Annotated in this window: 41 protein-coding genes and 4 pseudogenes (2 of these 45 only partly in view); 28 read left to right on the top strand and 17 right to left on the bottom strand. The window is 38.5% G+C overall.

Annotated elements, in window-relative coordinates; genetic code table 11:
- From BDE27_RS07235 to BDE27_RS07205, 7 genes are all read left to right on the top strand, one after another.
- Positions 1-517, top strand: the 3' end of a protein-coding gene (locus tag BDE27_RS07235; RefSeq protein WP_099132226.1) for an inverse autotransporter beta domain-containing protein. 4,004 nt of this gene lie to the left of the window's left edge; 517 of the gene's 4,521 nt are visible here — the last part of the coding sequence; its start codon lies beyond the left edge, outside the window; its stop codon occupies positions 515-517.
- 294 nt (positions 518-811) lie between these two features.
- Entirely contained in the window at positions 812-2,569 is a 1,758-nt protein-coding gene (locus BDE27_RS07230) for a hypothetical protein (RefSeq protein WP_099132225.1), read from the top strand.
- 380 nt (positions 2,570-2,949) lie between these two features.
- Positions 2,950-4,704 carry a hypothetical protein gene (locus tag BDE27_RS07225; protein WP_099132224.1) on the top strand — a complete coding sequence of 585 codons (1,755 nt, stop codon included), beginning with the start codon at positions 2,950-2,952 and terminating at the stop codon, positions 4,702-4,704.
- 97 nt (positions 4,705-4,801) lie between these two features.
- Complete coding sequence (locus BDE27_RS07220) at positions 4,802-6,445, top strand: hypothetical protein (RefSeq protein ID WP_099132223.1); 1,644 nt, start codon at positions 4,802-4,804, stop codon at positions 6,443-6,445.
- 64 nt (positions 6,446-6,509) lie between these two features.
- A complete protein-coding gene (locus tag BDE27_RS07215) occupies positions 6,510-8,369 on the top strand; it encodes a hypothetical protein (RefSeq protein ID WP_099132222.1) in 1,860 nt (619 codons plus the stop codon).
- A 13-nt stretch (positions 8,370-8,382) separates the two neighbouring features.
- Complete coding sequence (locus tag BDE27_RS07210) at positions 8,383-8,817, top strand: hypothetical protein (protein ID WP_099132221.1); 435 nt, start codon at positions 8,383-8,385, stop codon at positions 8,815-8,817.
- Positions 8,818-9,023: 206 nt separating this feature from the next.
- A complete protein-coding gene (locus BDE27_RS07205) occupies positions 9,024-9,440 on the top strand; it encodes a hypothetical protein (protein ID WP_099132220.1) in 417 nt (138 codons plus the stop codon).
- A gap of 120 nt (positions 9,441-9,560) precedes the next feature.
- Here the strand turns inward: BDE27_RS07205 and BDE27_RS07200 are convergent, their stop codons facing one another.
- A complete protein-coding gene (locus BDE27_RS07200) occupies positions 9,561-10,199 on the bottom strand; it encodes an FMN-dependent NADH-azoreductase (RefSeq protein WP_099132219.1) in 639 nt (212 codons plus the stop codon).
- A gap of 297 nt (positions 10,200-10,496) precedes the next feature.
- Here BDE27_RS07200 and hrpA point away from each other — a divergent pair.
- Positions 10,497-14,418 (top strand): annotated as a pseudogene (hrpA, locus tag BDE27_RS07195) (ATP-dependent RNA helicase HrpA).
- Positions 14,419-14,563: 145 nt separating this feature from the next.
- Here hrpA and BDE27_RS07190 read toward each other — a convergent pair.
- The 6 genes from BDE27_RS07190 to ydgH all read right to left on the bottom strand — a co-directional run bounded on the left by BDE27_RS07190 (position 14,564) and on the right by ydgH (position 23,260).
- The gene (locus BDE27_RS07190; RefSeq protein ID WP_099132217.1) at positions 14,564-15,562 is read right to left on the bottom strand and encodes a fimbrial protein; all 999 of its coding nucleotides are present in this window, start codon (positions 15,560-15,562) and stop codon (positions 14,564-14,566) included.
- 65 nt (positions 15,563-15,627) lie between these two features.
- The gene (locus BDE27_RS07185) at positions 15,628-18,078 is read right to left on the bottom strand and encodes a fimbria/pilus outer membrane usher protein (protein ID WP_244208717.1); all 2,451 of its coding nucleotides are present in this window, start codon (positions 18,076-18,078) and stop codon (positions 15,628-15,630) included.
- Positions 18,079-18,215: 137 nt separating this feature from the next.
- Positions 18,216-18,920, bottom strand: a complete 705-nt coding sequence (locus BDE27_RS07180; protein ID WP_255430609.1) for a fimbrial biogenesis chaperone — start codon at positions 18,918-18,920, stop codon at positions 18,216-18,218.
- A gap of 62 nt (positions 18,921-18,982) precedes the next feature.
- A complete protein-coding gene (locus tag BDE27_RS07175) occupies positions 18,983-19,513 on the bottom strand; it encodes a fimbrial protein (protein WP_099132215.1) in 531 nt (176 codons plus the stop codon).
- An 853-nt stretch (positions 19,514-20,366) separates the two neighbouring features.
- A complete protein-coding gene (locus BDE27_RS07170; RefSeq protein WP_099132214.1) occupies positions 20,367-21,758 on the bottom strand; it encodes a basic amino acid/polyamine antiporter in 1,392 nt (463 codons plus the stop codon).
- Positions 21,759-22,306: 548 nt separating this feature from the next.
- The gene (gene ydgH / locus BDE27_RS07165; RefSeq protein WP_099132213.1) at positions 22,307-23,260 is read right to left on the bottom strand and encodes a DUF1471 family protein YdgH; all 954 of its coding nucleotides are present in this window, start codon (positions 23,258-23,260) and stop codon (positions 22,307-22,309) included.
- Positions 23,261-23,646: 386 nt separating this feature from the next.
- Here ydgH and pntA point away from each other — a divergent pair, with 386 nt between their 5' ends.
- Positions 23,647-25,182 (top strand): Re/Si-specific NAD(P)(+) transhydrogenase subunit alpha, encoded by a 1,536-nt coding sequence (gene pntA / locus BDE27_RS07160; protein WP_099132212.1) that lies wholly within the window; start codon positions 23,647-23,649, stop codon positions 25,180-25,182.
- 27 nt (positions 25,183-25,209) lie between these two features.
- Complete coding sequence (gene pntB / locus BDE27_RS07155) at positions 25,210-26,598, top strand: Re/Si-specific NAD(P)(+) transhydrogenase subunit beta (protein WP_099132315.1); 1,389 nt, start codon at positions 25,210-25,212, stop codon at positions 26,596-26,598.
- 70 nt (positions 26,599-26,668) lie between these two features.
- Here the strand turns inward: pntB and BDE27_RS07150 are convergent, their stop codons facing one another.
- Positions 26,669-26,947, bottom strand: coding sequence for an LCI fold-containing protein (locus BDE27_RS07150; protein ID WP_099132211.1), 279 nt, complete (start codon positions 26,945-26,947; stop codon positions 26,669-26,671).
- A 357-nt stretch (positions 26,948-27,304) separates the two neighbouring features.
- Between BDE27_RS07150 and BDE27_RS07145 the strand changes: the two genes are divergently transcribed.
- The 10 genes and pseudogenes from BDE27_RS07145 (at position 27,305) to BDE27_RS07100 (ending at position 37,680) form a co-directional block, all read left to right on the top strand.
- The gene (locus BDE27_RS07145) at positions 27,305-28,042 is read left to right on the top strand and encodes an ABC transporter ATP-binding protein (protein ID WP_099132210.1); all 738 of its coding nucleotides are present in this window, start codon (positions 27,305-27,307) and stop codon (positions 28,040-28,042) included.
- Complete coding sequence (locus BDE27_RS07140; protein ID WP_099132209.1) at positions 28,035-29,231, top strand: ABC transporter permease; 1,197 nt, start codon at positions 28,035-28,037, stop codon at positions 29,229-29,231. The genes BDE27_RS07145 and BDE27_RS07140 overlap by 8 nt, the downstream gene beginning before the upstream one ends.
- Positions 29,224-30,675, top strand: coding sequence for a TolC family protein (locus BDE27_RS07135; RefSeq protein ID WP_099132208.1), 1,452 nt, complete (start codon positions 29,224-29,226; stop codon positions 30,673-30,675). The genes BDE27_RS07140 and BDE27_RS07135 overlap by 8 nt, the downstream gene beginning before the upstream one ends.
- Positions 30,668-31,903 (top strand): HlyD family secretion protein, encoded by a 1,236-nt coding sequence (locus BDE27_RS07130; RefSeq protein WP_099132207.1) that lies wholly within the window; start codon positions 30,668-30,670, stop codon positions 31,901-31,903. The genes BDE27_RS07135 and BDE27_RS07130 overlap by 8 nt, the downstream gene beginning before the upstream one ends.
- Positions 31,893-32,006: pseudogene (locus tag BDE27_RS07125) on the top strand (IS1-like element transposase); the annotation flags it as partial. The gene BDE27_RS07130 and the pseudogene BDE27_RS07125, both read left to right, overlap by 11 nt.
- 493 nt (positions 32,007-32,499) lie before the next feature.
- Positions 32,500-33,423 (top strand): tyrosine-type recombinase/integrase, encoded by a 924-nt coding sequence (locus BDE27_RS07120; protein WP_420882894.1) that lies wholly within the window; start codon positions 32,500-32,502, stop codon positions 33,421-33,423.
- A gap of 119 nt (positions 33,424-33,542) precedes the next feature.
- Positions 33,543-34,433, top strand: a complete 891-nt coding sequence (locus BDE27_RS07115) for a DMT family transporter (protein ID WP_099132205.1) — start codon at positions 33,543-33,545, stop codon at positions 34,431-34,433.
- A 151-nt stretch (positions 34,434-34,584) separates the two neighbouring features.
- Positions 34,585-35,676 (top strand): amidinotransferase, encoded by a 1,092-nt coding sequence (locus tag BDE27_RS07110; RefSeq protein ID WP_099132204.1) that lies wholly within the window; start codon positions 34,585-34,587, stop codon positions 35,674-35,676.
- Positions 35,677-35,804: 128 nt separating this feature from the next.
- A complete protein-coding gene (locus BDE27_RS07105; protein ID WP_099132203.1) occupies positions 35,805-36,764 on the top strand; it encodes a fatty acid desaturase family protein in 960 nt (319 codons plus the stop codon).
- Positions 36,765-36,813: 49 nt separating this feature from the next.
- Positions 36,814-37,680 carry a 2OG-Fe(II)-dependent halogenase WelO5 family protein gene (locus BDE27_RS07100; protein WP_099132202.1) on the top strand — a complete coding sequence of 289 codons (867 nt, stop codon included), beginning with the start codon at positions 36,814-36,816 and terminating at the stop codon, positions 37,678-37,680.
- A gap of 79 nt (positions 37,681-37,759) precedes the next feature.
- Here the strand turns inward: BDE27_RS07100 and uspE are convergent, their stop codons facing one another.
- Together uspE and BDE27_RS07090 are read right to left on the bottom strand one after the other, a co-directional pair.
- Complete coding sequence (gene uspE / locus BDE27_RS07095; protein WP_099132201.1) at positions 37,760-38,704, bottom strand: universal stress protein UspE; 945 nt, start codon at positions 38,702-38,704, stop codon at positions 37,760-37,762.
- 127 nt (positions 38,705-38,831) lie between these two features.
- Positions 38,832-39,587 carry an FNR family transcription factor gene (locus BDE27_RS07090; protein WP_099132200.1) on the bottom strand — a complete coding sequence of 252 codons (756 nt, stop codon included), beginning with the start codon at positions 39,585-39,587 and terminating at the stop codon, positions 38,832-38,834.
- Between the two features lie 264 nt (positions 39,588-39,851).
- Between BDE27_RS07090 and BDE27_RS07085 the strand changes: the two genes are divergently transcribed.
- The 5 genes and pseudogenes from BDE27_RS07085 to BDE27_RS07065 form a co-directional block, all read left to right on the top strand.
- Positions 39,852-40,739: a dimethyl sulfoxide reductase anchor subunit family protein gene (locus tag BDE27_RS07085; protein WP_099132199.1), complete on the top strand. Its 888-nt coding sequence runs from the start codon at positions 39,852-39,854 to the stop codon at positions 40,737-40,739.
- A 472-nt stretch (positions 40,740-41,211) separates the two neighbouring features.
- Positions 41,212-43,156: pseudogene (locus tag BDE27_RS07080) on the top strand (pyridoxal phosphate-dependent decarboxylase family protein).
- Positions 43,157-43,761: 605 nt separating this feature from the next.
- Complete coding sequence (locus tag BDE27_RS07075) at positions 43,762-44,607, top strand: TauD/TfdA dioxygenase family protein (protein WP_099132197.1); 846 nt, start codon at positions 43,762-43,764, stop codon at positions 44,605-44,607.
- 1 nt (position 44,608) lies between these two features.
- Entirely contained in the window at positions 44,609-45,604 is a 996-nt protein-coding gene (locus tag BDE27_RS07070) for a hypothetical protein (RefSeq protein WP_099132196.1), read from the top strand.
- Positions 45,605-45,614: 10 nt separating this feature from the next.
- A pseudogene (locus BDE27_RS07065) lies at positions 45,615-45,731 on the top strand (IS200/IS605 family transposase); the annotation flags it as partial.
- A 195-nt stretch (positions 45,732-45,926) separates the two neighbouring features.
- Here BDE27_RS07065 and BDE27_RS07060 read toward each other — a convergent pair.
- A complete protein-coding gene (locus tag BDE27_RS07060) occupies positions 45,927-46,706 on the bottom strand; it encodes a class I SAM-dependent methyltransferase (RefSeq protein ID WP_099132195.1) in 780 nt (259 codons plus the stop codon).
- Positions 46,707-46,965: 259 nt separating this feature from the next.
- Between BDE27_RS07060 and BDE27_RS07055 the strand changes: the two genes are divergently transcribed.
- Positions 46,966-47,787 (top strand): intradiol ring-cleavage dioxygenase, encoded by an 822-nt coding sequence (locus BDE27_RS07055; protein WP_099132194.1) that lies wholly within the window; start codon positions 46,966-46,968, stop codon positions 47,785-47,787.
- Positions 47,788-47,904: 117 nt separating this feature from the next.
- On the opposite strand, the gene BDE27_RS07050 is transcribed toward BDE27_RS07055, so the two are convergent.
- The 3 genes from BDE27_RS07050 to BDE27_RS07040 all read right to left on the bottom strand — a co-directional run bounded on the left by BDE27_RS07050 (position 47,905) and on the right by BDE27_RS07040 (position 54,219).
- Positions 47,905-49,104 carry an MFS transporter gene (locus BDE27_RS07050; RefSeq protein WP_099132193.1) on the bottom strand — a complete coding sequence of 400 codons (1,200 nt, stop codon included), beginning with the start codon at positions 49,102-49,104 and terminating at the stop codon, positions 47,905-47,907.
- A gap of 371 nt (positions 49,105-49,475) precedes the next feature.
- Complete coding sequence (locus BDE27_RS07045; RefSeq protein ID WP_099132192.1) at positions 49,476-50,960, bottom strand: trypsin-like serine peptidase; 1,485 nt, start codon at positions 50,958-50,960, stop codon at positions 49,476-49,478.
- A gap of 199 nt (positions 50,961-51,159) precedes the next feature.
- Entirely contained in the window at positions 51,160-54,219 is a 3,060-nt protein-coding gene (locus tag BDE27_RS07040; protein ID WP_120211333.1) for an autotransporter domain-containing protein, read from the bottom strand.
- Between the two features lie 639 nt (positions 54,220-54,858).
- Here BDE27_RS07040 and BDE27_RS07035 point away from each other — a divergent pair.
- Positions 54,859-56,253 carry an MFS transporter gene (locus BDE27_RS07035; protein ID WP_099132190.1) on the top strand — a complete coding sequence of 465 codons (1,395 nt, stop codon included), beginning with the start codon at positions 54,859-54,861 and terminating at the stop codon, positions 56,251-56,253.
- A gap of 23 nt (positions 56,254-56,276) precedes the next feature.
- Positions 56,277-56,705, top strand: a complete 429-nt coding sequence (locus tag BDE27_RS07030; RefSeq protein WP_099132189.1) for an N-acetyltransferase — start codon at positions 56,277-56,279, stop codon at positions 56,703-56,705.
- Between the two features lie 84 nt (positions 56,706-56,789).
- Here BDE27_RS07030 and BDE27_RS07025 read toward each other — a convergent pair whose 3' ends face one another.
- The 3 genes from BDE27_RS07025 to BDE27_RS07015 all read right to left on the bottom strand — a co-directional run.
- A complete protein-coding gene (locus BDE27_RS07025) occupies positions 56,790-56,933 on the bottom strand; it encodes a hypothetical protein (RefSeq protein WP_099132188.1) in 144 nt (47 codons plus the stop codon).
- 202 nt (positions 56,934-57,135) lie between these two features.
- Positions 57,136-57,504, bottom strand: coding sequence for a Mor transcription activator family protein (locus BDE27_RS07020; protein ID WP_099132187.1), 369 nt, complete (start codon positions 57,502-57,504; stop codon positions 57,136-57,138).
- Positions 57,501-57,671: the final stretch of a gp16 family protein gene (locus BDE27_RS07015; protein WP_074019669.1), read on the bottom strand. 255 nt of this gene lie beyond the right edge of the window; only the last 171 of its 426 coding nucleotides appear in the window; the start codon falls outside the window, past its right edge; its stop codon occupies positions 57,501-57,503. The genes BDE27_RS07020 and BDE27_RS07015 overlap by 4 nt, the downstream gene beginning before the upstream one ends.

Below are 57,671 nucleotides of genomic sequence, written 5' to 3'. Positions count from 1 at the left end.
CTATAGTCTACAGCAGGATGGGGGGGGGTGGCCTGCAATAAGTGTAGACGAGCAAACCGGATTAGTTACATTTGACAGTCTAGGTCGCGGGAAAGTTATTCTTGATATTACGAAAAGAAATGGAACAAAGCGTCAATACACTTATGCATTTTTTCCAAAAATGATGCTTGTATCTATATCGAATAGTAACCCCATTTCTTACCCATTAGATGATGATAACAATTGTGAACAGGAAATAAATAATAATGGTCAACATAACCAATCACCTCTTTATTCAGAACTGATTTCAACAGGAACAGGAACAACACTATCTGATGAATTTCCGGACGCCTATAAATTTGGTATTTTGGAAGGTTTTATTAATATAGATAAAACGCCTTATATTAAAATGCTAAAATCTCGTCAAGGTAGCGGGATTTATTTGGCATATGACACAGTTACTGGTAAGGAAATACCAAATGATGACCCGAATCAATCAATAGATGCATATGTTTTATGTGCGCTGTATTACAATTAACCAAGAGTATAATTTAACAAAGAGCAATATTTCACATCAAGCCATGTGACTTTATCTATACTGCACTTATATTAATTAATGGATTATCTATTCTTCGGCATGATTTCATTAATATTATTAAATAAGTTATATCAGAAGCCATTCTCCAAAATACTATATGGTGAAAATAAACTCAGGTGATAACTTTTAATTATCACCTGATAACTATTTTTCATTATACATTTAACTTGAAATTTAGCTTAATATAGTAGAGTTCATAGATAATATTTATATATTCACACAGTGAGGTGTATTATGTCAGAAGCAAAAAAAAGTAACTTAAAGGGTAGTGGTACTCCCACAATAGACGCGAAATTATCAGTAACACCTGATACCACTTTAATTTATGGCCAGCAAATTTACCTTGATGTGACATTAACAGCCAGTACTGGTAATTTGCCAGCAGGGTATTGTATTAATGTCACCGCAAAAGTCGATAGTGGTATAACAATAGCTCCACCGACGTCTAGGGTTGTAACATCTGGTCATGAAAATAGTATAAATTCCGGACTATATAGTATAGTAATTGATGGTTATGATGATAACACCATAAAAAATGGTAAAGTATCTTTTACTATAACTCTAGGTAATGGTAATAATATTATTTACAACAAAGATTATAGCTATAACGTAAAAAAAATACTTCCCTATACTTTGCAGTTACTGCCTGACAAACCAGTCTGCGTTATTCCTAAAAAATATTCTGCACCAACACAGCAAGATCCAAAGGATAGGTATGTTATTTACAAAACTCAATTATTAGAAGATACAGGAAGCCCAGGAATAAAAACACCAATAACAAATGCGCTGGTTCATATTACATCTACACATGGGGATGATTTTAGTAATAATATTATTATTACATCTGACCCAAAATCAGGAGTGCAACCAACAATTTACTCTCCTACCATTGAGAATGGTAAAACATTTATTAGATTGACGAGTGATAATCATGATGGAACAATAAAATTCCGTGTTTATCCAAATAATAAACCCAAAGATGTTAATAGTAAGGTTAATTATAAGCCGACCTTGCTTTCCTTGGGATGTGTGATTTCGGGGCAGGAAAGGTATACGCATATGGCAGAGAGTGTGTGTTTTATTAATCCAAGACCGATTTTTAACTTCGATGATTTAGATCTATTAATGATCCCCAGCGCCAATGGTGGTGTAATAAATCGTAGATCATCAGATGATATTACTTTTGAAGTTATGATTCAACCTTATGATAACCCTAGCCTGGATGATAAAATTTTATTTTTCACCAGAGAAAAAGAACATATCCCTGATATTAATAGCTTAATATTACCCATTTACAGTATGCAGGAAGGTGACAAAGCTAATTATTCTTTTCCTATTCCTTTTGCCAGCTTTAAACCTGATGAGTGGACGGAGATTTTTTATGTCATTACGAATACAGGAAATACGCGTTATTCAAGTGGACAGCAGATTAAATATTCAGGTGAAGAGGCAGATTTTGTACCGTCTGATGGAGTAGAAAGAATCTATAATAAAGTTCAGGTTTATTCCAGTCTTGCCGATTATAAAGGTGACCCACAATTAGATCAAGCAGGAGAAGAGAACACATTATTCTGGGAGAATAGTTATACCACCAGAATAGAATTGTCAAATTATATTAACAATGGCGGGTATGATGCCTATGTGAAAATAACTGCAACTAACGATCCAACGGATAAAAAACGGCCAAAAGTTGGGGATACTGTATATGTAAATATGTACGTCAAGTCGGGTAATAAGAATTCTTTTCACAAGTTACCTGACACAACACTTTTATCGATTCCAGATACTGTTCCGGCAGGTAATAAAACATTATGTTCTACAGTGATTCCAATTAATCACCCGTTATATTATGGAATAAGATCTTATAATGACGGTTCACCCGCATTCGTTTATTTTGAGTATTATACGATGGATAAAAATAACAAGGCAACATTCAGTCATTATTGGCGTGGAATGACGGACACCTCACTGCCTGGCTTAGATGATGATTAGTTTTTTTATGTTTTTAAAGTAAATGGTTTTATATTTTTATAACATTAAAACCAACATTCTGCACTTAATTCATAATATATTTTTATTAAAAATAACATAAGTAAAAGAAACATTGTCTTATATCTAGTGGGTATCAAGAGGCTATGTGCTAGCAAGGGAATGAATTCCTTTTTCACATGGACAATAAGGCTAAGATTTGAAAGGTTATGAATATATACATATGTCGATGGAATGTTGGTTAAAAAATTAAAATGAAGTAGATGTGGTTGTTGGTAAATCTATTTTATATGGTTGTTTTTTATCATATATTTAATTTGCAATTTTTCTTGATATATAGAGTTCATAGATGATATTTATACATTAATACTATGAGGTGAACTATGTCAGAAGCAAAAAAAAGTCATTTATATGGCAGTGGTACTCCATCAATAGACGCGAAATTATCAGTAACACCTGATACCACTTTAATTTATGGCCAGCAATTTTACCTTAACGTGATATTAACGGTTAATACTGGTAATTTGCCAGCAGGGTATTATATTAGTATCACTGCAAAAGTCGATAGTGGTATAACAATAGCTCCACCGACGTCTAGGATTGTAACATCTGGTCATGAAAATAGTATTAATTCCGGATTATATAGTATAGTAATTGACGATTATGATGCTAACACCATAAAAAATGGTAAAGTATCTTTTACTATAGTTCTATATAATGGTAGTCATAATTTTTACAACAAAGACTTCAGTTACAATGTAAAAAAAATACTTCCCTATACTTTGCAGTTACTGCCTGACAAACCAGTCTGTGTTATTCCTAAAAAATATTCTGCACCAACACAACAGGATTCAAAGGATAGATATGTTATTTACAAAACTCAATTATTAGAAGATACAGGAATCCCTGGAATAAAAACACCAATAACAAGTGCGTTGGTTCATATTACATCTACACATGGGGACGATTTCAGTAATAATGTTATTATTACTTCTAACCCAAAATCAGGAGTGCAACCAACAATTTACTCCCCTACCATTGAGAATGGTAAAACATTTATTAGACTGACGAGTGATAGTCATGATGGAACAATAAAATTCCGTGTCTATCCAAATAATAAACCAAAGGATGCCAATAGTAAGGCTAATTATAAGCCGACCTTGCTTTCCTTGGGGTGTGTGATTTTTGGTCAGGAAAGGTATACGCATATGGCAGAAAATGTATGCTTTATTAATCCTAGGCCGTTGTTTGACACAGATCTCCTAGAACCATTGCTGATGCCTGATGCTGATGACAGTGTAATAAATGGTGGGCCAGAAGATCCTACTTTTGAAGTTACTATTCAACCTTATGATAACCCTAGCCAAGATGATCATATTTTATTTTTCACAAAAGAAAAAGATAAGATTCCTGATATTAATAGTTTAATATTACCCATTTATAATATGCAGGATGCTAACGAGGCTAAATATTCTTTTCCCATTCCTTTTGCCAGCTTTAAACCTGATGAATGGGAAGGGCTTTTTTATGTTATCGCTAAAAAAGGAAATACTCGTTACTCAATGGGAGAGATGTTTAAAGTTTCAGGTGGTAGAGCAGACCTTATACCGTCAGATGGAATAGAAAGGACCTATAATAAAGTTCAGGTTTATTCTAGTGTTGCAAATTACCAAGGAGATAAAACACTGAGTCAGCCCGATGAGGTAAATGCGCTGTTTTGGGAGAATAGTTATACTACCAGAGTGGAATTGTCAAATTATATCAACAATGGCGGGTATGATGCCTATGTAAAAATAACCGCAACAAACGATCCAACAGATGATACACGGCCAAAAATAGGAGATACTGTACATGTAAATATGTACGTCAGATCGGGTAATAAGAATTTTTTTCACAAGTTACCTGACACAACACTTTTATCGACTCCAGATACTGTTCCGGCAGGTAATAAAACATTATGCTCGACAGTAATTCCAATTAAGCACCCGTTATATAATGGAATAAGCTCTTATAGTGACGGCTCACCCGCATTCGTTTATTTTGAGTATTATACGATGGATAAAAATAACAAGGCAACGTTTAGTCATTATTGGAGAGGAATGACGGATACCTCACTTCCAGGATTGGATGATGATTAACTTTTTATATTATTACAGCAAACTATTATAAATAATTTCATGTTTTTTAAACAACATGAAATTAAATTTTTTACAAAAAATTAAAAAGGGATTTATTATGATTGATAAAAAAAACATATTACAAAATACTGTCCCATCGTCAGTCGTTCTGTCCGTGCCTCATCATGCAGATGTAATTATTGGACAAAGTTTTTATCTTTATATTACTCTGATGTTCAATGGGACATTACCTTCGGAATTAGATGTTAATTTAGAGAGTATTAACGGAGTAACTGTAGACAGTTTGAGTAAAGCCACTCCTGTTGCTGGCATAAAAAATGTCATGCGATCAATTGCTTATTTAACTATTGATGATGACAGTATTTTAAAATCCGGAGACACTATTGCGTATAAATTAGATATACCTAATATGTATACGAACGAAGTACATTATACTGCAAATTTGATTGATGCCGATTCATTTAGATTATCGATTGACAAATATATTTGTGAAATACCAAACATAGAAACTTACATTGATAATCAAAATAAGAACTTTATTCTTTATACTGCGAAATTGCAAAATAGCAGTGGTAAGGAGCTGAGAAATACACCGATTCAGATTTCCTCAGTTATTAAAGATAACCTAAATGATAAGGTGATAATTACTACGGATCCGGATGATGGGCAATCCAATCCTGTGACTCTTTATCCCATTGAGGAATATGAACAAGTTGTTATTCCTATCAATAGTAATCTCCACGGTAAAGTCATTTTCCGCGTTTATCCAAAAAAGAATCAACCCGTTACACTGCGATTAGAAATTGAATTGCCTGGACTTGAACTCTATTATTCAACACCTGCTGTCTATATGCTGACCCCCAAGCCTGTCGATCCACGTGAATTGCTTCCCGTTCCGATAATAAACAATCTCAATCATGATAAATTGCAAGCATCTGGCTCAGATTATACGTTTGATGTAACCGTTAATCCTTATACTAATTCGCATAATGACGATAGTGTTATCTTTTTTATCGATGACAAACCTGTCTTACCCATTAAAATGATAGTGCACTCAGATGCCCCTGATCACAGTTTTAAACTGTATTATGATTTGTTTCCCAGAAATAAGATGGTACATCTTCATTATGTAATCGCACCAATAGACGGGAATAATCAATATTCAAAAAAATTACCGATTACTTACATAGGTGGTAGAGAGAATAAACCATCAAACAACATTGAGCGGGTTTTTGATATACCTGTTGTTTATGCTAGTTGGGCAGATCCTAATAGCCAGCCACCCTTAAATAAAAATGATGATCGTTTTATACTGGAGTGTGGCTCCATTATTAATAGTTCCTCAATATCTGGCTATCAGGAAGATGGGAATGAAGGTTATGGATTATTTATAAAAATAATAGGAACAAATGACTTTACGGATAAAAGCAAGCCGAAATTTGGCGATACTATTCATTTCACAATGTATATTAATGGTGATTTAAGTGATGATTTGAGCAATGATGATCAATATAAACAGATCAGTAAGTCCTTCTCCATTGCTACTAATGATGTTCCTGACCATAATAGCGGTAAAACATTTACAAATGTCATTGGGATTAAATACGATTTATTGGCTAACTTTGCGAGTAGTTCAAATTATGGTATGCCAATGATTTATTTTGAATATTACATTGAGAATGAAGGTGTGAGGCAATATAGTCATTATTTTTATAGTAAAATAGAAACTGTTGGTGACTAATAGAAGTGGATTTATTTAATCTTTTATATATTAATTATTATGAAATTTTATGGAGTGAAAAATAATGGCATCTAATAAAATTACGACTTCTGTAGAATCGGGTTCAGATTTAGTTATAGGGGAATCATTTATTCTTGATATCATTTTAACGTCTGACTCACCTATTTCGAGTGATGCAAGTGTTGAACTGATACCTTATGGCGGTATAGGGTTACATAGGAATATTCCTCCAATCGTACTGTCTGAGAATGATAAAAAAGGAACGATTTCTGTTGAATTACGCGTTGATAATTATGTCGTTGAAAACAGTAAAATTCAATTAGATATTCAACCAAATTCAGCCGCAACCGGGTTTGAAAAAACCAGTGTCTTTTATTATGCTAAAACGGTTGATATCACGTCAGTACAATTGGCTGTCGGTGCTGATTATTTAGATATGCCAACTGAAATTAATGACCCACCAGGTGGACGATATTTTGTGAAAGTGGGTACAGTAAAAACCGCAATCACAAACAAGGATAACACAACCAAATTATCCGGTACACCTGTGAATATACTTGATACGCCTGACAGAAGTTTTGATAAAGTGGATTTTTATCAGGATGATAAACACACTAAAATCCCTATCAGGAAGATTGGCAGTAAAAGAGGTTTCATTATTAACACAGATCCTCATGGTAAATTAAATTTTTATATTTATGCTAAACAGGAAAGTTCTGTTGTTCTGACGCTTTATTCACAGATATTTGGTGCGACAGGCGAAATTTCAGCCGATAAAACGCTATACATTCTGAATAGTGATCAAAAGAATGTCAATTCAATGGATTCATTATCAGCTCCGATTATTGTTGAAGTCAATAATAACGTTTTACATAACGATGGTAGCTCTTTTGGCTTCTCTGTTAACATACCACCTTATGATAATGCCGAGGGGGGTGATACAATATTTTTCTTTATTAATGGGAAAATGATTGATAATCCTCACCGTTTGTTAAATCCAGATCATCTTGGAATGCCTTTTATAACGTTACCTTATAGTGTTTTTAGCGAAAATAAAGAAAATGTTAATTTTTACTATAGTGTTATTAAAGAAAGTGCGGATAGATTGGTTTCAGACTCTCTCGAATTTACATATACAAAATATATTCCTCCAGCGGATAATGTTTATGAAAAGTGTCAAATTTATTCTAGTTTAGGTGTGGGGGAAGATAATTTAATCACGGAAAATGATATTATAAATTATAAGACTATTTCTCATTATAAAGACAATGCCAATCATGAGGGTTTGTTTGTTAAGGTTATAGGAACGAGTGATCTTAACGATAAAACTAGAATACCTTTAGGTAGCAAAGTGATTTTGAATTTGCACATTCATTCAAAACTCAAAAAATTAGATAAATCTTTCGAGCCGGAAATAATGCCAGCGACAGTTGGTGATGATGGCGTTACTAATCATGTCATCATTGGTATACCACAATTATATCTTGCATATCATGATGAATTTGATATTAATGATCAAGGGGAAATTTATTTTTCTTATGCCGTGGATATAGATAATGTTAAAGTAATCAGCCAAATATGGAAAGGGAAAATCAATACCGTCCCACTCGATGAAGTAGAGTTAATAATAACTGGATATCAGCCAATTGGTGATGGATACGAAATACTTACAATTCAGATTAACGATAGACAGACGTCTAAACTAATTAAAAATATACCTATCTCTTATAAAATAGAACAAGCTATAAATATGAGTAATGTGCCTGAAATTGCTTCAAATTCCGATACGATACAATCAATGACTACAAATGAATATGGACAATTTAAAATAAACCTGCAAGGACAGAAGGGAGGGTATGGCATTATAACGGTTACAGCCAATAATTTTGGCGGCAACATAAAACATACTATGGGACAATATTAAGGAGATATTGGCAATGGCAACGAAAATACTTTCTTTTCCAGATATAAAAAATGGTTGGTATGTTTCGTATTTCTTACAAACATTAGCAGGGTATGATTATACCGTGACAATACAAGATAGTGTCACTAGAAATATTTATGGCACTTGGAAAAAACAAAACGATGGAGATGATTCTCCCTATAGCAATACCCATTCATTTTGGTACACAGGAGCAGACGGAAAACTTATATGTAATGTTGATTGCCCTGAAAGCAGTCGTCTTGATAATACCTGGGCTGAAAGTATTATAACGCCAAGTTCGGGGAACCCAACTCTGGGAAGAACCTATTGTGCTGCCTTTGAGGATAACGGCATTAAGCATAATGGCATCGACTACAGAATCGAATACAATAACTTATTTATCTGTCTGGTCGGGTGGTCTCACTACCACGACGACCCCAACGAATAAATATCCATTTTGCAATCAGAGACTACCTAGAAAGGTTTGAACCGAATGGAGAAACTCGCATATACGGTTCTTAGGAGAGTAGGGGCCGTTACCGGTCACTACTTATCCGATTAAAATGTTCCCGTTGGGCACTATAAAGGTTACAGCCAATAATCTTGTCAGACGCATAAGATATACCATGAAACAATATTAAGGAGATATTAGTAATGGCAACGAAAACACTTTATTTTCCGGATATAAAAAATGGTTGGTATGTTTCGTATTTCTTTCAGACGATAGCTGGATATACTTATATCGTGACACTACAAGAGAGTGGCACTGGACATAGTTACGACACCTGGAAAAAACCGAATGATGGAGATGATCCTGCCATCCGATATTCTAATTCATTTCTATACACTGGGTCAGATGGGAAGCTCATATGTACTATTGATAGTCCGGAAAGTCATCAACTTGATAACACCTGGGCTGAAAGCATAATAACGCCAAGTTCGGGAGAAAAAATTTTGGGAAGGAGTTATTTTGCAGCCTTTGAGGATAATGGTGGCATACTCGAATATTGTAATCTTTATATCTTTCTGGTAGGCGCGCATATTGCTGGTTCAGTGGAAACGAAGCAGTAAAATGCGGCATCATACCTATGACATGGTTGCTACCACTGTCAATCATTGAAGACCATATATTTGTGCGCGCCATTTGGCGCGCTATCTGATCTTAATTACGTGACATTTTATCGAACAATATTAAGCAACGGTTTGTTCAGATTGCTTCTGTCCCATTCTCGCTATAATATCATCTATCGCGTCACGAGCATCTTGATGTGTCTGGTTAGCGGACTCTGCGCCCATAGCTAAACCTTCAGCAAATACAAATTCTACATCTGTGATACCGATAAATCCGAGGAAGGTACGTAAGTACGGAGTCACCAAATCTGTTGGGTTATTTTTATGAATACCACCACGACTAGTCAAGATAACAGTTTGTTTGCCTTTCAGTAACCCTTGTGGGCCTTTTTCAGTGTACTGGAAAGTCACGCCGGCACGGGCAATTAGATCAAAATAGGCTTTTAATTGAGTAGGTATAGTAAAGTTATACATTGGCGCAGTGATGACAATAACATCGTGTGCTTTTAACTCTGTAATCAACTCATCTGATAGGGTCAATACTGTTTTTTGACGTTCTGTCAATTCTGCATTGCTCGCTCGCAAGGCGTTAACTAATTCTCCATCTAGTACTGGAACCGGATTTTCAGCCAGATCACGTGTGGTAATGTTGCTCTCTGAATGGTCAGTCAACCACTTTTCAGCAAAGTAGTCGGCCAGTTTATTGCTTTGGGAATATTGTGCCAGAATGCTGGATTTCAGAACCAGTACTTTACTCATTCTTTACTTCCTCTGTTATCTACAACCCAAGTTATCTAAGATACTAATAACTTCATTGATAATGTCGTTTGTGCATCATATTTTATATAGGGAATTGTTCAATCAATAGCTCAATATTTTGAGATATTCATTCAAATTCATTGAATCAAACGATGAATTGGTGAGGGGGGATATATGAAGTACGTGAGATCGCACAAGATATGTTACACTTCTAATATTGTTATGTCATAAAAAATAATCCTCTGAGCCTGCAAAGACAGCGCTACTCAGTTAAAAAACGTCACAAGGATTTATCACGTGGAATCACCTTTGACAGCACCATTTGCTGAATTATTCGCTGAACTTGATCACACACCGCTGCGCGATCAATTCCGTTTAAAAAAACGTCTGCATGGAGCAGCAAAAATTAAGAATCAAGTCTCCTTGCAGGCTGTAGTACAATCCATCGCTGCGGATATAGCGACCGCAAAACAGAAAGTCATGAATCGCCAGGCTGCATGTCCTTCGATTCAATATCCTGAAAACCTGCCGGTTAGCCAGAAGAAAGCCGATATCTATAAAGCTATTCGGGATAATCAGGTTGTTATCATTGCCGGGGAAACCGGTTCAGGTAAAACAACTCAGATCCCTAAAATCTGCCTTGAATTGGGAAGGGGAGTCAAAGGGCTGATCGGCCATACCCAACCCCGTCGTTTGGCAGCACGTTCGGTTGCTAATCGCATTGCGGATGAACTGGAAACACCGCTTGGCTCGACGGTCGGCTATAAAGTTCGTTTTAGTGATCAGGTCAGTGAAAATACGCTGGTCAAATTGATGACTGACGGTATTCTATTGGCAGAATTGCAGCAAGATCGTTTGTTATTGCAATATGATACGTTAATTATCGATGAAGCCCATGAACGCAGCTTGAATATCGATTTTATCCTCGGTTATCTGCGCCAATTACTGCCAAAACGCCCAGATTTGAAAGTTATCATTACCTCTGCAACCATCGATCCTGAACGCTTTTCCCGTCATTTTAACAATGCCCCGATTATTGAGGTATCTGGACGTACTTATCCGGTAGAAGTACGTTATCGTCCCGTGGCTGGTGGTGATAATGACAGTGATCGCGATCAGCTTGAAGCAATTATTGATGCAGTTGATGAATTAGGGCGTGAAAGCTCAGGTGACATATTGGTATTCATGAGCGGTGAACGAGAAATTCGTGATACAGCGGATGCTCTCAATAAACAAAATTTCCCACATACCGAGATTTTGCCACTTTTTGCACGGTTGTCTAACAGCGAGCAGAACAGAATCTTTCAGTCTCATGTTGGCCGCCGCATTATTTTGGCAACCAACGTGGCGGAAACTTCACTGACCGTACCTGGCATCAAATACGTGATCGACACAGGTTTTGCACGTATTAGCCGATACAGTTATCGCACTAAGGTGCAGCGCCTGCCGATAGAACCGATATCGCAGGCATCTGCTAATCAGCGAAAAGGGCGTTGTGGCCGTGTTTCGGACGGAATTTGTATTCGTCTTTATTCGGAAGAGGACTTTTTGTCGCGTCCGGAATTCACTGATCCGGAAATTTTGCGCACCAATCTGGCCTCCGTTATTTTGCAAATGACCGCCATTGGTTTGGGAGATGTCAGTGCGTTCCCATTTGTTGAAGCACCGGATAAACGTAATATCCAGGATGGGGTTCGCCTGTTGGAAGAGTTAGGGGCTATCGATCCGGAGTCATTGTCAGAAGGAGCTTATCGGCTAACCCCAATGGGACGGCAATTGGCTCAGTTGCCTATTGATCCTCGTTTGGCGCGTATGGTGCTGGAAGCCAAGGCACATGGTTGCGTTCGTGAAGTGATGGTAATTGTTTCCGCATTGTCAATTCAAGATCCACGGGAAAGACCGTTGGAAAAGCAGCAGGCTTCTGATGAAAAACATCGTCGTTTTGCGGACAAGGATTCAGATTTCATCGCCTTCCTGAAGCTATGGGATTTTCTGGTGGAACAGCAGAAAGCGCTTTCCAGCTCCCAATTCCGCAAACTTTGTCGGCAGGATTATCTGAATTATCTTCGTGTTAGGGAATGGCAGGATATTTATACTCAGCTACGGCAAGTTGTGAAAGAAATTGGCTTGCCGATTAACAGTCAGGAAGCCGATTATCGCAGTATCCATATTGCCTTGTTGGTAGGGTTGTTATCTCACATTGGGCAGAAGGACACGGATAAACAGGAATATACTGGTGCGCGCAATGCCCGTTTTTCTGTTTTTCCTGGCTCTGGACTATTTAAAAAAACCACCAAAATGGGCGATGGTGGCTGAATTGGTGGAAACCAGCCGCTTGTGGGGACGTATTGCCGCCCGCATCGAGCCGGAATGGGTAGAGCCATTGGCGACCCATTTAATCAAAAAGCACTATAGTGAACCGCACTGGCAGAAGTCCCAGGGGGCGGTAATGGCTATGGAAAAAGTCACCTTGTATGGTTTGCCGATTGTGGCAGGTCGTCTGGTCAATTACAGCCGAATCGATCCCATGTTGTGCCGCGAATTATTTATTCGCCATGCATTGGTAGAAGGTGATTGGCAAACCCGTCATTCATTTTTCCGCGCTAATTTGAAATTGCGTGAAGAAGTCGAAGAACTGGAACATAAATCTCGCCGACGGGATATTCTGGTGGATGATGAAACCTTGTTCAGTTTCTACGATCAGCGCATTGGTAAAGACGTTGTTTCTTCGCGCCATTTTGATCGCTGGTGGAAAGTTGCCAGCAAAGATCAGCCTGAATTGCTCAACTTTGAAAAGAGTATGTTAATCAAGGGAGATGCAAATAAAGTCAGTGCGTTGGATTATCCAAATTATTGGCATCAAGGTAACTTGAAATTCCGTTTGAGTTATCAATTTGAACCGGGAACCGATGCTGATGGCGTAACAGTGCATATCCCTTTACCGATATTGAACCAAGTTAAAGATGAAGGATTTGATTGGCAAATTCCGGGAATTCGTCATGAATTGGTTGTTGCCTTGATTAAATCATTGCCAAAACCAATACGTCGTAATTTTGTTCCGGCACCTAACTATGCGCAAGCATTTCTGGAGCGTGTGACACAACCTCAGGCTCCTTTACTGGATAGCCTTGAAAAAGAATTACGTCGCATGACAGGAGTGACGGTGTCACGTGATGACTGGCAGTTGGAACAAGTGCCAGATCATTTGAAGATCACATTCCGCATTATTGGAGAGAAAAAAACAGGGGAAAAAAATAAACCGCTAGCGGAAAGCAAAGATCTGTCAGCATTGAAACTGAAGTTGAAAGAAAAAGTCCAGGAAACGCTTTCGGCAGTTGCGGATGATGGCATAGAACAAAATGGGTTACATATCTGGAGCTTTGGGACATTGCCTGAATGTTATGAGCAGAAGCGCGGAGGCTATTCTGTTAAGGCATTTCCGGCATTGGTGGACGAAAAAGACAGCATCGGTATTAAACTGTTCGAGACCGAATCCGAACAGCAGAATGCAATGTGGGAAGGAACACGTCGTCTGTTATTGTTGAATATTCCATCGCCGATTAAATACTTACATGAAAAATTACCGAACAAATCTAAACTGGGACTGTATTTCAATCCATATGGAAAAGTATTGGATTTGATTGATGATTGTATTTCTTGTGGCGTTGATAAATTGATCGCAGAAAATGGTGGGCTAGCCTGGAATGAACAAGCGTTTTCCAGTTTGCATGATAAAGTTCGTGCTAATTTGAATGACGCAGTGGTTGATATTGCCAAACAAGTGGAGCAGATCCTGACAGCAGTCTTTAATATCAACAAGCGCCTGAAAGGGCGGGTGGATATCTCTCTTGCACTGGCGTTGTCCGATATTAAAGAACAAATTTCCGGGCTGGCCTTTAATGGGTTTGTGACTTCCCACGGTTGGAAACGCCTGGCAGATGTTTTGCGCTATTTGAATGGTATCGAACGTCGATTGGAAAAATTGGCGGTAGATCCTAACAAGGATAGGGTGCATATGAGTAGGGTTGAGCATATCCAGCGTCAATGGCAACAATGGTTGGCAAAACTGTCTGTTCAGCAGAAGCAGTCAACGGAAGTAAAAGAAATTCGTTGGATGATTGAAGAACTGCGGATTAGCCTATTTGCCCAACAACTAGGCACGGCATATCCAATATCAGATAAACGTATTTTACAGGCGATGGAAAATATTGCGTCGTGATAAGTAGGGAGCAGTTGTAGTTTATAGCTGCCCCAAAAACTCTTACAAAAATTCCATTATTATTTTTTAGTTACAACATACGTTTTTAACCCAACAAATCCCCCTACTTAACAACATTATTACTAAGTAGGGGGATAACCTTCATTTATTGATATACAAAAGTAATTGTTGCTGTTGCATCTGCTTTGCCCGGCTTAATTTCTGCTTCCGTTTGGATATAACGGGCAACTAATGGGATGGTTATATTTCCACCAGACTGAGTGGAGCCAAATACAACTGGGGTACGCATCGTTACGGGGCGGTTTTGATATAATATCTGTAAACCAACCCCTTTTGCCGTGACGTTGTCACTATAGTCTAATGCCCAGATATCTTGGGTATTCCAGTTTGCAGGCCGTCCATCCAGCGTCAGTCCAATATTTACATTAGCATCGCAATTTATATTGATATCAAAACGTTGTGTTCCCACTGTACTGTAAATGCCGCGGAAATCGCTTTTTTTAATATCACCCATATTGACTGCAATCATCTTTTGATTGAGAGAACAACCTTTGGTCATGATATGGGTATTCGACAAATAGAAAGTATGAACAGGGATACTGTGACCTAATGTAGCACGAGTCAGTTTCGCCGACTTGACGGCCCCTGAACCGGTTGTTGGTGCAATCTTGATCAACTGTATGGTTAAATAACCCCATGATTTACCACAATATTGTTTTTTCCATTGAAATTGCAGCGGTGAAGGGCAAGTGAATGGATAGGTCGCCGTTCTGGGCAGCCAATCAATACCATAACGCGGCTCCCAGGTGTTAATACGGATACCAACTCCCGGAACACCGGATTCATAAACGGCATCCTGATTATAGCTTGCAGGTGTAAGATCAGGTTGTTCCCATATTGTAGGCAAGGAAGTATCGCAGAGGGCGATATTACCTTTTTCATCCACCTGATCCAGACGTATTTCTTTGATAGTTGTTCCGATAGGATGGTTCCTGGGAATTGTAATCGTACCAAAAGAAACTGGAGTCATACCAGGTACAAAACCCGCAGAATATTGGCAATAGTAGTTCGCTAAGCTAGAAAAACTACTCATCGTGCCGATGAGAAATGTACTTGCCAATAATAATTTTAATTTGTTGGCCATAGAATAATTTCCACTATTTTTGTTATATATCAAATAAATATACCGACATTGCCATTTGCAAAAGATTATTCGCACGAAACTTCAACCATATACAAACCTGAAGCAGGCTCTTCACCAGAGAGTCGATAGTTGGCATAACACTCTTGTATTTCTTTATATCCCCATTTAACCCATATCCGACCAAATTTAGGAATACCACTGAGATAAACTTGCCCATCATTACTGACAATCGCGCTGTTAGGAGCATCAATATCATGCTGTTTTTCCAGTGTCGCAGTTGCACCAAATGGGATCTCTCTGCCTTGATGAGAAAGTGTCAGTAAAGCGCGATAACCAATACGAGTCTGGAAATTGGCCAGTGTCAGTGAACCTTGGGTTGGAATAATAGTTTGCGTATTGATATCAATATCAACGTTGTTACCCATTGAATGAGTATCCAGCGCAATACGGTTTTTCCGATAACTACTGGCATAAGGCACGATGGCATAGCCTTTCCAGTCAGTTTTGATACCGGTATGGTTTTGTACTTTGACTTCTGAAGCACCATTGGCGCGTACTAATACCGATGTATCCCCTAAAGGTTGGGAAAGGGTGATACCATAAGGATGGGCAACAATCCCGCCATTTAAACCATAAGTAAGTTGCCTGATGTATTTGTCGTAATTGTAACCAGCGTTGACCTGACCATAGGCTCCTTTATATTCAGCGCTGATATTTCCGCCAACGCTTTGATTACGGCCAGTATAATTTTGCTGAATGCTATAAATCAGATTATTATCTTCAAAAGCTGTACCATTTAAGCTGACTTGATGAGACGTATCACTGCTTTTGTTGCTGGTCATGTTATAGCTTACCCAACTGTTTTTCAGCCAACGATCAAGGGGAACCTGCACGCTGAATGAAACGATTTGCTCACTGCGATTTGAACCGGGGAAAGCGCTGTGAGAATAATTCAAGCTATAATTAAATGAATTGTAACTTGTGTTATAACCAGCACTGATATTCCTTTCACAGCCTTTTTGATGCCAATAATCTTGTTGAAAAGCAGATAAATAAATGGTCCCCAAATCACCAAGGGATTGATTAATATGTAATTGCAATTTACTGCGTTTATTGCTGCTCCTTCCATCGATTGCAGTATTCAACTCATTTGCTTCTTTAAAATTGTAAAAACTTTGTGTTGAGTAACGATAACCTGCGAGAGTGAGGTTAGTGCCTGTCTGAGATAGATCTTTGGCATATTGGAAACGGTAAGATTGACCATAATTGTTGGGTTTCGACATTAAATGAGTTTTGGCGTAGGTCACATCAAAGGAAAGGGAACCCCAGTCAGAGAGGCTATAGCCTGTACCCAAAGCAACGGATTGATAATCTTTTGCAATCGTGGTTCCACCATAGGCAGTGACATGATTAGAAATACCATAAATCACCGTACCCTGCATGAAATAGGGTGCTTTCCCATGGTGAGAATTAGATTGGTATTTTCCCAAAGTCAGCGAATGTCGCAGGCTATTTTCCCGTAACATAATCGGCACAGTGGAAAAAGTTTGCACAGAACGATGTTCTTTTCCATCAGCTTCTTTGACAATGACCTCTATATCTCCGGTTGAAGTTGTTGGATAGAGGTCATTGATAACAAAAGGACCTGGAGAAACGTAGGATTCATAGATAATGTAACCATTTTGTTTGATGGTGACTTGGGCATTGCTTTGGGCAATTCCTCTAATTATCGGCGCAAATCCTTTTAAGCTATCGGGCAACATCTTGTCATCGGAAGACAATTGCATACCGCGAAACTGAAAACTATCAAATATAAGTGAAGGTGTGTAACTGTCTCCAAATACTAATTGGCTTTTCAGTGCATGAATATCTCTCTGAAGGTATATATTGATATTCTGCCATTTTCTATCTTGACTACTGTAAGTGGAATAATTGCGCAAACGCCATGCTTCCCAATTAACGCCCGTTCTAAGGTTGAGAAAATGGTTTTTTGTTGAACCTACTTGATCATCCTGCCAAGTCATGGAGCCACTATAGCTATAGTTGACTAACAGGGACGTTAATCCCTGATCCCACAAATGAGGTGGCACGTAGTCTCTCGCCTGACTCTTCAAGGCTGCCTGGGGAATACTGATATCCAGCCGCTGATGTTTGAAATCGAAAGACGTCGATGCAGATGGAATATATTGACCAAGATCAGCAAGTTCCGTTTCTGGCGACAAAGTAAGCAGCGTGGGGGATGACTCAATATTCACCCCCATTTCTCTGAGTTGTTGTATCTTAATTTTGGGAAATAGCTTGTTATTGACGATAATAAAATCGACATTCCCCGTATCTACTTTTTCTCGATTAAGATAAATATCTACCCAATAACGTCCGGGAGGCTGCTGATCATCTTGAGTAAAGATAGATAGATCAATATCTTCAAAACCTGAATGGATTTCCAGTGCATTGATGTTGAAATACTCTTCAGCGTGAGCCTTATTGTTATACATCCAAAGAGATGTGGTTAACAATGCACAAAGAGGCACCTTACAATATAGACAATGCAAGCTTAGCTTGATAAGTAACGTCCAATTATGAGGACTATTTTGTTGAAGATAATGACGATAGTTATTCATAATAAATTTTTAATTTTGATATACCAACTATCCTACAACTCACGTCTTTCTTCTGGTGTTACGCCACCAAAATCATTAATCGTTTTCCAGGTCACTCGATTGATATTTTTAATAGGAATATCCCAATTCTCTTGTTGAAACGGTGGGATCATCCCCGCAGATTTAATCTCATAATTTTCTACATTATTGCCGGTGGTCAACGCAGAAAAAGAGATATAGTAGGGCGTTGGATTTTCTGCAATGAGTTTGTGTCCATTGGTTTTGAACTTCAGAGCCTTATAAGCAATACCGGCATTGCCGGCTAAGTTGGCAGGGCGATAGAATAACTTAAACCGGGATTTTACCGTGATTTGCAATTGATTCTGTTCTGATTTGGTTGTGGCAGGAATAGACTTAATATTGAGCCAGAACAAAGATTCTTTGTCATCAGGTAATTCATTGCCAATTTTAACAATTCGTAAAACATTCTCATTCTCAGCTGTTAATTTAAAAAGTGGGGGAGTGATAATAAAAGGGGCTTTAGTTTCATCATCTTCACCTTGAACCCACGATTGAATGAGGTAAGAGATGTCAGTTTCTGGATTGCTAATAGAAATAGAGGTTTCTTTCTGGTCACTAATATAAACAACACGTGTGCCGCCAATGACGACTCCAGCAAAAGAGATATTCGTATTAAAAATGCAGATAAGAATAAAAATTAAAATGCGAAAGTATTTCAAAGTGGTCGCTCCAAACAATATTTAGACCAGAGTGATATTGTTTTGGCTTCCCTGCCATAACTTCCTTTGGTTATAGTTAGTTAGTTATAGATAATAGTGAAGTTAGCGACTGCGTCACCCGCACCTGGAGTCACGGTTTCAGCCGTTGCCATGTATTTGGCAACGAATTTCAATTCCTCTGTCTTTCTCTGCGAGAAATACTGAGGACGTGAATTTTCTGCCAGATTGATCATGGTATTACTGTCATCTTCATAAAGTGCAATGGCGATACCTTGGGCAGGATTCTCTCCTCCATTACTGTTTAACGCTAAAAGTCTGCTACTGGCTCTATCTGGCTGGCCGTCAAATTTGACCTGAGCTTGTTGATAATCTTTCGGGCAGTCGGTCAATTTGATACTAAAACGGGTAGCGGCAGAAGTACTATAAGCCCCAGCAAATGAACTCGAGCTGATAGTTCCCATATTTACGGTCTGATTAGCTGAATTTGAATCGACTTTACAGGCAGTGGCGGTAATTTTTCCCGTAAATTTAATTTGCCCATCAGCAGCATGAGCCGTGGACATAAATACCGATGAAACAAATAAAGATGAAATAATTAACTTGGTTTTCATTTTTTAATGCATCCCACCTCTGAAGAACTTATTCGACAGAGAAACAGATTATTGAGTTAATGTTTGTTCCGTATATAAATACAGCAACGGATTGCCTAGGTTTACTTCTAAAAAATAACAAAGAAACAACAGTTAATATTTTCTCATCAGCAGATGAGGTAAAAAATATAGTAGCGAGTAATTAAAAAAGATCAAAATAATAACTTGACTAATCTCATAATTTGAAGTTTTAAGCTATTAGGCGAAAATTAATAGAATTGTTATGCATAACATAGATTTTTTTCTGAACATCAATGAGTTTTTATTCTGTTTTATAAGATTAATTATTATTTACTGACATTTTGTAAAAATAAAAATGATGCAAGACATATAATATATTTGAATTTTACTTTTTTGTTAAAATTTTAAATAAATATTATATATTTATTATTTATTTGTAACTAGTCTTTTGTTCTTTAATTTTTGTATCTGATTATTTTAATAATGTAAGACGTTAAATCTATTTTTAGGCTAAATGAAAATGAATTGCATTTGCTTAAAGTTAACTTTTTATTGATAAAGCCTTTATGATAAATACTCTGCCATAGTTCAAGTTCTATATATTTGAAGAATATATAGATATAAAAGCAGAATTAATTTTTATGGTTTGGTTACAAAATGATCTGAGTCTTACTTCTTTAGTTACAACATACTTATCAATTCTTTTTTTCATCCATAATCAACCATTATCTTTTCAAAATAGAAAAAGGGACATTAAAAAACCGGCACAAAGGCCGGATTCTTTGGAATAGTTAATTTTTTAAGTTTTGCGGCGATTTTCGCGATTGGGAAACCTGTTGCCTTGGAAGCCAAATTAGTGCATTAATTGCCATGTAGACGGGAGCGCTATCAAGAACAAAACCACAATAGTCGATTTTTCTGTAACCGTTAATGGTACTCTTTCCTGATTTTGTCTGCGAGCGTACAGAAAAACCAGCAATCCGGGAACGTATAGTACTACCGAAAGTAAGAGGTTCATGAGCCCCGAAGCATAAAGTAACCATAACCCATAAGTACAAGAACCAAGAGCAATAAAGAGTAAAGCACGGCTACCACGTTGAAAGGCAACTTTCACTAAAAATGCCCCGACAAGAAAGTAGGGGACAAGTATCATCTCAGAAGCAATAGAGAGTAATGTATTGTAATTACTGCCGCTTAACCAAATTAAAACCAAAGAGAGTTGAACCGCACCATTTGTGATCCAAAGTGATGACTCAGGTGCTTTCCTGCTGTTTTGTTTTTTGAATACTTTAGGGAATGAACCGTGTAAGGAAGCGATAAATGGTACTTCTGCTGCCATGATTGTCCAGCTTAGGTAAGCACCACAAACAGAGATGATCAAACCAGCAACAATCACAATTTCACCCGCTGAACCTATTAACCCGACCATCAAACTTGCCATAGAAGGGTTACGCATAACCGCTAATTCAGGTCTGGTGACTAACCCTAGTGAAAGCAGCGTAACCAGCACATATACCCCTAATGCTGAAATCACAGCTAGTACAGTTGCGATACCAATATCCTGGCGTCTTTTGGCTCTGGCTGAAACGACAACTGCACCTTCAACACCGATAAAAACCCACAGTGTAATTAGCATCGTGTCTTTAACTTGCTGCCAAACAGGAACGCCCATCTCAATGCCGCTGAAATCAAAAGAAAATACATCCATTTTGAAAGCGATGACAGCTAAGATAATAAATAGGGTCAATGGTAATAATTTTGCCATTGTCGCTAGCAAATTAACTCCCGCAGCCGTTTGTACACCACGCAATACCAGCCAATGAACAAACCAAAGTAAAATAGACTCACCGATTAACGATTGCCAAGTATTGCCATCACCAAAAATTACTGAGTGTTCGGTATCAGTGAAAAAACTTAACGCAGCAAAGACAATAACTAAATAAGAAACATTGGCAATAATGGCACAGAACCAATATCCCCATGCAGAACAGAATCCAACTAACTCCCCAAAACCTTCTCTTGCGTAAGTAAAAATACCGCTATCCAAATCAGGGCGCAGTCGTGAAAGTAAAAGTAAGGAAGTGGCTAAAAAGAGAATACCTATGCCTGTTATTCCCCAACCAATCATTAATGCAGCAGGACTGCCTACTTGCGCCATGTTTTGCGGCAAACTGAATACGCCGGCACCGACCATAGAACTGAGTACCAGTGCGGTCAGAGACGTAAGGCCTAATTTCTTTTCCAAAGATACGTTCCTAAAAAAATATAATCGACACGATTAGCCAGAACACTTGTTCTGAATATCGAACACATATTGGACATTTATTGCATCCATGCGATGGATTGCAGAACGGATTTAGTCGATAAATCTAAAAACAGGGCGATTCTACGGAGTGAAAGGATTGTATGCAATGGTTTACTATGCAAAAAAATATAAATTTTATGCATAAAATTATGCAGAGGAGTAAGAAAACAAATTACGGATAATTTTTCTAATGTGTGTTATTACCTTAATAAACATGGAGATGATTACAGGATAAGCACTTTGGGAAATATTATTTGTATATTTTACGCCATTGAAACAAATAACAAACAATTATGTAAATGGTATTAATGGAAAGGAAGAATAAACAGGATAATCTGCAAATCATGCCGCCATTATAACGTTATTGAATTGTTAATTTATAGGAGGTTATTGAGGCCAATGAATCATGAAATACCAAAGAAATCCGATAAAAAAGGCACAAGTGTTCTTTGTGCCTTTTTCAAAAATGGCTGAACTATAATGTATGATTATTTGAATAAATCTGCACTGATGGTAACGTTACCACCATTAGATTGCCATTCTCGTGTGATATGGTAGTATTTTGCGCCTTTCTCTGCTGCACGCTTAGCAACCTGATAAGAAACTTCAGGTGCAGTAGTGTAATAACCAGAAAAGGTGACGGAATCAAATGGAGCCATCAGAGCGGCGGATGCTTTATTCAACTCTTGAATTTTTGTGCCATCAGGTAAAGTTACAGTGTAACGGCCACCTTTTGATGTCTGGGTTTCAAAAAAGCGACCAACCACATTGCTTGTTGAAGTTGAAGAAGCAACACCTGGAATTTCGACTTTCTTGGCTTCCTCTCCACCTTGAGCCAGAGCCTGGCGTCCTGCTTCAGAATCGGCTGGGATCACAGCTTCACTAGACTGAACCTTACGCTTGGGCGCATCTTCTTTATAAACATACGCTGTGACTATTTGGTTTCCACCATTATTTGGTGCAATGTCACGGACAATAAAGAAAGATGCTGCATCTTTCTTTTTAGCCGCCTTAGCGATAGCTTCTTTCAGGTCAGGATCAGTCGGGAAATAACCATTCACTGTGACAGTATCGAAAGGCTCTAAAGTAATGGCTTCAGTTTTAGGTAACTCTTTGATGCCACGATAGATGCGATAGTTAGGTGTTTTATCTGCTTTTTCCGCATCTTTATAGTACAAATCGGCGACAACACGCAAATTACCTCGTCCATTAAGATCATCAAGACTTTGAATATAAAAACTGTCAGCGCCTTTTTTATCGGCCTGACGGGAAACCGCATCCGCAGCTTCATAAATTGCATTAAAACGACCAGTAACTGAGATCCGCTCAAAAGGTTTAAGCTCTGCCGCTTGTTCTGGAGTTAATTCTTTAGCCGCATGTGCAGCGGTCATCGTGGTTAGTGAGAACACCGCAGTCGCGATGATCGTTGTCTTCAGCTTCATAAAAAATCCTTTCGCCTTGCGCATTAAAATATTTATAACGTGCTGAACATTGTTATGCATCACATAGAACGCAATTATTACATGTAATAATGCCAATTGTCGCAAGAAATTATGCCCTATAAAGAAACGATTGCTAGCTTTTAGTAGATGACACTAAGAATTTTAATAAATATAGTAAGTTATACGATCTAAATAATTGTTTACATTAAAAGGTCATTTTGTTTTTCTGATTTTATGATAATTCTTTGACATTATTTTCATTAAGTTACTATTTGGTATTCTATTGATAGGTTTTGCTGATAGCAGCAATAAAGTCAATCTAATCGTTAAATAGGCATCAACAAGGTAATAATCAGCAATATTTCATTCTTAAAGAAGGAAACATTATGCGTATTGGTGTACCAAAAGAGCGACTTTCCAATGAGGCACGCGTTGCTGCCACACCATCAACCGTGGAGCAATTGCAGAAATTGGGGTTTAACGTCACAGTTGAGACAGGAGCAGGGCAACTTGCTAGTTTTGATGATGTTGCTTATAAAAAAGCAGGAGCTGATATAGCGGAAATCCATCAAGTTTGGCAATCAGATATCATTTTAAAAGTAAACGCCCCTGAAGATGATGAAATTGCTTTAATGAAAGAAGGTGCCACACTAATTAGTTTTATTTGGCCAGCACAAAATCCGCTATTAATAGAAAAATTAGCAGAACGCAAGGTAACTGTTCTTGCTATGGACGCAGTTCCACGCATTTCCCGCGCACAATCTTTAGATGCTCTCAGTTCAATGGCAAATATTGCTGGTTATCGCGCTATTGTCGAATCCGCCCATGAATTTGGTCGTTTTTTCACAGGGCAAATTACAGCGGCAGGCAAAATACCACCAGCTAAGGTCATGATTATTGGCGCGGGGGTTGCCGGATTAGCGGCAATTGGCGCTGCCGGTAGCTTGGGTGCGATTGTCCGTGCTTTTGATACACGACCGGAAGTCAAAGAACAAGTTCAAAGCATGGGAGCTGAATTCTTAGAATTGAATTTTAAAGAAGAAGCAGGCAGTGGTGACGGTTATGCAAAAGTAATGTCAGAAGCTTTTATCAAAGCAGAAATGGAACTGTTTACTGCACAAGCAAAAGAAGTAGACATTATCGTTACAACAGCATTGATTCCGGGGAAGCCGGCACCACGACTTATCACAAAAGAGATGGTTGATTCCATGAAACCTGGTAGCGTGATTGTTGATCTGGCTGCCCAAAATGGCGGTAACTGTGAATATACGCAAGCCAATAAGCTTGTCGTTACAGCAAATGGGGTGAAAATTATTGGCTATACCGACCTGCCCAGCCGATTGCCCACCCAATCATCACAACTCTATGGATCAAACTTAGTCAATTTGCTGAAACTACTGTGCAAAGAAAAAAATGGAGAAATCATCATTGATTTTGATGATGTTGTTGTACGTGGCGTCACTGTCATTAAACAAGGTGAAATCACATGGCCAGCTCCACCTATCCAGGTTTCAGAGCAATCAATAACTACCAAGCCGACATCAGTAAAAAAAGAGGAGAAACCAGCAGAAAAGCCCAAATCTCCATGGCTGAAGTATGGAGCGCTCGCGCTAGTAATAATTTTGTATGGCTGGTTAGCACATGTTGCACCGAAAGAATTCTTATCTCATTTTACTGTTTTTGCCTTGTCCTGTGTGGTGGGATATTACGTTGTCTGGAATGTCAGCCATTCGTTGCATACGCCATTAATGTCCGTCACCAACGCTATTTCAGGGATAATTGTAGTTGGTGCTGTACTGCAAATTGGTGAAGGGGGATGGGTGAGTTTCTTCTCATTCATTGCTGTGTTAATTGCCAGCATCAATATTTTTGGTGGCTTTACTGTCACTCAACGTATGCTGAAAATGTTTCGTAAAGGATAAGGGGTAAAACTTATGTCGAACGGAGTAATATCGCACGGAATAGTGACAGCAGCCTATATTGTTGCCGCCATTTTGTTCATTTTCAGCCTTGCCGGACTTTCCCGCCACGAAAGCGCCAGACGCGGTAACATTTTTGGTATCGTTGGTATGGCAATTGCGCTGGTTGCCACAATCTTAGGGCCTGATACTGGCAAAATTGGCTGGATTATTTTAGCGATGGTCATCGGGGCAGTTATTGGTATTCGTCTTGCCAAAAAAGTGGAGATGACTGAAATGCCAGAATTGGTGGCTATCCTGCACAGTTTTGTCGGATTGGCGGCGGTTCTGGTTGGGTTCAATAGTTTTATCACCCATGAGAATTTTGCCAGCTCCATTATGGAAAATATTCATCTGACAGAAGTTTTCCTTGGGGTATTTATTGGTGCTGTAACCTTCACTGGCTCGGTTGTCGCATTTGGTAAATTACGTGGGAAAATCTCATCCAAGCCATTGGTGCTGCCACATCGGCACAAACTTAATCTGGCAGCATTGGTTGTATCCTTGATCTTAATGTTCACCTTTATCAAAACAGAAAGTGTTGGCTTGCAAGTCTTCACTTTACTGGTGATGACAGTTATCGCTCTCGCTTTTGGCTGGCATTTAGTTGCCTCGATTGGCGGTGCAGATATGCCGGTCGTTATTTCCATGCTGAACTCATATTCAGGCTGGGCGGCTGCGGCAGCCGGTTTCATGTTAAGTAATGACTTGTTGATCGTCACAGGCGCTTTAGTGGGTTCTTCGGGGGCAATCCTTTCTTATATTATGTGTAAGGCGATGAACCGTTCCTTTATCAGTGTCATTGCTGGTGGTTTCGGTACAGATGGCAGTTCTTCAGGGGATGATCAAGAGCTAGGAGAGTACCGCGAAACAACTGCGGAAGATGTCGCTGAACTGTTGAAAAATTCCACTTCCGTTATCATTACTCCAGGCTACGGTATGGCAGTTGCTCAAGCGCAGTATCCTGTGCATGACATTACAGCGAAATTACGTGAGAAGGGCATAAATGTTCGCTTTGGCATTCACCCCGTTGCGGGACGGTTGCCAGGTCATATGAACGTATTACTTGCTGAAGCTAAAGTTCCTTACGATATTGTCTTGGAAATGGATGAAATTAATGACGATTTTTCTGAAACGGATACGGTTTTAGTGATAGGAGCCAATGACACCGTAAACCCAGCCGCTCAGGAAGATCCTTCAAGCCTTATTGCTGGCATGCCAGTTTTGGAGGTTTGGAAAGCACAAAATGTCATCGTATTTAAACGTTCGATGAATACGGGATATTCCGGAGTACAAAATCCATTATTCTTTAAAGATAATACACAAATGTTGTTTGGTGATGCTAAAGAAAGTGTAGAAGCCATTCTTCGGGCTTTATAACTCAAATAACCTCGAATAAGTATCCGCCTGTTATTCAGGGGATACTTATTTGAGATTTTAGGGGGTGCTGTTAATATTTTCTACCTTCATAGAAGGCATAATAATATCCATTACCACAACTTTTACCACCTATTTTTAAATACCATGTGATTTTGGTCTTCTTATCAGTAAATGCATTAGCAAAACTATTGCCTTTATGAATAACATATTGAGTATAAATATCGCCATTCTTTTGTGGAACTTGATCTACAACAGAACATCCGAAGCTTTTTCCTGAGGCCGATGCAGTCCCAATTCCTCCGAGCAATACTGCTGATAACGCCCCAACTGCCAATAATTTCTTTAACATAAACATTCTCCTGTAATAGTTTTAGAATTTAGAACTTAAATATATTACTGATAACGTCTTACTTGATAACGCACGCTAAATCTAAATCACCACCTGGCGATATTGCAATTTCAAAATTTAGAAACTGATTGTATTTTTATATTCTGGATTAGAAATATAATCTCTATTATCATAATTTATGATCAATAATTATTTGGCTATTATTTTCATGAGGAGAATAAATTATTGGTAATTGCAATGTCATGTACAATAACAATATTTATTTAATGCAATCTAATTATCCGCTTATTAATTAAGTTGAAAATTGGATCTATTTTATAAAGATAGATATTAAAGCAAGGGGATATTATAAAAATAATGGATACTATAAATTCGATTTATCCCACAATACCAATATCGCCGGTTATCAATATGCAGCGATTAACCCGTGTTTATCAACAGGGTGGAGAGGGGGAAGTCCCGATTCTAAAAAATATAACGGCACAAATTTATGCTGGTCAAAGCTGTGCTATTGTCGGAACATCAGGTTCAGGTAAAAGCACCTTATTGAATATCCTTGGCTTACTGGATAAGCCCACCTCAGGTGAGTATTTTCTTTGTGGTGTTGATATGTCAACAGCAGATACTGACCTCAGAGCCAGAATGCGCAATAAAGAAATTGGTTTTGTTTTTCAAAGTTTTCATTTGTTAGCTGGAATGACAGCGACAGAAAACGTTGCTCTGCCACTTCTTTACCGCGGTATTTCTGCCTCACAAGCCTATAAAATTGCCAGAGAAAAACTACATTTGGTTGGTCTATCACATCGTGTAGCTCATTATCCGGCAGATCTATCCGGCGGGCAGCGACAACGAGTGGCGCTCGCCAGAGCGTTGGCCGGAGAACCTTCGTTACTGCTGGCTGATGAACCTACCGGTAATCTGGATCGCCAAACCGCAGAAGAAATTTTATTGCTACTTTCTTCCCTTCATACAGACAAAGCGATGACGCTGGTCGTAATAACCCATGATGCTATGGTTGCGAACCATATGCAGCGCGAATTACGCATTATTGACGGTCAGTTGCATGAAACCAGAGGGATGACAATACATGCATGATAGCAACTATGGCATGTCGATATTAATGATCTGGAGAGAAGCCTGGCGTAATTTAATGGCAACGGGGAGAAGTACTCTACTTGCTTTATCGGGTATTGCTATTGGTTGCGCTTCTGTTGTGGCATTTGTTAATACCGGACATAACGCTACACTTGCTGCGTTGAAGATGTTCAGCGGGCTTGATATCAATGTCATTACAGCAGACTTGAACTCCTATAATCATGGCGTTGATAATCAGTCAATTAAAATGGCCGACCTGACAACAGCGATTCCTGGTTTATCTTCCGCCGCCCCCTGGATCTATTATCCTTCTCCTGGGCGCTATAACGGAAAAACAGAAACGTTTACCATGATAGGCTCCTCTGCGGAACTTGAAGAAGTCATGCAATTGCGACTTCGTTATGGCCGATTTATCACTGATTATGATCAGCACTCTCCTTATGTGGTTATTGGTAATGAAGTCGCCGTTACCCTTGGTGAAGGGGAGCCATCCCGTATACTTGGCAAGCAGATTCAGCTTGGCAATTATTTATACACCGTGATTGGCATTTTCGATATAAAAGGGCAAAACCCTATCTTTCCTTTTTCGTTGGATTCGGTGATGATTGCACCTATCAATGCCATGCGGAAAATCTCACCTAATACCGATCTGAATGGCATCATCGCTCGCACTATAACGACCGCAACCACAGAGAGCGATGCGAAGGATTTATTGGCGTTGCTCAAACACAAGTTTCCGGCGGTTGATATTGATGTTCGGGTAGCCCAGCAATTACTGAAAGGGCAGACAGAACAAAGTAAAACCTTTTCTTTTATGTTGATCGGGTTGGCGGGAATTTCGCTGCTTACCGGCGGCATTGCAATTTCAAATGTGATGTTGATGAACGTTTCAGCCCGACGAAAAGAGATCGGGTTACGTATGGCTTTAGGCGCAAGAACTCAGGATATCCGGCGCCTTTTTTTGTATGAAGCCGCTGCATTGACTTTAGCCGGTGCAATCCTTGGTACACTGACAGGTATTATCGTCTCCTTTCTTTTTGTCCTTTATTCTGGCTGGTCATTTTCTTTAGCCCCTTTATCTATTCCTCTAGGGATAGGTAGTTCAATCATGGCGGGACTTATCTCCGGTTTTTATCCCGCACATAAAGCCTCTCAAATGGAACCCGTACAGGCATTACGTGATGATTAAAAAATATTTTCTTTATGGCTCTCTGACCTTGTTTCTCCTTTTTCCTCAAACAGGACTGCCTGTATCTGAACAGGAACGAAAACCTGATTACAGTTTGCGGTGGGAAGCCTCAGGAGAGACTATAGGCTTGTCGTTAAGTGATGCAATATCGCTTGGTTTAAGAAATAACTATGCGATACGTAGTGTTTATCTGGATCGTATCGCCCAGAAATTTGATTTACGGGTGGCAGAAGATCGATTTACACCAAAGCTACAGCTAAGCGGGCGTTACACTGCGGGCAAAAATCAGGATGCAACTTTCAGGAAAACTGACCTTTCCCCGAATGCCACACTGCTTACTCCTTTGGGAACGAGTTTTACTCTTTCTTGGGCTCGTGAAAACACGAGATCTAGGGTAAATAACTTTCACAATGATGGTGCAAGTATTACTGTGATACAGCCTCTCTTACGAGGAGCAGGAACCGATGTTAATAATGCTCCGATCTTATTGGCTAAACTCCAGGAACAAATCAATCGACTGAATTTAAAAGCGACTATTTCCGATTCAATCACGCAAATTATCTTCGCATACCATGCGTTACTCCGTGCTCAGGAGCAACAATCATTATCAGTCGCTTCCCTTAAGCGTATGCAAAAATTAGTCGAGATTAATAAAGAGTTGATTGATGCAGGCAGGATGGCCCAGACAGATATAATACAAACGCAGGCTGATCTGGCCATGCAGGAGCTTTCGGCAAAAGAGGCAGAAAATAATGTACATTCCACGAAGCTGGCATTACTTAAGTTACTCGCTCTAAACCATAAAACTCCCATCTATGCTACAGATACGCTAAAAGGAACGCATATAAGTCTGAATATCGAACAATCAATTGCAAAGGCGCAAGCACAACAGCCTGATTACCTTATTCAATTACTTTCTGCAAAAACAGCAGACATTCAATTATTGCAAGCCCGAAATAATCGGCTGTGGGATTTATCATTGGTTGGCGGTGTATCTCAGCAACGTTCATCATCTTCTGAAACCCGAAACTGGGAAAATTTTGTAGGTATAAAACTGGATATTCCAATCGGAGATATGACCCAGAAACAAGCAGAAGTTCAAGCTAAAGTAAATGTCCAGAAACAAGCCTTACACCTGGAAGAGGCAAAAACAAATTTGGAACAAAAAATAATCAATGCAATTCGTGATACAGAATCACGCTGGCAGGAATATCAATTAGCGATAAAAGCCAGTTCACTTTCTCAGAAAAAACTCGAAATTGAACAGGAAAAATTACAGGCTGGCCTATCCAGCAACTTTCAAGTTCTGAGTTTTGAAACCGACCTAAGAAATGCCGAAAATGCACGCCTGAATACACTTATTCAGTATCTCAATGCTCAGGCTGAACTGGATCACCTTCTTGGCACAACACTGGAAAGTTGGGAGATAACACTCAATGATTAAACGTTATCGATGGGCCATTGCTGGCATACTTGTTGTTGTGGCTTGTTTTTTTACCTTTTTATCCTTAAAGCAATCGCCAGCTCAGGAGTCAGTACAATGGATTGAGGTAAAACAAGCTGTTATAGAAAAACGACTTGGCTTGGTTGGTCACCTACAATCCGCACGTCTTGAAACCATACCCGCTCCATTTGATGCAATTATTAAACAAGTTTTGGTCAAAGAAGGGCAGTGGGTGAAAGCTGGTCAGGCATTAGTTACGCTTGATACCCGAAAGATTGATATTGAGCTTCGGCAAGCGCAAGTTGAGATGATCAAAGCCTCATCAGTCGTTGACCAATTACATGACTGGGAGAACAGCCAGGAAGTGATCCGGGCCAGAAGAAATGTTGAAAATGCAAACCATATGGTTATAGAACTGAAAAATAATCTCACCAAAACACAAGCTCTGTTTTCACGGGGCATTGTGCCAAAAATGGAAGTGGAAACCCTCCAGCAGCAACTTCGCCGACAACTAACGGAACTTGCTTCAGTACAGGACGATCTTGCATCCATTCGACAAAAAGGAAACATTAATAACGTGCGCGTTGCAGAAATGGAGCTTCAGAATGCAACAAGCCGTTATCAGGCGTTACAAGAACAATACTTGCATAAAGAAATCAAAGCGCCATTTTCGGGTGTCATACTTAGGGCTGCACAGGGAGAAAGTAAGAAACTCTTGACGATTCAGACAGGAGTTAGAGTGACCGAAGGGATGCCATTGCTGGAAATTATGGACACAACCCAATATCAGGTACTGGCGCAGGTAGAAGAAACCGATCTCGCCAAAATTAAAGAAGGGCAGGCAGTAAAAATCAGTGGTGAAGGGTTTTCTGAGAACCCTCTGGATGGAGAAATTGAAACCATTGCGATGCAAAGCGTGAGTACGGATAAACCAGGATCAGCAATTTATTATGATGTTGTGATTAAAGTGACTTCATCCATGAATCAAAGTCATCCCATCAGACCTGGAATGAGTGCCAAAGTCAATATTGTTATTTATCGCAATGAACAAGGAATTGTTGTACCAGAAGCAGCGCTAACTCGCGCTAGCAATGGACAATTAACAATAAATTGGCGCCCGGATTTAAAACGTCAGGCTATATCCCGTCAGATAACCGTTGGGGAAGCTATGCCAGAAGGTATAGAGGTCCATGGGCTAGAAGAGGGATTTATTGCACTGCCGCGTTGATTTTTCAGCCGTATACGCCTATCGAGCGTGTCAGGCGGGTATAAAAGAACAAGTCGTTGATCTTGCTATGAACAACTCAAGTATTTGTGATACTGACCGTGCTTACCTGTAAATCCCCGCCAAATGCAGGCGGCAATCAATGGATGGCTGGGGAAGGTTGTAGTCTGGACTGTTATACCTGTGCAATTACATATAGCATCAAGTCAGATAATTGCCCTGCGAGTAAAATAATTTTTACCCCAAAATAGGCTGATCTCCTAATCAAAACAAACAATCAAAACAAACTACGCTGACCCAGCAGTTTTTGTGATCTGAAAATAATACAACAATATCAAATGGTTATGCGTGATTAGTTAAGTGATTTTTATCACAACCCTTCTACTTATTAAAATATACATTTGAAAAAGTAAGATTCATTGAATAAGATGGCGTGGGTAATTAGCCGTAATTTTTACAGAGCGCAACTATCAAAGCCCCTCCAAATTGAACAAAAATAAACCATAAGGAAAATGAAAATGTCTGTTCCGTTCGACCATGAAAATAACAGAGATAAACAATCATTGATTGTGCCGAACGATTCTCAACAAGAACAGGGTATGCTGATGTCGCTGCCAGCAGCGGGAAGACAGATATATGACAATCCCGCAATTGCCTATCTTGTCAGCCTTGGTTCAAAACGCAGTCGCCAAACTATGAAATCATTTCTGGATATAGTGGCAAAAATGTTGGGATACCAAAATGTACAAGACTGTACTTGGCAAGCACTTCGTCGCCACCATGTTCAAGCAATTATGGAAATGCTTTCAGATTCGGGTAAAGCTCCCGCAACAATTAATATTTATCTTTCTGCCTTGAAAGGAGTTGCGTTGGAAGCATGGTCAATGCAAAAACTCGACACCGACAATTTTCAACATATAAAACAGGTGCGATCTGTCAGAGGAAATCGATTGCCAAAGGGCAGGGCACTTGAGCGTTATGAAATAAAAACTTTATTCTTTACCTGCGAAAATGATATCAGCACAAAAGGGTTACGTGATGCAGCTATCATTGGTGTGCTTGTGGGGTGCGGGCTTCGTCGTTCAGAAATTGTTTCACTCGATATGAAGCACATTATTCGTCGCGAGCAAGCATTAAGAGTGATGGGAAAAGGTAATAAAGAGCGGTTGTCCTATATGCCGGAAGGAACATGGGAACGTTTAAATCGTTGGGTAGATGAAGTGCGTGGAGATCATTCTGGCCCACTTTTTACCCGAATTCGTCGTCATGATGATGTCACTGATAACCGTTTATCAGATCAAGCCATCTATCACATTCTTGAAACACGCAGAATAGAAAGCGGATTGGAAAAATTTGCCCCGCATGATCTGCGCAGGACTTTTGCGTCAGCCATGCTGGACAATGGTGAAGATATCGTAACCGTCAAAGATGCGATGGGACATTCAAGCATTACGACAACCCAAAAGTATGATCGACGTGGAGATGAACGTCTAAGAAATGCCGCCAGAAATCTGAATTTTTGACAGGGAAGATCGCCGTTATACTGCTCTATTTTTGCGAGCAAATAAATATTGTTCGACAGATTGCTTCATTCAATGTTAATTATTTACCTTTCTTAAATAACTATGACAGGTGTATTTGTATGGCCTCAAAAACAACACTTTGGAGTGCTTACGGTTCAACTTCCCTTTTCGTTTTATTATGGAGTAGTGGCGCAATCTTTTCTCGTTGGGGATTGGATCATAGTTCTTCTTTTGCTATTTTGGCGGTGCGTTTTGCGATTGCATTTCTATTTTTGTTAGCATTCTGCATGTTCAAAAAACGTTTCCTTCCAGCTTATGGGAGTAGGAATAAAGTTGCTGCGGTGGGATTATTGATCATTGGAGGATATTCGATTTTTTATTTTCTGGCGTTAGAAAATGGAATAACCCCCGGCATCTTGGCTACGGTAATGGGGATTCAGCCAATTATTACACTTTGGGTGATGGAAAGAAATTTCACAGCTCGCCGTTTAATAGGATTGTTCCTGTCGTTCATCGGATTAGTGCTTGTTGTATTTCAAGGATTGGTTTTGACGAAGTTTTCTTTTTCAGGGACTTTTTTTGCTTTAGCTGCACTGACTTGTATGAGCATCGGAGCCATCTTTCAGAAACAAATCCAGCAAGCGCCCTCCGAAGTATTACCATTACAATATGGTGTAAGTTTATTGCTTTGCCTGTTATTTATACCTTTCAAACCCTTCCATATTGAACCTGTCATTGGTTTTATTGTACCTGCATTATGGCTTGGTTTAGTGATTTCTGTAGTAGCTCAATTATTACTTTATAGACTTATCAGAACAGGTAATTTAGTTAATGTCACTAGTTTGTTTTACCTTGTTCCAGGGGTAACAGCAATAATGGATTACTTATTTTTAGGTAATGCGTTATCTATTTTAAGTATCATTGGGATGTTCGCGATAATAACCGGTTTGGCTCTGGTTTTTCGTAAAAAAAAGCAAATGAAATTAATAATTTCAAATAAATTCAAATGACTAAAATCATTACTATTTATATGGATTATTATGTTGCAGGCTAACAATAATAAAATAACTAAAGATCACCAGAGTTGCTAATTTTTAAAATTTGATTAATCTCAACAGGCGGAAATAATGAATAACATTAAATAACAAAATGGGGGGCAACATGAAAAAATTATCTCATTTAGAATCACCTAAGTCACCCGTCAATGCATTTACCGAGTGGGATCCACTTGAAGAAGTGATTGTTGGTATTGTTGATGGTGCCAGGTTTCCTACATGGCATATGGCACTAGAACCTGTATTACCAGATAATCAGGTTGTTAATTTCCAAAGGAATGCGGGACGTTCTTTTCCTAAAGAACGTATTGAAGCAGCTTCTAGAGAGTTAGAAGAATTTGTTCATATTCTTGCAAGTGAAGGAGTCAAAGTTCGTCGTCCTGATGCTCAAGATCAATCACAAGTATTCGGTGCACCAGGATGGGCAAGTACAGGATTATATTGTGCCATGCCTAGGGATATACTTTTTGTTATTGGTGATAATATTATCGAATGCCCATTGGCATGGCGTTCTCGTTATTTTGAAGCATCGGCCTATAAATCTTTGCTGAAAGAATATTTTAAGGCTGGTGCTAAATGGAGTGCTGCCCCTAAACCGCAATTGACTGATGAACAATATAATTTTAATTGGGAAAAAGAGAGTATAGAACAACAAAAATTCGTTCTTGCAATAACAGAGTTTGAACCCACTTTTGACGCGGCTGATTTTTATCGTTGTGGCAGAGATATAATTGCTCAGAAAAGCCATGTAACAAATGATTTTGGAATTGAATGGCTAAGAAGACATATTGGAGATGAATATCGTATACATGTTTTTGAATTTGATGATCCAAACCCAATGCATATTGACGCAACTTTTGTTCCTATTGCACCAGGGAAGTTACTGATTAACCCTGAAAAAGTATCGAAAATTCCAGAGTTATTTAAAGGCTGGGACGTATTACATGCACCAAAACCGATTATTCCAGATTCTCATCCTTTATATATGACCAGTAAATGGATTAATATGAATATCCTAATGTTGGATGAAAATCGAGTGATCGTAGAAAAGCAAGATGAACCCATGATAGCCGCAATGAAACGTTGGGGGTTCACGCCTATCCCTTGTAATTTCAGAAACTTCAATAGCTTTGGTGGTTCTTTTCATTGTGCAACATTAGATGTCAGGCGCCGAGGCAGTTTGCAATCTTATTTTTAATAATCAACAAACCCCTAATAAAAAATCATTGACAGTGAATATATTGAAAAATAAATCATCATATTTTGTACAATTAAGTATTAATGTCAAAGTATATTCACTGTTGAAATTTTCACAATGAGGTAAATATGAAAATCTGGAAATATTCCACTAAAGATTCCATCATGTTTATTTTTAGCTTGTTAAATATCATTGTAAGTATAATGTTGGCATTATATTGGAGTGGTTTTTCAATTTCAAATTGGCTATTTAATATGGCTATTCTTTCATTTATAGCCACATACAATATTATAGTGATTTCACATTTCTTTAGTCATACGCCATGGTTTATATCGCCAACTATGAATGGTTTTGTTTCTATGCTCAACTCTATCAATATAGGGCAATCAATCCAAGCTTATAAATTTACACATGTTAGAAATCACCATAAATATCATAATGATAATAGTGATCCTATTCAGGATAGTTCGTCAACATTTTTGGGTGGTAAAGATGGGAAACATAATACATTATTGAATTATGCTATCTTAGGTGGATTCAATACCCTTTATAAAATAATTCCTCATATGTTATGGGCAATATTTTCATGGAGAAAACCTTTCAGTCAATATGATCGTGGTTTTGAAAAATTAATTTCAAAAATTGAAATTAATAAGAAGAAAGAACTTATCCAATTGCGTTTGGATCGGCTTGCTATGTTTGTTGGACTAGTTTTTTTCTTTATCTTATCTTGGCAATGGACATTGCTTTGTTATTTACCATCGTTATTAGTCGCTTTTATTTTTGTTAATATTCAAAACTATTATGAACATTATGGAGCAAATCCAGAAAATCAATTTTCCAATTCAGTCAGTTATTATGGGAGATTGTACAACTTATTAACATTTAATGATGGTCACCATCAAGAACACCATATTTCAGGTAGCACACACTGGAGTCTTCTGCCTAAATTGCGGGAAAGATATGCTTCTAAGTTTAAAGAACAGGAGAGAATAGTAAGTCCTGTTCCTGCAATTGTAGGCTTTTTGCATAGGAAACGGAAAATGTTACATAAAACTCAAGAGATAAAAGCGAGAATTCCAAAATAACCAAAAATAAATTAAACGAAATATAATTTAATATATTGAAGGAATAGTCATGACGCACAAAAATTTATCACTCTCAGGAGTGAAGCTGGAAGAGTCAGAATTTGTTATACATGAAACTGAAGGCCGCATAGAAAAAAGTGCTGTTGATGCTCTTCTAGATGGTCATCTTGCAGCATGTCGAATCCGTCATTTCTTACCGTGGGAACAACGACAAAAAATCATTGATAATTTTTGGTTATCTACAGCAAGAAAACCCCGATATGGTGACGGAATAGATGGAGTAGAGGGGTATTTCCTTGGTGCTTCTCACATAGAAAAAACAACGCTTGAGTATTTCAAAGAGGTTGAATATTTTCGTCCAGCAATTACTCAACTTTTTCAGGGGACGCTTAATCCTCAGGCGTATTTTATAGCGCAATTAAATGACTCGCAGTCAGAAAACTTATTACAGGTTCGGCCAGCCATGTATCAAGGAACGCCTGCTGGTGATGTCAAAGCAGTCTACTGGAATAATTCAGGAGAGTTTTTGTTATTACCTCACGATGATTTAGCTCAACTTAGCGATCCTCGACAAAATGATTTTGAGATTCAGAGTGTCAAGCGTGTCATGGCCGTCAATTTTTATGCGGAAGTCCCACAAGGGGGCGGGCAATTGAAAGTGTGGAATATTGACCCTGATATGGAATCTCGTTCTGCTCTTGGACTCATCCACAGTGGTTTTCCTTATCCTACAGATCTACTCGAAGAACATGAGAGTATGGTCATTGATATAGCCCCAGGGGATTTAATTTTACTAAATGGCAATTTGATACATGCTGTTTTAACTGGAAATGCCAATCAATTGCAGAAAAAACGGCTACTCATTACATGCTTTATGGGACGTCACGAAGATGGCGATCTTATTTGGTGGACATAAGTTCTGAAAAATATTGTCGATGATATGACGTGAGACTGCCCGAAATGAAATTCGGGCAATCTATCAACGACTAAGTACGTTACTCTACATCTATCTTGATTGGGCAAACAAAACCATCAGGCTTTATAGCCAACAAATCACATCTTAGTTGATCGATGACATGTTCGGCAGTATTGCCAAGAAATGCGGCTGATAACCCAGTTCGACCAAGAATACCTAAAACAACCACACCAGCATTGAGTTCATCACATATTTCAGGGATGACTTTTTCTGGTATACCTTCATGAACGTGAGTTTGCTGCTCATCAATATAGAATTTCTGTCTCAACTCTTTCATGGCGATCAAATGTTGGCCGCGCAACGCCTGGTTATACACATTAGGGTCAAAGTCAGGTAATTCAGTTGCAATATTTAAAGGCGCGACTGGATAAGCGCTAACGAGATGGATCAGCGGGTCTTTTACAATTCGATTGGCAAGTTCTTGTGTCTCACGCACCAATTTCAGATTCAATTCATTATGGTAAGGTTCTTCATTAGATAAATTGACAGCAACAACAGCAGAACCATTTTCTGGCCATACTTGATCTTTTACCATCCAGACTGGGCAAGGGCACTTACGTAACAGATGCCAGTCAAGTGGAGTAAAAATAATCGATTCCAATCGGGAATGTTGATGTGTCATTTTCAATAATAAGTCGTGATTTCCAGTAATAACTTCTTGAATGATGGCTTCATAAGGACGATTATGCCAAACCACTTTGATCTCAATATCAATGCCTGATTCAAGGTAGTAATGGGCTTGCTGTTTTATCCAAGCGACCCGTTGGCCTATGACACCTTTTCGCATAGCATTTCTTTCTTCTGGAGAAAGTAAGGTGGTCATTTCATATGAAAAGTCATAAATAGGTAAAAACGCTTTAATCTGCCCACCACTGCGTTGCACGATATAGACTGCGCGCCTTAATGCGGGCTGATCATCCTGATTAGGGTCAATTGCAACCAAGAGGTTTTGGTAGTTTGCCATATTGAGTTCCTCGCAGAGTCTGAATGCCTCTTTCGTACAGAAGATAAACCAATATAAACAACTATAACAGGATAAGAGTAAGCCAGATCAGCAAAATATAGTGATCTGGCCTAAAATTTAACTAACGTTAGGACGCATTAGCAGGGGATTTGCCAGCCAACTCTGTCAATTTATTCATATCTTCGATTGCAATATATTTACCTTTGACAGCTAAAATTCCATTTTTCTGGAAGCGGCCAAGCAGGCGACTAATTGTCTCAACAGTCAAGCCTAAGTAATTACCAATATCACCGCGTGTCATAGTAAGGCGGAATTCACGAGGTGAGAAGCCGCGTTGTGAAAAGCGGCGTGACAGGTTGTAAATAAAAGCAGCCAATCTCTCTTCTGCGTTCTTTTTGGAAAGCAGTAGGATCATTTCCTGGTCACCTTTGATTTCTCCACTCATCAAACGCATCATTTGCTGGCGGAGATTAGGCATTTTTCCAGAAAGGTCATCCAGCGTTTCAAATGGGATTTCACATACCATTGAAGTTTCCAAAGCCTGGGCAAAGCTTGGATGTTCAGTATTAATGATGGCGTCAAATCCAACTAAATCACCAGCAAGGTGGAAACCTGTAATTTGTTCATCACCTTCTTCGGTAATAGTATAGCTTTTGATGGTCCCAGAGCGGATGGCGTAGAGTGATTTTAGTGCATCACCGGCCTTAAATAACGTTTGCCCTTTCTGGATAGGTTTCTTACGTTCAATGATGTTATCAAGCTGATCCAGTTCATGTTCATTTAAGGTGAAAGGAATGCAAAGCTGGCTAATGCTACAATCCTGACAGTGGATTGCACAACCACCAGATTGAATCCGACGAATAATATGTTTTTCCGGGATCATAGGGAATGCTCATTAGAAGTGATTGATATGTGTAAATTTAACATATTTAGGTTGCTCTGATAAGAGCAAGATACTGCCATTAATCGCGGTATTTATCATCACTGGTGGAAAGATAAAATTTTTTTGTATTAACGTTGAACTTGCGTAAAATTTTAGCTATTCAATATAATATCTCAATCAAACTGAAATTAAATTAATAATATATGGATATAATACGCATAAATGATGTTATTTGGTTACAGATAGATGGAATAGGGTTGTGACATGAGTGAATGGTTATTAATTGCATTTACAATGATAGTACAGAGCTCGGTGGGGCTTGTCTTGATGAGCGGGCTTTATACTTACTGGATTAAGCATGAATTAAACACATGGCAACATTCAGTGACCATTTTTGTGCAAAAAATATTACTAAGAACATTACTAGTCAGTAGCGCATTGGCAGGGATAGGGTTAGCTGCTTCTTTGAACATTATAGAATACCCATTCAGCGTTTATCACACTTTGCAGAACATAATACATGAATGGGTAAACATAGAAACAATTTTTGCTGTCATCTATTTTGGTTTGCTGGTCTTATACACACTTTTTTTTGTGATCACAAAACGCGCATATTTTTATATTATGCTGGCAATTGGGGTTATTGGTTTAATTGATCTTTATTATATGGCAATTATTTATGTTAATAGCGCTATGATTACTTGGGCAAACATTAACACCTATTTTTTATTCTATAGCGCAGTATTTACGTTAGGGCCTGCATTGGCGCTGTCATTTATTTCCTATCCACTAGGAAAATATCTTCGAGGAATATTACCTATCAAATTAGTAATGGCTGCTTTGCTGGTTGTTTTCATTAGCGTTACCATGCGACTGATTGAGCAACCAGCCTATATGGAGTGGCTATCGGAAATCACAATCGTTAATGATAATGTTATTTTTCCACATCGAGCTGAATTCAATATCAAAAGCGCCTTTGGATTAAGAATGCTTTCATGGTGTTTGTATATTATTGCAATGATAATCTGGACTTATTCCCTATGGAAAACAAGAGATAATCCATTGATTAACAATAACTATTCTATTCCCATCGGAGCAGCCATCATGTTTGTTGCAGAAGTGATCAATCAATATACATTTTTTATTATGTGAAACATATGATAGATAATTCATACTATCTCAATTGATTATCCTAGTTCTTTTCACTCTTCTCTCAACATAACGCAAACTGTGACAACGTCACGGTTTACGTTATGCATGAAAGTAACATACCTTATAATTTCAATGGTAATATTTGCAATTGGATACTATGAGGTATTATTTTCATTTCTTTGTGGTAGCGCACAAAATTAAAGTTAATTATTAACTTATTATTAATATTCCAAGAATTATGTTTTATATCTATATAAAATAGATTTATTCGGCATAATATTGCAGAATGCTTTTTATGCAATTGCAGTGATCGAAAATCAAACAATTATTTTCAGTTAGTTACTGTGGGGGGGTTATCACCTCCGCAAGACATTTGTTGTTAAAACAGAAAATAAAAACAAATCTATTAATAATTTTATAAATATTTAATTTAAGACAAGACAAAAAGAATCAATTAAAAGGTTACATGATCATGACTAAACCATTTCATCCTAATTTAAATGTAGATGCATTGTTTTTGGGACCAAAATCAGAAAACGCTGTTTTTTTTAGAGAGATGATGGATTATGCAGTGAGCGAACATTTACATTGGCGTTCTGGTTTTCATCCCGAAGATTCAACTTTAGTCACATCCGTTGCTCGCTATGAGCATAACTATAGAGAAACGCTTTATCGTACAGAAGGGATCTTAAATCAGCTGTCAGCAAAACTGAAAAACACATCTATTCCTTTCTTTTCTCCTCGTTACCTTGGTCATATCAGTAGTGATACCTTAATGGTTTCTAATCTTGCCTACGTTATGGCCATGATGTACAACCCGAATAACTGTAGTTATGAAGCATCCCCGACAACAACAGAATTAGAGCTTGAATCAGGATTAGATCTCTGCCGCATGTTTGGTTATGACCCACAGAAATCCTGGGGGCATATTACTTCTGGTGGCACAGTAGCTAATTATGAAGGTTTATGGGTAGCCAGGAATTTAAAAAACATTGCCTTTTGCTATATCTCAACATCCTAAAGCAAAAGATCTAATCGAACATAAAACGTCCCGGCAATTGAAAAATATGCCAACCGCTGAACTTTTGGATCTTATTACCGAACTGCAAGAACGCGGACTATTTGAAGAAATTCGCGATATGACATGCCGTGGTACGGGAGTTAAAGCAGAAATTCTAGGTAAATTACTGGTTCCACAATCCAAGCACTATTCTTGGATGAAAGCTGCAGATATTTTTGGTATTGGTCAAGAAAACATTATTCCATTACCTGTAAATGAGAACTATCAAACTGACATTGCCCAAATGCGAAAAATCACCTTTGAATTAATTGAACAAGGTGAACCAATCTTGGCAATGATTGCCGTGGTGGGAACGACTGAAGTTGGAGCCATTGATCGGATTGATGAAGTCATTGCGTTGAGGAAAGAGTGTGAGGAACGTTATGGCGAATCATTCTATATTCACGTTGATGCTGCCTATGCAGGATATGCGTGTTCCATGCTCCTGAATGAGCAGGGGGAATTTGTAGAATATGATGAGCTGGCTAGTTACCACCGTTCGGTGGGGATCATGCCGGAAAATATCAGTTGGCCAAAACCGGAAGTTTACCAAAGCTTCAAGGCATTGAAAGAAGTAGACTCGATTACTGTGGATCCGCATAAAGTTGGCTTCATTCAATATGCAGCGGGCGCTGTCTGCATGAAAGACAAGCGCATTCTCGAATTGATCTCTTCACATGCGGCATATGTGTTTGAAGATCATGATGATAAAACAAATACCATCAATCGGGGAATTCTTGGTTCATCCATCATGGAAGGTTCAAAATCGGGAGCAACAGCAGCGGCACTTTGGGCTGCTCATCGTTTGTTACCTTTGAATATTAATGGATATGGAAAAATAATTGCGGCTGGTATCGTCACAGCACACAGGTTGTTGAATAAATTGGCAAACTTACCGTCAATAGAAATCGGTAAACATCAATTTGAAGTACATATCTTTCCATCCCCTGATTTCCATATGATCAACTTTACGTTCAAAGAAATCGGCAGCGAAAGCCTAAGCAATCATAATGCACTTAACAAGCGTCTATACGAGCTTTGCTCATACTCCACAGGGCGTGCTTATGCCAATGATTTTCTCACATCATCCACCATATTAGATTATAAAGAATATGGTGATACACCGTGGCACTATGCAGAGAAATGTGGTTTTAGCCGTAGTGAATGGGAGAAAGTACGCAATATCTATGTACTACGGGCTGCGGTAATGACTTATTGCTTACGTGATGAAGAGCACTTTGAAGAGTTTTGGCAGCAACTTCAAGCTATCTTTGTTAAAAAATTGAACCAAGTTGTTGATGAAGAAGAGAAAAAATTTCGTTCTAAATTAGAACTAGAAGTACCATTTATTGGTTAATAAATACAAGCTTAAATGTTCAGCGATATTGTTTAACTAATTGAAAAATGATTTCTTAACTCAAAAAAGAGCTTACATTTACCTAAGCTCTTTTTTATTTCAGATGTTTTTCTTTTATTCCTCATAAGATATCCGATTGGTTATTTATTTTTCTAATGTAATCAATCAATAAGAAAACATCATTTTGTAATTATATGAAAAATAAAAAATAACAATTTTGAAGCATAATAATGTGATTTTTATCACAAAATATAAGTATTTTAAATGCGAACTGAAGTTATTGATGTTTAAATGAAAAAATTAGCACTATTAAATTAGCATTCAATAAGACTATAAATTTAATCTTTAAATTATTAAGTCGGATTATTTTATTAACATTTTCATAAACGCTCATATAAATTAATTAAGTGTAACTAATAGATAAGGTTCATAAAAAATATTATTGGATATTGCTGAAGATTAAAGACATTAAAAAATGAACATATAATTATATTTAATATAATTAAAAATAAAAACGATAAATCGAGAAGTTTAACAATGCATATCATTTTGTTTTCGGTTATTTTTAATGTTTAACTAAATAAGTATTTTTATGGGGACAATATATGTCACTTATAATTGAGCCTATTAAAGGAAGTTTTGGTGCTTATATAACTTGCCAAAATGTTTCAGCGTTATCATCAGAAGAGTATAAAGAAATAAAATTGTACTTATCAAAGTATGCGCTGTTGATTTTCAAAAATCAAAAGATGGATGATGAAGTACTGGTGAATTTTGCAAAACAGATAGGAAGCGGAAAACTTGAAGAACCTGCCAGAAAAATTTCGTTGTCAGACAACCGAAAATATGTCGCTTATTTGACTAATCTTCGTGATAGTCAAGGTGAACTACTGGGTTTTGCCGGAAATGATACCGATTATTGGCATTCTGATCAGGAATTTAGGGTTAACCCGGCTTCAGTTAGCATCTTATATGGTGAAGTCGTGCAATTTAGCGGTGGTAATACATCTTTCGCTTCAACATCAGTAAATCATCTCGCGTTTACCCATGATGAAGTGTCAGTATTGAGTAACTTGTATTCTACTCGCCAGCCTGCTTCCTCACATGACAATGTGCCTCATATTACAGTTGCCCATCCTGTCATTCTTGAAAATGTGCAAACGAAAAAACGTTATGTTTATGTCAGTGAAAATACTATCGCATTTTTCCGCGATGAAGAAATTTTACCAAACTCCGATATTCTCAAAAAATCCATTTTAGATAAGATCTTATCACCAGAAAATATTTATTCACACCAATGGGAAGAAGGGGATTTGCTGCTATATGATAATAGCCAGCTTTTACACCGCCGTGAATGTTTCATCGGAAATAGATTTATCAAAGGATTGAAAATATATCCTGATACATCTTACCAACCTGAAATACCTGGTTGGATTGTTGGGGGAATTTGATATGAACCTTACTAAAGAACAAGAGAAATCCATTACTCAATTGGTTAGAAACAGTAATCGAAAATATACTCAAGGGCGCGAACTAAGTCCGGCTGAACCTATGTTAATCAGGGCAGGAATCGCTGGTGATTTGCCATTTAATAGCTTAACCACAGATGTGGTAACGGGTTGTTTGCCAGAAAGTATGGCTTGTTATGGAATGTGTTTTTCCGCCATCTCCAGTTGGGAAAATGGTATCGACTTTGGTAAACGAATCAATAATCATTTGGATGAAGATATTTTCTCTTGTGATCTAAAAGCATTACCTGATTCGCAAAAATACATCAGATGTGGATGGAATAGTGACCCTTCATGGAATTGGCTATTATCGACACGAATGGCTGAATTAGCACGAGAAGAAGGGTTGTTAATGATCTTTATCACCAAATCCTTTAAAAAAATGACTGATGAGGTTGCGCAACGTTTAGTTGCGGTTAAGGCTGAGATGAGAGTTTCTGTCAGTGCGCTAGATACCAATGAGCAATTACAGAAACGGCTCGACTTTATTGAATATTATCGCAATACAGGCGGAATAGTTATTCCAATTGTTTTAACAGCATTTTTTAAAGATATTACACTAATGGAACGGCAGCAAAATATTGTCGATTGGATGGTCATTCATGACTACCCAGCCGCCGAAAACAGTCTGCGATTTCCTGACAGCGCTAAAATTTCTGAGGTTGTTGAGCCTAGTATGGTCAGGCCATTGGATAAAGGCGACCAATTTTGGAGTGGCCGTTTATATCCTGATCAACTTATCTTTCCTACCACAACCACTGTTCCAGAAGATTATCAAGGAATTAATAGTAGTTATCTTTCCAAACTGGATATAGATGAAATTCATCAATTATTCCTTGATCCTGTTAAAACGCATCAAGAGGTCATGCAATCTAATCTGCCACTGTCTAGTCCCAAAATGTGCGGAGTCTCTGATATGCATCGCCGTGCTAAACATTGAGAAGGTGTAAATATCGCCCTCAGAAATCATGGGGCGAATAAAGGGAAGAACGGTAAGCAAGTTGTTTGAAGAGTTTGCTCACCTGAAAAAGCGTTATCCGAATGATAACTTCAGGCTGGATAATTGACGCATCGTTCAGCCGATGCGTATCCGGACTTTCAGTCCGTTAATCACTCACCCACCGACAGTTCAATAAGATGGACGCTCTACATCAAGTATCAATTTCGCCTAAAATGGTGATATTTGTTAACGACAGGAGCGTCCGTTGCAGCTCCTTTCTATTATCTATCTGTTTGTTTATTTTATATATTTCGTCTTTACTTCATTTTATCCCTGTCCATATCGTCCAAAAATCTTTCTCAACAATATCCGTCTCAGCACCCAGCGATTTTTCAATATGCCTGATTAGATGAGCTATTTCCTCATCACTTAATTCATGCAAAATAGATCGACCCTTGCGCGCCTGAAAATCTGCGGCTAACTGTAAGAAATTTTTATAAGTAGTGCGTTTTTCCAAAAGAGAAAATACCTTCACTTGTTTAAAACCAACAGATTGTAATCCATCGATCACTTCAATATTGTCTGGCCTGCGTTGATTTTCAAAATATTGCAGGTGAGGATAAATATCAAAGAGATAACCACGAATATGTTCAGGTGATCCCGGACGTTGGATATCTTGCAATGTTCTGTCCTGCAAAATATACGTTCCGCCAGAGCGCAATAAACGATAGGCTTCAGCAAAACAAGAGGTTCTATTTTCCTGACTGATATGGTGGATAAGCGCTCTTTCAAAGGCAATATCCTGGCTGCTATCGGGTAAACCAGTGCAAAGAGCATCCCCTTGTTTGATAACTATATTTGGCAAACCTTGGGTGTTTTCCACTGTATCAGCCAGCATCTGCTGAGAAAAATCAACGCAAGTCACCTTTTTGGCTCCCATTTTCAGCCATGCCAAAGAATAAATACCTCCACCACAACCAATATCCGCGATTTCCTTATCGCGTGGTTCCACCAGCTTCTGCATTAAATCGAACCATTCTTGCTGAGCTTCACGACCAAAATAAGTATGTCTATTTTCTGGAGAATTAAAGTTGATTGGCATAATAGTTAACCCTTATGGTTGTTTTGATTATGTTTTTGTACACCACAAGCTATTTTCATGGTTGAAAAAAGCATTCAATGAACCCCAAACTCGACTTGCTGATTTTTGTCATTATTATCATTTAATATCAATATGATACATAATTTAACTCTATTAAAAAAAGAGGAAATTATTTATATTTAGATATCGTCTTACTATCTGAATCTACAGCTTACCAATTTACCAGACAATAATTAAATGGCATATAAGGAGCCACTTTATGAAAAATGAAAGAAGACTGTTTCTGAAACAGGCGAGTATTACTGGTGCAGTATTTTCATTATTACCTCTGGTTCCAGCAGGAGCTTTTGCCTCTTCACATAATCAATCAAAGAAAGAGGATGGTATTGATATAGGCGTTTGCGAGATGACCCCAGAGGAAATGTCAGGACCATACTTTATAAATAACAAATTGCTGAGAAGGAATATAACAGAAGATGAACCAGGAATACCTCTTTTATTGACAATGAAAGTCATTGATTCTGTAACCTGTAAACCTCTACATGATATCCTTATTGATATATGGCATTGTAATGCAATGGGAAAATATTCAGGTTGGAAATACATAAACCCAGACCTTGAGGCTCCATCTAGTAATATAGGAACGATTTCGAGAACTGATGAAAGCACATTCCTTCGTGGGGCACAAAGGACAGATAAAGAAGGCATAGTCAGATTTACCACAATTTTCCCCGGTTTTTATGCTGGAAGAGCTATACATATTCATTTATCAGCAAGGAATGCGAATGTACAAAAAAGACAGGAAGATAAATTCTATTTTGTAGGCCAGCTATATTTCCCTGAGAATATATCTAAAGAAGTCATGAGTAATGATATGTATTCTCCAAGGGATGTTAATAGGCTTAAAAATGAAGATGATTCCATTTTTTCTGGAGTTAAAAATAGAGCTGCAATTTTGACAATAAAAAAAATAAGTGATAATCCTTTGGATGGATTACACGGAAATATAGTTTTATCTATTAATAAAGATAATGTGTCTAAGAAAATAACCCCTAAAGACTTGGCTAAATACACTGTATAGGTGAATATAATTTAGAAAAAATCTCCATAACCGGAGTTTGAAATAGTGGTTATGCATTATTACTCCGGTGAAACTGGGCTAAAGAAGAAGTAAAGTTCGAAGGAGTAATTAGTGGTTTTAGTTAAGTGACAGTGTCACCAACAAATCTTTCAGTGTTAGCACAATTGCCACGATAAAACAGCTTCCCAGTATCATCATTGTTACCGCAGTGCCATATTGTGACAACGACATAGTAGCTATTGGAAGTAAAAACAGAATGGTTAGATTATTCAGACTTTCTGAGATAGCCAATATTTGACCTTTATCCTGCTTTGCCCGATTTGCCAGAATCGAAGTGCTTATCGGAGCAGCAAGGCCGAGTGTATATCCCCATAACATCAGACAAACCAAACTAAAAAGCAAAAACAGGGGCAATAACATAAATGCAGAACAAGTAATGAAAAGTAAGACTATTGCCAACAAAAGTGCACATTCATCTCTGATATTCAGGTACTTCACAATACTTACGGATAGATTACCCAAACAAAGTCCGATACCAAATGCAGAAACAGAGATACCAACGGCTCCTGTTCCCAGATCGTAATGATGTCTTAAGACCTCTCCGGCTAATATAAAAGCAGATACTGCTGTACCATTCCAAAATCCTTTCGCAATAAGGGGGCGTATTAAGTTTTTTTGGCATCCAAATTGAAATAGTGATTGAAACGTCACCGTTTGGTGAACAGTTTTTAGGGTATCAATCTGGTTTGGAATGTAATTTTTTCTCAAAACTTTTTTACTTAAAACGTAGAGCAAAAAACAACCTGCTGCACTCACTAAAAATGGCACTTGCCAGTAAAATAATTCAGTCAAAACACCGGCAAAAATAGGGCCTCCTGCAATTCCGGCTGTCATACCAAGCATGACAATTCCCATCGCTGACGCCTGTTTATAAGGTGGAAACAGTTCTGCGACCAGCGCAAAAATGGTCGGAATCAAAGCGGCAGAAGCAATACCACCAAAAATACGTAAACTAATTGCAATCTCCAAGTTGGGGGCTATCGTTAATGCTAATCCATCAAGGAACAGAAACAGCAAAGATACCCGCAATAATTTGCGTCGATTGATCCGATCAGATAACCAACCGAAAATTGGTGCCGCAAGTGCGTAGGCGAGGGCATAACCAGATACCAGCCAAGTGGCCTTGTCTGTTGTTGTCCGAAATGCATCAGCTAAAGGATTGAGCATAGGTGATACCATAAATTCCATCGCACCAATGAAAAATACAATAAGTGAAAATATAAGTAGCATCATAGATAGAACAGTACGTGGCGGCATATTTAAGCCTCCTTAGATATAAGAAACGGGATTGGTAAAACAGTAGAATTATTTGATGAAAATTTCGGAAATTATGCTGAGTGTTGAAGGTGAGGCGATAGTATGAAAAAAACGAAAAATAAGGGGGAAATTAGTACGATGATATTAAATAAGATACTAGGGATTATTAAATATGGCAGTTTATCGACTCTACTAAGACAGCAACTTAGCTCAGTTTTATGATTTCGATAACGAATGGGTACCAGATTACGACTATTATGTCGGACTTGCCAAAAATGCACATGCTATTTTAGATTTAGGCTGTGGCACGGATGAGAATATATAAGGAAAACTCACTGCCAGCTTTTGCCAACAGTGAGTTCATTTACTTTTTACTTAGTAGTAGTTGCTTCAATATCAAGTACATTAATCGGGCCAGCATTTCCTGCCATATCTTCACCATATGCGCAAACACGCCATGGTGCATCAGATTTTGCCAACATTGTTAGTCTCCAGGGATAGCTATAACCTGTTTTGTCGTCACAATTCGTTGTTGCTTTAGGTCCATATTTAATTTGTACACTTGAGATATCATACGGACGAGCGTTAGCTGTTATACGCCAAGCATCTCCATAATCATCCTTATTTAACACGGGCTTAATTGACGGTGGAGTATTATCAATTTCTCGCAACATGACAGAAGCATCTTTTGTCTTTTGCCATTGACCATCATTATTCTGGTGAATAACACAGAGTTTATAGATGCCTTCTTTGTCAGGAACCTGCATGTTTTGCAGCGGACTTTGGCTTACAGGAATAGGAGCACTGTATCCTGCTTCAGCAGAACAATCGACATCACTGATTAATCCTGTTTTATATCGAATATTCTTAACGTTAGCATTTTCCTTGATAACGATGTCCCATTTTGCTTTCTCACCACCAACAGGATTAACACTCTGAGTTATCCAACGTGACCAAAGTGGGCTTCTTTCCAGAATATTACCGCTGTTATTTTCCAGTTTAGGCAGATCTAACTTGCTATCCTTTGTCAACGCATTAGCAATACTATCGACAGGGATAAAATAACTAGCTCCTTCTGTTGAAACGACTTTATTATTTTCGATAGTACAAGGTCTGCCAAGTCCACAGCCGGTCATTCCTGGTGTTACTGTTGTATTCAGTACACCAATTACGTCTGTTTTATCTTTCTCAAAAACAGGGGAACCAGACGTTCCACCAGCTACACCATCACAATTCACGGAGAAAACCGGAGTCCAAATCCATGGAGAGCCACCCTCATATAAGACGGGTGATTTTCCAGTGATATTACACTCAGATTTTCTGAGATAAGCGTAATTGTAATCAACGTTATCGACAGGAATATGAGTCAACACAATAGGTTGATGTTTCATATCAAGGTTTTTCTTCAACTTCAAAGGATGATAGCCTTTTTTAGCTAAGTCACCATAAGTTGCATCCAATTGTAATACCGCAATATCTTCATATTTCATCGTTGAATATAAAATACGGTTGACTTTTATTGGTGATAACTCATCTTTCTTATCAATGAAATAATCTGGGGTATATCGCCAATATTCAGGTGCAGGCTGATCAACCATAACATCATTTGTGCCTACATTGCTATCTACACAATGCCCTGCGGTAAGTATCAATGCTGGTGTATCCTTATTCGGTGCATTTTCACCAGAAATCAGGGTTGCTGTACAGTTTGAGGTTCCATTTAATTTACCAACAGTTCTAAACTTTTCAGCGCCGGAATCGGTTGATTTCATCAACGGAGCACCATTATTATTTGAAGCTAAAGAACTTGCTGAAACAGAAAATAAACTGATTAATAGGATCTTACGATAAGTCACAATTTTCCTCCTTTGGATTGGTTTAATGACTTAAATACATTATCTGATTTAATCATTAATCAGTGCTACCAAAGTGGTTTGTACCAAAGCAGATACAAAAACCTAAAAATCTCAAGGCATAAAAAACTCACTGCCAGCTACTGCCAGTCATTGCCAGCAGTGGGTTTTTGCTATCAAGAACATATGTAATTTTTACTGACTAGAATTTCCAATTGGCATTCAGGAATACACCATTATCCTTATGACTGCCTGATAAAACACCGTTATACCCCAGCGACAGTTTAGTATTTTTATTAATTTCCAATTCCGTCCCTACCTTAATTACAGCAGCATCACGTGCGGCTGCAACACTGTTAACAGTAAACGTAGCATCGCTATTGCTAAAACTTAATTTAGTGCCCCGATCTACACTGCCAAACTGATGTTGCCAACCCAATTCACCATATGCTCCTATAGTGATTTCGTTTTCAGCCTGCCATTTTTGATCGACACGTAAACCTAATGTGGAGAAGGTGGCATTTTTCGACTGTTTCTTACCGTTCAATGCAGCAGCACCGCCATGTTCATTAATACCTTCATTACGGAAATTAACATAAGACAGATTGGCGAATGGTTCCAGATTCAGCCAAGAAGTATTTATTCCGTAAGCGGCTTCAGTAAACAATTGACCAGTTTGAGCACCATATTTCGCTTTCAGATGGTCGGATTGACTGCCAAAAGCAACCGAACGTTTGGTATCAAAACGATGCCAACTGTAAGTAGCGCCGGCACGCAATGCCAAAGCATCAATCTGTTTGCTACCGTATAGCGCCAAATGGAAATTGTTACTGCGTGCTGAAGTGTTATATCCACCATTCAAAGAAGAGCGGGTATATCCAGTAGCGACACCAAGCCGCCAATCATCACTCAACTCTTTATCCGCACCTAATAATACGCCATAGTTGGATACACGATAACCGTTGACTTCACTGCTACCATTAGCACGTTGCCAGTTACCTATGACTTGTCCCCAAGCACCATTTCTATCAACTTTGATATCCTGTTCAATGGTTCCACCATTAGCCTGACGCAAACGGGTATTCAACGTATCGCGCAGATGGCGACTATTATTAATTTGTGCCACAGCGATATCAGCATGGATCTGACCGGAAGAGAGTTGCTGGAATGCCTGGCTGGCTTGCGCCGCTGTATCAAACATCAAGATACTCTCATAAATCGGATGTCCCCAACTCAGTTTATCAGCCGCATTAGCCACAGCACGCTCATTAGCGGTCATTCCTAAACTGGCAAATGTGGTGGAATTACGTTTTATATCCAACATTACCTGATTAGGTCGAGAACTAGATTGAGAATTAGGTTGGTAACTAAGTTCAGTACCAATAAACAAATAGTTTGGTACTACGGTAGTAAACTGGCCGTTGATACCACGATTTGCTTGCAGAATATTATATTGTTGCCCAAGAAAACTACGGACTTCTTGCTTCGATAACAGGTTACTACTATTTTCCAGAGTGACTTGCACTTCACCGCCTTTCAATATAGCTAAACCATTGCTGATAATGCGATCACTATACCCTTGGCTATTTGGTGCAACGTTTACCAGATAACGTGAACCCGCTTGGAAAGTAACATCATGAGCAACATTCAGCGTACCGCCAGAACTGACAGAGTTAGAACTTAAGCTGCCTGGTGCAATACTGGCCCCTGAGTTGGCCATGATTGAACCGACAGTACCATCCCCTCCAAGAATTGCGCTATCTTGCACAGTAACATCCGAAGTTATGGAACCGCTAACCAATAAACGACCTTGTTCGACCAAAGTTGGCCCTTTATAGGTGCTATTTTTACCGGCCAGTTCAAGTATACCGTTACCGATTTTCGTCAATCCACCATGACCGGAGATATTATTACCCCAACTGTCATAAGCACATTCAATACTATTACAGACTCGTTCTACAGTAGTACCTTTCTCAACTATGCTACCAATACCTGGAATATTGGCGATAAATTGAGTTTCGGAATAAGAACCGGGAATATAGTATTTCTTCGGAATATCCTTTTCGGTGATGAACATTTTGGGACCATCAATAGCATCTTTCAGATTCAGCATTCCCCAACCATACATGTCATCCAAACCAGGCTTACCTAAATCGGTTGCCGTGGTTTTAAGGACATCTGCGATCTGCCCGGCCGTCATGTAGGGGAAGCGTTGCATCAAGACGGCAGCGGCTCCAGCCACATGCGGTGATGCCATTGATGTACCTGTGTAGGCATCATAGGTGGGATCAATCGTCAGCTCACCATCTTGGAAAGCATCTTCGTCGATTTTTCCATTCACTTTAGAAACGAATTTTCCCGTGCTGCTATAAATTTTTGTGCCTGGTGCCGACAAACAGTAACTGGCTGTATAACCACAACGCGTTGATGAAACGTTAATTTCGTTTTCCCTGGTCAGGTTGGCAACGCTGAGGTAGTTTTTCAATGCGTCAGGGAAGAAATAGGGCATACCCGCATGTAACCAGGTAATGTTATAGTTATTTGCATTCCCCGCAGCAAAAACAACTAATTTTCCATGACGTGCTGCACGCAATAGGCCCGAGGTTCTCGTTGTATAGTCATCGAGCTCTGGAATCGGAGAGCGGCTTAACCTATCCAAATTATCTTTAATTGGTGTGACATAATTAATGAGATCTTGCAGTGTGATTGAGTAATACTTGATCGTCCCATTTTCCCATCGCTTAGGCTTACCATTCTCATCAGTTTCATAGGAGGGGCGAACACCCCAGCTGTTATTAATGACACGTGCGTTGCTTTGGATCATGGCTTCTGTGCGGTTATACGGGTTTTGTAAATATTTCCCAGTAATCAAACCTGCATCAAATGCCACACCATGCATTTCCTTGCCATCCCGGTTTGCTGCAATGATCCCAGAAACATGGTTACCGTGAGCCCCAAAACTGATAATCCCAGTGTCGGAATTTTTATCGTAATTCCAGGTATCGTCTGGGCTTAAAATTTTTAGTTTTCCTGCAAATTCAGGATGGTTGGTAACGGCTTCATCCAATACACCAACATTAATACCTTTTCCTGTGTAACCACGAGCATAAGCATAATGAGCACCAATAGCGGCCAATCCCCACTGATGATTAAATTCATCTGATAACCAACTATTCGGTGAGTTTTTTTTACCCTGTTCCTGATATTCAGAAGCAGCCATTGAGGTACTAACAGGTAATAATCCAAAAAATAATGTTGTCATCCACAGAAAAATCGGTCGTGCCGAATTGTTTTTTTTTCATAATAGAGGTTCCATTTTTCAAAAAGTGGCAACTTTCAATTCGCTGTTTGGCACATCGCTCCTTGAAAAGTCCTTATTAATAAAACCGATGACGATGATTGAGATATAACAAGTAGGCTATGGTGAAATTCACCTATATTTGGATTAGCTACAGAAAAATGCAAACCATAAATATTCTCTGCCTACAAGTTGCTATAGCATAATAATTAAACCCAAAGTGCAAGGAAAAAATTTAACTTTGTTATAACCATTTTATAACAATAAAGGAATCATATACATAACATTAGCCTTCTTAAAATCCTTTTAAAATGGCATGATTTTGGCGTTGCGTGGATTAATTACATATTAATTGTTATTAATTTGTTTTTTTGTGGGGTGGTTACTATTTATAATGTTTACTTGGATGATGGTTTATTCGATGGCTGTTTCTATCAAGATTTTTAATAAAACTGTTCTAAATTTTATTGTTTCGTTTCAATAATTATTAATATAAACATTATTATTAGAAGTTTTAACTGTTATCCTAATACCTTATCTTTTTACATAAACAATCAATCGTAAATGTCTTTCTAAATCAGTGATCATTGATGTGTAATCGAAATGACTAAAAAGGAATATTTAGCCTTGTCAGTTTTGTTATCAGCTGGATTTGTGACTATTTTTGATCTTTTCGTTGTCAACATTGCCATTGCTAATCTTCAATTACACTTACAAGCCAGTTTATTCCAAATTACACTCGTTATTGTAACCTATGAAATTGGATTTGGTTTATTACTGATTACAGGAGGGCGCTTAGGCGATCTATTTGGGCGGAAGCGATTATTTCAGTTAGGCATACTCGCTTTTACTTTAACATCATTACTTTGTGGCTTTGCACCTACAGCAACTTTTTTGATTTTTGCCCGGTTTTTACAGGGGTTATCAGCAGCTCTGTTATTTCCACAAGTTTATGCCAGTATCCGTGTCAGTTTTGACGACGATAATAGTCGTCGAGCATTTGGTTTATTAGGAATGACTTTAGGTTTTGCTGCTATTGCAGGGCAAACTCTGGGGGGGTGGATGATTTCTGCCAATTTATGGGATTTACAATGGCGATCAATTTTTCTGGTTAATGTTCCAATTGGTTTATTGGCTTTAATTTTCTCGAGGTATCTTAACGAAAGTATTGCTCAAGAAAAAACAGAATTAGATTTAACTGGGGTGGTACTTTCCAGCATTGGTATTTCTGCTTTGTTGCTACCGCTTTTGGTTGGGCCAACATTGAACTGGCCAATGTGGTGCTGGATATCTTTCTTTTTAGCTTGTCTGACGCTGTTGCAATTTTTTCTCCATGAAAAACGTTATGTTGCAAAAGGAAAAACACCGCTATTCAATTTTGATTTATTGAAAAACAAACAATTTAGTTTAGGTTGTTTATTGGTTTTATCTGTTTATTCCACCTCCAGTTCATTCTTCCTTGTTTTTGCGCTACTTTTACAAAATGGCTTAGGTTTCAATCCATTGGATGCAGGATTGATTTTTGCTCCAGCAAGCGTAGGTTTCATTTTATCTTCACTCAATGCTCCTTATTGGGTTAAACGTTTTGGCAGTAAGGCCATCATTACCGGAAGCTTACTTTATGTACTTTCTTTCATTGCCTTGATTGTTGCCATTAGTGCACTATCACCAACAAATTCACTCATATTTTTGATAGTGCCAATTCTAACATTCCTTGGATATGGTCAAGGTTTTGTCATGACACCATTGCTTAATATTGTTTTAGCTTTTGTTAACGTGAGATTTGCAGGTATGGCATCAGGGGTAATTGCAACTTTGCAACAAATTGGCGCCGCTTTTGGTGTTGCCATGGTTAGTATATTAGTCCAATGGCACTTTAATGAAATAGAGACACTGCTTTTTGTTACATACCAAAAAGCCTTTGTTTACAGTATGCTTTACAATGTTATAGCTGCTTTTATTGCATTTTACTTATTGAAAAGATTACATCGAAAGTAGAGTAAATCACGAGGATATCAAAAATGATCAGGCCATTTACAAAAGCAGATATGGATACGGTTCTATCTATTTGGTTGGAAGCTTCTATCAAAGCTCACAATTTTGTGGCGGCTGAATTTTGGCAATCGCAGGTAGAAAACATGAGAAGCATCTATATTCCGGCTTCAGAAGTTTATGTCTATGTACAAAATTCTAACGTTGTCGGCTTTTACGCTCTTCACAAAAATAGTTTGGCTGCGATTTTTGTATCACCAGATAAACAGGGGCAGGGAATTGGCAACGCATTAATGAATGATGCCAAAAATCGAAGAACTGAACTCACGCTATCCGTTTATCAGCAAAACCAGGCAAGTTATGATTTTTACTTATCGCAAGGGTTTTATGTTGTCAGCGAAGAAGTCGATGAACACACTGGATGCCAAGAGTATTTTATGTGCTTAGATGCCGGGTAGCATAGTCGTGTATACGTTTCACCCGCTGTAATTGTTCTGCACTCAGTTCGGCTACAGACATTTTTTTCCTCAATATGCAAAGTGCTAATCGTACTGACCTGATACCAGTTCATTAAAAAAGGCTTCGCCATCGATGGTGTTACCGGATTCAATATCAACGCGGGCCTGTGCTGCTCTTGACTGCAATAATTTTAATCTGAGTGTTTCAATACTTTCGTACTCATCCATTGAGATAACCACTGCGACGGGTTTTTGATCAGAAGTAAGATATTTGAAAAGGAACCGAAAGATAATTATGGGAAGAACTTGGACTAAGTGGGAAGTTATGGAGAGTCAATTGTAATTCCTTTTCAGTATGTGAAAGGCAGACCAAACGGAATTGAGCTTGGTCTGCCCCCTGACGTTGTCAGGTTCAATCAGTTTAACCCGCTTACTCAGACTCGTCATTGAATAATTTACCTTGCAGGCGATCCACTTCCTCCTTTCGAACACGTTTTACTACGCTGTAAATCCATTGAACAGAAACACCAAATTTACGTGCCAGTTCGTGGTGATTCTTACCGTTAAATTTATTGAAGATTTCCCGATCGCGCAGGCTGACTTTCCAAACCATCCCCATAGGGAAATAGACATTCTGACCGCCCCAAACCTGCATCATACGGTTCGCGACAGCCTCCCCAATTTGTTCAGCTAATACAGGGTCAACATTGATAATCTCACTGACTGTACTAGCTGTATGTTGTGCTAATTCGACCAATAATTCAGGGCCTTTGCTACGAAAATTATTCACATCATTCATGCTTTTTTCCTCGTAACGCGATGTTGCCACTTCTTCAACTTTTCAATAACACGACTGGCTTGGGCTGAATTCAGCCATTGTAAGCTGTCGATACCTGTTTCACGTTTAACCCATTGAGCTAATGCCTGTTCCGAACTGTCGCGGACAATCCCCATAGAAGCCATTTC

Origin of the sequence: Xenorhabdus ehlersii (genome assembly GCF_003610465.1) — a bacterium.
GTDB lineage: Bacteria > Pseudomonadota > Gammaproteobacteria > Enterobacterales > Enterobacteriaceae > Xenorhabdus > Xenorhabdus ehlersii.
This window is presented reverse-complemented; position numbering and strand designations above follow the sequence as displayed.

Bases quoted from the DNA above. Each gene is read 5' to 3' on its own strand.
- BDE27_RS07220 (WP_099132223.1), top strand. From the start codon at position 4,802: ATGATTGATAAAAAAAACATATTACAAAATACTGTCCCATCGTCAGTC.
- BDE27_RS07130 (WP_099132207.1), top strand. From the start codon at position 30,668: ATGATTAAACGTTATCGATGGGCCATTGCTGGCATACTTGTTGTTGTG.
- BDE27_RS07035 (WP_099132190.1), top strand. From the start codon at position 54,859: ATGACTAAAAAGGAATATTTAGCCTTGTCAGTTTTGTTATCAGCTGGA.
- BDE27_RS07145 (WP_099132210.1), top strand. From the start codon at position 27,305: ATGGATACTATAAATTCGATTTATCCCACAATACCAATATCGCCGGTT.
- uspE (WP_099132201.1), bottom strand. From the start codon at position 38,704: ATGGCAAACTACCAAAACCTCTTGGTTGCAATTGACCCTAATCAGGAT.
- BDE27_RS07040 (WP_120211333.1), bottom strand. From the start codon at position 54,219: ATGACAACATTATTTTTTGGATTATTACCTGTTAGTACCTCAATGGCT.
- BDE27_RS07120 (WP_420882894.1), top strand. From the start codon at position 32,500: ATGCTGATGTCGCTGCCAGCAGCGGGAAGACAGATATATGACAATCCC.
- BDE27_RS07210 (WP_099132221.1), top strand. From the start codon at position 8,383: ATGGCAACGAAAATACTTTCTTTTCCAGATATAAAAAATGGTTGGTAT.
- BDE27_RS07100 (WP_099132202.1), top strand. From the start codon at position 36,814: ATGACGCACAAAAATTTATCACTCTCAGGAGTGAAGCTGGAAGAGTCA.
- BDE27_RS07020 (WP_099132187.1), bottom strand. From the start codon at position 57,504: ATGAATGATGTGAATAATTTTCGTAGCAAAGGCCCTGAATTATTGGTC.
- BDE27_RS07135 (WP_099132208.1), top strand. From the start codon at position 29,224: ATGATTAAAAAATATTTTCTTTATGGCTCTCTGACCTTGTTTCTCCTT.
- BDE27_RS07140 (WP_099132209.1), top strand. From the start codon at position 28,035: ATGCATGATAGCAACTATGGCATGTCGATATTAATGATCTGGAGAGAA.
- BDE27_RS07090 (WP_099132200.1), bottom strand. From the start codon at position 39,587: ATGATCCCGGAAAAACATATTATTCGTCGGATTCAATCTGGTGGTTGT.
- BDE27_RS07055 (WP_099132194.1), top strand. From the start codon at position 46,966: ATGAAAAATGAAAGAAGACTGTTTCTGAAACAGGCGAGTATTACTGGT.
- BDE27_RS07175 (WP_099132215.1), bottom strand. From the start codon at position 19,513: ATGAAAACCAAGTTAATTATTTCATCTTTATTTGTTTCATCGGTATTT.
- BDE27_RS07085 (WP_099132199.1), top strand. From the start codon at position 39,852: ATGAGTGAATGGTTATTAATTGCATTTACAATGATAGTACAGAGCTCG.
- BDE27_RS07225 (WP_099132224.1), top strand. From the start codon at position 2,950: ATGTCAGAAGCAAAAAAAAGTCATTTATATGGCAGTGGTACTCCATCA.
- BDE27_RS07115 (WP_099132205.1), top strand. From the start codon at position 33,543: ATGGCCTCAAAAACAACACTTTGGAGTGCTTACGGTTCAACTTCCCTT.
- BDE27_RS07025 (WP_099132188.1), bottom strand. From the start codon at position 56,933: ATGGATGAGTACGAAAGTATTGAAACACTCAGATTAAAATTATTGCAG.
- BDE27_RS07075 (WP_099132197.1), top strand. From the start codon at position 43,762: ATGTCACTTATAATTGAGCCTATTAAAGGAAGTTTTGGTGCTTATATA.
- BDE27_RS07230 (WP_099132225.1), top strand. From the start codon at position 812: ATGTCAGAAGCAAAAAAAAGTAACTTAAAGGGTAGTGGTACTCCCACA.
- BDE27_RS07190 (WP_099132217.1), bottom strand. From the start codon at position 15,562: ATGGCCAACAAATTAAAATTATTATTGGCAAGTACATTTCTCATCGGC.
- BDE27_RS07105 (WP_099132203.1), top strand. From the start codon at position 35,805: ATGAAAATCTGGAAATATTCCACTAAAGATTCCATCATGTTTATTTTT.
- BDE27_RS07215 (WP_099132222.1), top strand. From the start codon at position 6,510: ATGGCATCTAATAAAATTACGACTTCTGTAGAATCGGGTTCAGATTTA.
- ydgH (WP_099132213.1), bottom strand. From the start codon at position 23,260: ATGAAGCTGAAGACAACGATCATCGCGACTGCGGTGTTCTCACTAACC.
- pntA (WP_099132212.1), top strand. From the start codon at position 23,647: ATGCGTATTGGTGTACCAAAAGAGCGACTTTCCAATGAGGCACGCGTT.
- BDE27_RS07150 (WP_099132211.1), bottom strand. From the start codon at position 26,947: ATGTTAAAGAAATTATTGGCAGTTGGGGCGTTATCAGCAGTATTGCTC.
- BDE27_RS07030 (WP_099132189.1), top strand. From the start codon at position 56,277: ATGATCAGGCCATTTACAAAAGCAGATATGGATACGGTTCTATCTATT.
- BDE27_RS07050 (WP_099132193.1), bottom strand. From the start codon at position 49,104: ATGCCGCCACGTACTGTTCTATCTATGATGCTACTTATATTTTCACTT.
- BDE27_RS07200 (WP_099132219.1), bottom strand. From the start codon at position 10,199: ATGAGTAAAGTACTGGTTCTGAAATCCAGCATTCTGGCACAATATTCC.
- BDE27_RS07070 (WP_099132196.1), top strand. From the start codon at position 44,609: ATGAACCTTACTAAAGAACAAGAGAAATCCATTACTCAATTGGTTAGA.
- BDE27_RS07060 (WP_099132195.1), bottom strand. From the start codon at position 46,706: ATGCCAATCAACTTTAATTCTCCAGAAAATAGACATACTTATTTTGGT.
- BDE27_RS07205 (WP_099132220.1), top strand. From the start codon at position 9,024: ATGGCAACGAAAACACTTTATTTTCCGGATATAAAAAATGGTTGGTAT.
- BDE27_RS07110 (WP_099132204.1), top strand. From the start codon at position 34,585: ATGAAAAAATTATCTCATTTAGAATCACCTAAGTCACCCGTCAATGCA.